The following is a 45,063-nucleotide window of genomic DNA, read 5'->3' as shown; positions in this document are numbered from 1 at the left end:
TCGTCCTGGTGCACCAGGCACCCTCCGGCGCCAAACACCTCACCGGCTACGTCGTGCCCGAACCAGGCCGCGTCCCCGACACCGGCACACTCCGGACGGCCCTCGCCGAACGACTCCCGGAGTACATGGTCCCCTCCGACATCCTCCTGCTCGACGCGCTGCCGATCACCTCGAACGCCAAGCTCGACCGCGCGGCTCTGCCCGTGCCCGACTTCACCGGCACGGCGGGCGCGGGACGAGCACCCCGCACTCCCGCGGAACGGACCCTGTGCACGCTGTTCGCGGAGGTACTGGGCCTCGGCAGCGTGGGCGTGGACGACGGCTTCTTCGCCCTGGGCGGGGACAGCATCATGTCGATCCAGCTGGTCAGCCGGGCACGGCGGGCCGGTCTGGTGCTCACCTCGCGCGACGTCTTCGAGCACCGGACACCGGCCGCACTCGCGAAGGTCTGCCGCACCGCCGGCGAGGGACCGGCGGACGCCGCCGAGGACGACGGCACGGGTCCGGTGGAGCCGACTCCGGTGATGCGCTGGCTGCGGGACTGGCGGGGCACGGCGGCCGGCTTCCAGCAGTCGGTGCTGCTCCGGGTCCCGCCGGGGCTGGGCGAGGAGCGGCTGACGGCGGCCGTGCAGGCACTGCTCGACCACCACGACGCGCTGCGGCTGCGGGTGTCCGTCGACTGGGCGTCCGAGGTGGGTGAGCGGGGTTCGGTCGATGCGGCCCGGTGCGTGCGCCGTGTTCCCGCGGCCGACGCCGATATCGCCGGGGAGGCGCGGGCGGCGGTGGCGCGGCTGGCGCCGGAGTCGGGCGTGATGGTGCAGGCGGTGTGGTTCGACGCGGGGCCCGAGGACTCCGGCCGGCTGCTGTTGGCCGTGCACCACTTCGCCGTGGACGGCGTGTCGTGGCGCATCCTGGTGCCGGACCTGCGGCAGGCGTGGGAAGCGGTGGCCGCCGGTGAGCCGGTGCGGCTCGACCCGGTGGGCACGTCGTTCCGGCGCTGGGCGGGACTGCTCCGCGAGCAAGCACATGACCCGCAGGTCAGCGCTGAACTCCCGTACTGGCAGGACGTATTGGCGAGCGGCGGGCCGACGCTCGGCAACCGCGGCCTGGACCCCGCGTGCGACACCGCCGGCACGGCACGGCGGCTGACGGTGACGCTGCCCGGTGCGCACACGGGCCCGCTGCTGTCGTCCGTCCCCGCCGCCTTCCACGGCGGCGTCGACGACGTCCTGCTCGGCGCCCTGGCTCTCGCCGTGCGGCAGTGGTGTGCGGCTCGCAGGGCCGACGTCGACGGCGGTGTGCTGATCGACCTGGAGGGCCACGGCCGTGACACCGGCCGGGCGGACGTCGATCTGTCGCGCACGGTGGGCTGGTTCACCCGCGTCCACCCCGTACGGCTCGACGTCACCGGCTCCGGGGACGACCCGGCGGACGCGGTGAAGCGGGTCAAGGAGCAGCTGCGGGCGGTGCCCGGCGACGGCACGGGGTACGGCCTCCTCCGCCACCTCAACGCCGGCACCGCGCCCGCGTTCGCCGGTCTCCCCCGGCCCCAGATCGGCTTCAACTACCTCGGGCGCACCCCGACGACGTCCGCCTCCCCGTCCGCCGCGTCCGACTGGTCGCCGGTCGCACAGCCGGGGGGACCCGACACCGGTCCGGCCACGCCGCTCGCGCACGCCCTGGACGTCAACGCCGTCACGGTCGACGGTCCGGACGGCCCGGTGCTGTCGGCGACGTTCACGTGGGCGGGGAAGCTGCTCGACGAGGCGGAGGTGCGGGACCTGGCCGAGCGGTGGCTGCGGGCCCTCAGGACCCTCGCGGACACGGGCGCGGGGAACGGCGGCCACACGCCGTCCGACTTCCCCCTCGTGCCCCTGACCCAGCACCAGGTGGAGAACCTGGAGGCCGCCCACCCCGGCCTGGAGGACGTCCTCCCGCTCTCCCCGCTCCAGGACGGGTTCCTGTTCCACGCGCTGTACGACGCCCAGGGCACCGACGTCTACACCGCCCAGCTCGTACTGGACCTGGAAGGCCCCCTGGACGCGCCGGTCCTGCGCGAGGCGTGGACGGCGCTGCTGCGCCGGCACGCCAACCTGCGCGCCGGGTTCGTGCACGACGACGCCACCGGCGCCCCCGTCCAGGTCGTCGTGCGCGACCCCGAACTGCCGTGGCGCACCGTGGACCTGACCGGTACACCCGCAGCGGAGCAGGCCGTCCGGCGCGACCGCGTCGCCGAGGAGGAGCGGTCGGCACGGTTCGACCTGTCGCGGCCTCCGCTGCTGCGCGTGGCGCTGGTCGAGCTGGGCGAGGAGCGCCACAGCCTCGTCCTGACGCCGCACCACATCCTGCTCGACGGCTGGTCCATGCCCGTGCTGCTGCGCGAGATGTTCGCGCTGTACGCGTCGCGGGGCTCGGCGGCCGGACTGCCCGCGGTCACCCCGTACGGCGACTACCTCGCCTGGCTCGCCGTCCAGGACCGGGACGGGGCGCGTGCCGTCTGGACCGCCGAGCTGGCCGGACTGGACGAGCCGACGCTGCTCGCCCCCGGGGCGTCGGGCGCGCCCGCGGCCGAACCCGGCCACGTGGCGCTGGACCTGCCCTCCGGCACGGTCGCGGCCCTGCACCGGCTGGCGCGGGAGGCGGGCCTGACGGTCAACACCCTGGTGCAGGGGGCCTGGGCGGTGCTGCTGTCCCGGATGACGGGCCGTGACGACGTCGTCTTCGGCGCCACGGTCGCGGGCCGCCCGCCGGAGGTCGCCGGGGTCGAGTCCATGGTCGGCCTCTTCATCAACACCCTGCCGGTCCGGGTCGCCCTGGACCCGCGGGCGACCGTCCTGGAGACGCTCACCGGACTCCAGAGCAGGCAGTCGTCCCTGACGGCCCACCAGCACCTCGGTCTGAGCGAGGTCACGCGCCTGTCCGGCCACCCCGTCCTCTTCGACACCCTCGTGGTCTTCGAGAACTACCCCGTCGACCGGGAGTCGTTCGCCCCGCGCGCAGGCGCTTCCGGGCCGCGGCTCACCGGGGTGAAGGGCCGGGACGCCACCCACTACCCGCTGAGCCTCATCGTCGCCCAGGGAGCTCACGACGGTGCCCTCACCCTCCGCCTCGGCTACCAGCGGGCCCACTTCGACCACGCGGCCGTGACCGCGTTGGCGGACCGGCTGGGCCTGCTGCTGCGGGAGTTCTCCGCCGGTCCCGGCCGGAGACTGGCGGCCCTCGACGTCCTCCGCGACGAGGAACGCGAACGGGTTCTCACCCGGTGGAACGACACGGCGGTGCCCGTCGCGCCGGCCACCCTCCCCGGGCTGTTCGCCGCCCAGGCCGCCCGCACACCGGACGCGCCGGCCGTCGTCCACGGCACGCGGCGGCTGACCTACGCCGAGCTGGCCGCCCGCGCCTCCGCGCTGGCCGGCCGTCTGCGCCGGGCCGGAGCCGGACCGGAGACCCGTGTCGCGGTCGCCGTGCCCCGCTCCGCCGACCTGGTCGTCGCCCTCCTGGCGGTCCTGGAAACGGGCGCCGCGTACGTGCCCGTCGACCCGGGTCTCCCGGCGGAACGCGTCGCCCTGCTGCTGGAGGACACCGAGCCGGCCGGAATCCTGGTCACCGAGGCGGTGGCGGCACGGTCCGCGCTGCCCGCGGGCGACGCGCCCGTCCTCGTCGTGGACGCCGCCGACGACGAGGCGTGTGCACCCGCCCCCGCATCCGCTCCCGACCCGCGCAACCCCGCCTACGTCATCCACACCTCCGGTTCCACCGGCCGGCCCAAGGGCGTCACCGTCTCGCACGAGGCCGTCGTCAACCGGCTGCTGTGGATGCAGGACGCGTACCGGCTCACCGCCGAGGACCGGGTGCTGCACAAGACGCCGGCCGGCTTCGACGTGTCGGTGTGGGAGCTGTTCTGGCCGCTGATCACCGGCGCGGCCCTGGTCGTCGCCCGGCCCGACGGGCACCGGGACCCGGCCCACCTCGCGGAGCTGATACGCGCGGAAGGGGTGACGACGGCGCACTTCGTGCCGTCGATGCTCGGCGCGTTCCTCGACGAGCCCGCCGCAGCCGGGTGCACCGGACTGCGCCGGGTGGTGTGCAGCGGCGAGGAACTCCCCGCCGACCTCGCGGCCCGCTTCCACACCGTGCTGCCCGAGGTGCGGCTGCACAACCTGTACGGCCCCACGGAGGCGGCCGTGGACGTCACCCACTGGGACTGCGAGCCGGACGCCCCGGGCCCCGTGCCGATCGGCCGGCCGGTCTGGAACACCCGGGTGTACGTCCTGGACGCCGCGCTGCGTCCGGTGCCGCCCGGGGCCACCGGCGAGCTGTACCTCGCCGGGGTGCAGCTGGCGCGCGGCTACCACGGCAGGCCCGCGCTGACCGCCGAACGCTTCGTCGCCGACCCGTTCGACCCGGACGGCGCCGGTGGTGGACGCATGTACCGCACCGGTGACCTGGTCCGCTGGCGCGCCCGGGGGTACCCCGGGCCGGAGGCCGGAGGAGGTGTCCTGGAGTACCTGGGCCGCGCCGACCAGCAGGTCAAGGTGCGCGGGGTGCGGATCGAGCCGGGCGAGGTCGAGGCGGTCCTGCGCGCCCACCCCGGCGTCGCCCGCGCCGCCGTCGTCGTACGGTCCGACGGGCGGGGCGGGGCACGGCTGATCGCCTACGCCGTGCCCGCCGCCGGTCCGGCTCCCGCCTCCGCCTCCGTCGAGCCGGCCCTGCTGCGGGCTCACATCGCGGACCGCCTCCCGGAGTACATGGTGCCCGCGGCCGTCGTCACCCTGCCGGACCTGCCCCTCACCGTGAACGGCAAGCTGGACCGCAAGGCGCTGCCCGAGCCCTCGTTCACCGCGTCCGGCGGCGGGCGCCTGCCGCGCGACGCCGAGGAACGGCTGCTGTGCGAGCTGTTCGCCGAGGTGCTCGGCGTGGAGCGGGTCGGCCCCGGGGACAGCTTCTTCGAGCTGGGCGGGCATTCGCTGCTCGCGGTCCGGCTGCTGGGCCGTATCCGCTCGGCCACCACCGCCGGTGCCTCACCCGCCCTGGGCATCCGCTCGTTGTTCGACGCACCCACCCCCGAGGCGCTGGCCCGTCTGCTGCGTACCGGCGACGGGCGGGGTACCGGGAACGGGGCCGAGGAGTCCGCGCGCGCCCTGGAGGTGCTGCTGCCCCTGCGCACCACGGGCACCCGGCCGCCGCTGTTCTGCGTCCACCCGTGGGCCGGACTGAGCTGGCCGTACGCCGGTCTGCTCCGCACCCTCGGCGACGACCGGCCCCTGTACGGGCTCCAGGCCAGGGGACTGGCCCGCGCGGAGGAACCGCCCGCGTCCATGGGCGAGACGGCCGAGGACTACCTGGCGCGGATCCGCGCGGTCCAGCCCGAAGGCCCGTACCACCTGCTGGGCTGGTCCTTCGGCGGCCTGGTGGCCCACGAGATGGCGGTGCGGCTGCGCGAGGCGGGTGAGGAGGTCGCGCTGCTCGCCCTGCTGGACTCCTACCCGCCGGAGGCGACCCTCGCCGCAGGGTCCGCCGAAGCCGACGGGCCCTCCTCACAGGAGTGGACGGACGGCGACGTCCTCGCCGGGCTGCTGCGCTTCCTCGGCCACGAGGCGCCCGGCCTCGCGGACGGCGGCCCGGTGGACGCGGAGACGGCCCGCGAGGTGCTGCGGCGCGAGGGCGCGCCCCTCAGCGGCATCCCGCCGCACACGCTGCGGGCGTGGCCCGGCATCGCCGCCCGTCACGCCCGTCTGCAGAGGGAGTTCGTTCCCCGGCATTTCGACGGTGATGTCCTGCTGTTCACCGCCGAACCGGATCCTGGGGCGGACGCGCCGGACCCGGCTTCGTGGACGCCGTACGTCGGCGGTCACCTGGACGTACGTCCCGTCGCCTGCGGCCACCACGACATGACGCTCCCCGGCCCCCTCACCGAGATCGGCCGAGCCGTCGCCGGGCGCCTGGAACGCACCGGCCGCCCCCGCACCCCCTGACCCGGACACACCCCGGCCCGACCCGGGTCGAATCGATCCGCCCCGCCACCGATCCCCTGATCCCGAGCACGGAGCACGGAGCACGACCATGACGACCAACCCCTTCGAGAACGACGACGCCCAGTACCTGGTCCTCGTCAACGACGAACTCCAGCACTCCCTGTGGCCGGTCTTCGCCGACGTCCCCGCCGGCTGGACCGTGGCCCTCCCGGCCGCGAGCCGTCAGGAGTGCCTGGACCACGTCGAGAAGAACTGGACGGACATGCGGCCGAAGAGCCTGGCCGACGCCATGGCCGGGCAGTGACCGCCCCTCACCCCGCCCGCCGCCCTTTCCCACTCCGTGAGGAGAACGACATGACGGACCACACCCCCGCCACCGCCCTGCGCGTCAGCCACGTCGAGCTGTACGTCACCGACGCCGAGGCCGCCGCGTCGGCGTTCGTCGACGGCTACGGCTTCCGGGTCTGCGCCACCGCCGAACGCGGTGGCGGCCCCGAGGGCGCCTCCCGCTCCCTCGCGCTCCGCCAGGCCGGCATCGTCCTGGTCGTCACCCAGGCGCTCGACGACACCCACCCGGCCGCCGCCTTCGTGGCGCGGCACGGTGACGGCATAGCCGACATCGCGCTGAGCGCCGCTGACGCCCGCGAGGCCTTCGCCGACGCCGTCTCCCGCTCCGCCGTGCCCCTCGCCGAGCCCGCGGAGCGGGACGGCTGGGTCACCGCCGCCGTCGCCGCCGGCTTCGACGACGTACGCCACACCCTGGTCCAGCGGCCCGCCGGCCACACGGACACGGCCGTCCCGCTGCCCGGCTTCGAGCCGGTGGCCGAGCCCGCCGAGGTGTCCGGGGAGCCGGTGGGGCTCACCGTCCTCGACCACGTCGCCGTCAGCGTCCCCATGGGGCAGCTCGCCGAGAGCACCGGCTACTACGAGCGGGTCTTCGGCTACGCGTCCGTCTACGAGGAACTGATGGTGCAGGGCACCGAGGCCATGGACTCCAAGGCCGTCCGCAGCCCCGCCGGCGACCTCACCTTCACCATCCTCGCGCCGAGCCCGGAGCACGACGCGGGTCACCTCGGCGACTTCCTGGAGCGGCACGGCAGCGGCGGCGTGCACCACCTGGCCTTCGCCACCACCGACATCGTCACCGCCGTCGACCGCATGCTCGAACGCGGCATCGTCTTCCTCGGCACCCCCGACACGTACTACGACCGGCTGGAGCAGCGCCTGAAGCTGAACCGCCACTCGATGGCCGAGCTGCGCAAAGCCCGCATCCTCGCCGACGAGGACCACGGCGGTCAGCTCTTCCAGATCTTCACGCGCACCGTCCACCCCAGGCGCACGGTCTTCTACGAGATCATCGAGCGGGCCGGCGCGGACAGCTTCGGCGGCGGCAACGTCCGCGCGCTGTACGACGCCGTCCAGGCGGAGAAGGCCGAGCACGAGGCCGCCGCGAACGCCGACGGGGAGGCCGCGTGACCGACCCGGCGGTCGCCGGCCTGCTCACCCCCGCCGACGCGGAGGCGCTCGCGGCGGCGGTCCTGCCCGCCGGCGTGGAGCGCTTCGTCGGCGGGGCGGCGGGCGCGGAGCTCACCCTCCGCGCCAACCGCGCCGCGTTCGACCGGCTCCATCTGGTCCCCCGGGTGCTCTCGGACGTCTCGTCCGTGAGCACCGCCCGCGCCCTGCTCGGCACGGACTGCGCCCTCCCGGTGGCCGTGGCCCCGATGGCGTACCAGCGGGCCGTGCACCCGGACGGCGAACTGGCCGCCGCCCGCGCCGCCCACGACGCCGGCGTCCCCTTCACCGCCTGCACGTTCAGCAGCACCAGCGTGGAGGACATCGCCGCCACCGGCGCCGCCACCTGGTTCCAGCTGTACTGGCTGCGCGACCGCGGCCACACCGAGGAGCTGCTGAAGCGCGCCGAGGCGGCCGGCTGCCGTGCGGTGATGCTGACCGTCGACACGCCCCGGATGGGACGCCGCACAGCCGACATGCGCGGCGCCTTCACCCTGCCCGACGGGGTGTCACCCGTGCACTTCGGCCCCCGTCCCGACGGCGTGCCGCGCACCGCGAGCAGCGGCGTCAGCGCGGTCGCCGCACAGACCGCCGACGTCGTCGACCCGTCCCTCACCTGGACCGACCTCGACTGGCTGCGCGCGCACACGCACCTGCCCCTGGTCCTCAAGGGCGTGCTGGACCCGGCCGACGCCGAACGCGCCGCCGCCTGCGGCGTGGACGCGCTGGTGGTGTCCAACCACGGCGGCCGCCAGCTCGACGGCGCGCTTCCCGCCCTGGACGCCCTGCCCGCCGTGGCCCGGGCCGTCGCGGGACGGTGCGAGGTGCTCCTCGACAGCGGCATCCGCAGCGGCACGGACGTCCTGAAGGCTCTCGCTCTCGGCGCGGACGGCGTACTGCTGGGCCGCCCCGTGCTGTGGGGCCTCGCGGCCGGAGGACGACAGGGCGTACACAGGGTGCTCCAACTCGTCCGCGAGGAGCTGGAACTGGCCCTCGCGCTGGCCGGCTGCCCGGACCTCGCCGCCGCGGCCCGGCTGCGCACCGTCGTGGGTCCGGCAGGTGGGGCGGGATGACCACCACCACGGAAAGCCTCGACCCGGCCGCCCTCCACCCCTCGGTGGGCGACCCGCTGCTGTCCTCGATGAACTTCCTCAACGAGGTCGCGGGCCGCTACCCGGACGCGCTCTCCCTCGCCGCGGGCACCCCGTACGAGGGCTTCTACGACGTCGAGGACATCCACCGCGCGCTGCGGGTCTTCACCGACCACCTGCGCACGGAACGGGGCTTCGGCGAGCAGCGGGTCCGGCGCACCCTGCTTCAGTACGGACGCACCAAGGGCATCATCCACGAGCTGATCGCCCGCCAGCTGGCCGAGGACGAGGGCATCCACGTCGATCCGGAGGCCGTCGTCGTCACCACGGGCTGCCAGGAGGCGCTCTTCCTCACCCTTCGGCTGCTGCGCCGCGACGACCGCGACGTGCTGCTGGCCGTCACCCCCGCCTACGTCGGCGTCACCGGGGCGGCACGGCTCCTGGACCTGCCGGTGCGCCCGGTCGCCGAGGGCCCGGACGGCGTCGACCTGGACGACCTGCGACGGCGGCTCCACGGGGCCCGCGCCGCCGGGCTGCGCCCGCGCGCCCTGTACGTCGTCCCCGACCACGCGAACCCCTCCGGCATCCGGATGCCGGAACCGGTCCGCCGTGACCTCCTCGACCTCGCGGAGCGGGAGGACATCCTCCTCCTGGAGGACAACCCGTACGGCCTCTTCCCGCGCCGGGGGGTGCGACTGCCGACCCTCAAGGCCCTGGACACCGGGCGCCGGGTCGTCCATCTCGGTTCGCTGGCGAAGACGGTGTTCCCGGGCGTGCGGATCGGTTACGCGGTGGCCGACCAGCCCGTCGGGGACGGGCCCTACCTGGCCGACCTGCTCGCCAGGGCCAAGAGCATGGTCACCGTCAACACCTCACCCCTCGCCCAGGCCGTGGCCGGGGGCAGGCTGCTGGAGCACGGGTGCAGCCTGGTCCGCGCCAACGAGCGGGAGAGCGAGGTGTACCGGGAGGGCCTCGACCGGATCGTCGACGGACTCGCCCGCCGTTTCCCCGACCCGTCGGTGTCCGGGGTGAGCTGGAACAGTCCCGAGGGCGGCTTCTTCGTCGTCGTCCAGGTGCCGTTCGACGTCACCGACGCGGTACTGGAGCGCTCGGCGCGCGACCACCGGGTGCTGTGGACGCCACTGCACCACTTCTACGACGCCGCGGCAGCGGACACCGGAACCGGTGTCGGACCGCTGCGCTGTCTGCGCCTGTCGTGCAGCGCGCTCGGTCCCGAGGACATCGAGGAGGCGCTCGACCGCTTCGCCGCCTTCGTACGTTCCCGCTGACGCGCCCGCGCCGCCAGGGGCGGCACCACTGACGCCTGCCGCTCCTGGCGCGCTGTGCACGGGTGACGCGACGACGGGCCGCCGACGGCTCCGCACGCGGGTCGTCAGCACCCGGTTCGACCGCCTGCGGGCCGTCGGTGCGGTCGGGCTGAGGGACGGCCGTCGCCGGAGGTGCGGCGGCAGGGAAAGGGTCTGTCGGACGAGCGGCGCAACTGGGACAGCCGGGGTTACCGACGGGCCGCCGGCGGGCGGCCGCCGAAGGTGATGTCGAAGGCGTTCAGGGCGGTCTTCCAGCGCATGGTCCAGCGGGCCCGGCCCTTGCCCGCGGGGGCGGACCGGTACCTCACGAAGGTGTGAACGCGGCACCCGATGGCGCAAGCCAGGCTGCTTCCGCCAGGCCCTGCCCGCGCTGGTGCGCCTGCGCAAGAACGAGACGCTGCCCGAGCCCGCGGCGGGATGCGGGACCTCCATCGCAATCGCCTGGCGGTACGTGGACGAGGTCCTTGAGGTCCTGGCCTCTTGGGCGCCCTGCCTGACGGACACCCGTGTGGCTGGAACCTCAGAGGTCGAACGGTTCCAGGTGGCGGGGATCCACGACGCGACCGCCGGCCCCGACCACCTGCTGCAGCTGGTCGACCACGCCGCGGTTCACCGTGTCGTGCAAGGCGGGGTCGTCGAGCGGCGTGACCAGGTCGTCGTGGTGGCTCGGTACGACGACGCGGGGGCGGCCCAGGGTGCTGACCGCGCGCTCGAAGTAGTCGTGCACGGCGGCGTGTCCACTGGCACCCAGCACCAAGACGTCCGGCGTGGCGCCGGAGACTTCACGGGCAGCGAAGTTAGCAGTACCGCTCAGGAACATCACACTCAGCCGGTCGCCCACCGTCACCTGGTAGCCCAGCGTGCCGCCCTCCACCAGATCGCTCAGCGTCCGGGGCCGGGAAGGGGGCGCGGTCAGGGTGCCGTACGGGTCGAAGCCATAGCCTCCGAGCTGGCTGTGCAGACTGCGCACCACCTCGATGGTGTAGTCCGGGCGGGACCGCTTGCCGGACGGCTGGAGGGGGTGGCGCAACACCTCGCCCCCTGAGACGACCACCGGACGGTGCTTGCGTCCCTTGCCAGGAACGCCCATCGCGGTGAGCAGGTGCAGATGCGTCTCGGTGCCCAGGACGTTGATCTCCTTGTCCCGCCAGGCCGGATGGTCCAGGAGGTACGGCACGTCGGCCAGGTGGTCCCAGTGACCGTGGGTCAGCAGGATGAACTCGGGTGTCCCGATGAGGTGGTCGCCCAGCACCCAGTCGATGATCCGGTGGTTCACCTCGAGCTCCCGCGTCATGTCCCCTTTGCCGTCCGCGCCCGTGTAAGGCTGCCGGGTGAGATACGGGTCGATCAGCAACCGGTGCCCGTCGAAGCTCAGCTCCCAGCCCGCGACACCGAGCCAGCGCAGCCGGACACCGCTGCGCCCCCGGTCGGCATCGTCTCGCGCGGAACGGCCGCGGGGCGCTGCGGCTGCGGTGGTCGTGAACCCTCCAGTGGCGCCTACGGCTCCGGCGGCCACGCTCGTCCGCAGCACACTGCGACGGCTCGGACGGCGTGGGGCGGCTGCGGGCTGCGGAGAGGACATGGCGGTACTCCTTCGCTCGTGGGACTTCAACTGCTGCTCGTGACCCGGGCCCGGGGAAGTGGAGTCAAACCTCGGCAACCACCCTGTGTCGAATACACTCTCGGCCGCGTGCCGATTCGTTCGGCGTATCGCCGCAGACCACGGGGGGCGCATGCTGACGGAGCGGCACCTGGAAATCTTCGTCGCCATCGCGGAGGAGGGGCATTTCGGCGACGCCGCACAGCGCGTGGGCATCACCCAGCCGCCCCTCTCGCAGGGGCTGCGACGGCTGGAGGCGCTGCTCGGGGTGCGGTTGTTCGACCGGGAGCGCGGGGTCTCCCTCACCGAGGAGGGCGCACTGCTGCTCCCCCACGCTCGCCGGGCCCTCATCGCAATGGCCGAACTGCGGGAGACAGGTGCACGGGAGGAGGCGGACGGTCAGCGTCTCCGGCTCGGCCTGCCGCCCGAACTGCCGCCCCGGCTCGGCGCGTCCGTCGCCGCCGCACCCGTGCGCGCCGGGGTCCGGGGCCGGGTCTCGGTGGTGACGGCACCGACGGCCACGCTACTGACGGACGTCTCCGCTGGACGACTCGACCTGGCCGTCATCCGCCACCCCGCTGTACTCCATGGTCTGGCCGCGGGCCCGGTGGCGCTGCTGCCGACGTGGCTGCTGACGCCGGACGACACGGGTGACGCCCCGACCGGGCGGTCCTCACGGGGCGGAGCCGCTGCCGGCGGGGCCTCACCGCCTGATCCGCACGATGCCACGAGCGAGCCGGACCGGCGTGCGGGTGGCGCGCGGGCGGGGCGGCTCTTGCCGCACGCAGTCCGGCCGCGCGCGGAAGCGCCCGCGGCGCACGACCTGTTCCTGGACACGCTCGCGGGTCGGGGGCGGCGGGTGGAGACGGTGGTGGTCTCGGATGAACGCGCCGGGCTGGCTCTCGTTGCCGCTGGCCAGGCCGTGCTCGTCACGGCCGACGAGACGCTCACAGCCGACGGCGTCGCCCGGCGGCCGACCACCGACCCGGCGCTTCCGCTGCGCCTGCGGGTGGTGTGGGACGCCCGGCGGCTCGCCGCCGCGCACGCGGACGAAGCGGCCGAAGCATTGGTCGGCGTGCTGGCATCGGCGCACCAGCCGGGCAGGGAGAAGGCCCGGTGAGCGCGGCGGTTCCCGACAGGGGCATCGAGCGGACCCTGCGTGAGATGTTCGACGACGCAGGGGTGCGCGGCTGGCTCCATGTGGCCGAACTGCACCGGCCCACGGCCGCGGTGACGATCGACGCGGACGAGGCCGTGCTGATGGGCTCGGTCTACAAGATGCCGCTCGCAGTGGCCTACTGCCGCCAGGTGGACGCCGGCGTGCTCGACCCCCGGCAACGGGTCGTCCTGTCGCCCCAGGACCGGCTGCCTGGACCCACCGGCATCTCACAACTCAGCGACGAGGTCTCGATGTCCCTGCGCGACCTGGTCGTCATGATGATGAGCATCTCCGACAACGCGGCAGCCGACGCGGTGCTCCACCACGTGGGCGCGGCGGCATTCGACGATGCCTGCCAGGCCCTCGGTCTCTTCCGCACCCAGCTCAGCGACGGTGCCGCGGGCACCCTGGCCCGGCTACTGGCGGCGACAGGCGCTGAATCCTTGGACACGGCGATGGCGCGGATCGCCGACAACGACCGGGCGGTGCCGCCCAGCGTTTACGACCCCGCATGGGCGACCTCCACCACCCCCACGGAGATAGCTCGCCTGCTGCACGCCATCTGGACGAACGAGGCCGCCTCCCCCGCCAACTGTGCCTTCATCCGCCGGACGATGGGACTCCAGCCCTGGCAGCACAGGCTTTCGGCGGGCTTCCCCTACGACGATGTGTCGGTATCCGGGAAGACCGGGACGTTCGGCGTCATGCGGCACGAGGCCGGGGTCGTCGAACTGGCCGACGGCCGCACGTATACGGCCGTCGTCTTCACCCAGGCCGCCCGGGCCGACCGCCGGCTGCCCCGCGCTGATGCGGTCATCGGCGCCACGGCACGCGCGGCCGTCGAACATCTGAGAGGCAGGGAGTGACAAAGCCAGGGCGTTGTCGTACGAGTCGCCGACCGAGCCCGTGGACGCCTGGATCCCGGCTCCGACCAGGCGTGTCGTGAACTTCACTGACGTGTGTCGACAACGGAGGCGCTATGAGGTCACGGACGCCCGTCCGGTTGTGTGCGGTGAACCTCCCCGGACGGGCCGACGAATCCCCTTGAGGACAGCCAGTCGGCGTCGGTCGGTCCATGAGCCGGACCCACCCGGAGAAGCCACCACACATCCTCACTGTCAGTCCACGGTCACCACATTGCGCGGAACCTCCGCCAGGCCGGCGGACAGGGTGCCGAACTTGCTCTCGACCGCTGCCTTCTCGGCCGCATTCGGGTACGGGTTCTTGCACGAAACGCCGGCGCTGCTTCCCGACATCAGGCTCGTGCAGGGACCGGGTTTACGGTCCGGCAGGCCCAGGATGTGGCCGAGTTCGTGCGACGAGATGCGGACCGTGTCGTACCCCTGGTCGACCGCCTGCCGTCCGATGTACACGGTTCCGTTGCCGAGCGAGGTGGTCAGGGCCCGGGGCCAGCCGTTGTCGGCCAGGATCCGGATGTTGGCGCGTTGCCCGGCGGCGGCCGGACGCAGTTCGACTCCCTCCACGCTGGCGTTCCAGATCGCCGCGCCCTGGTCGACGGCGGCCCTGAACTCCGCCGAGGCACTGGCGTCGTAGGTCAGGACGCGAGCCGCCTGGGCCTGGTCGGCGGGGCCTGTCGATGCCGCGTAGGCCTGACCGCCGGCCAGGGTGCAGGCCACCGTGAGGGCGGCGCTGAGGACATGGGCGAGCGGGCGTGAGTGCATGGTCGACCTCCTGCGAGACGAGTGGCGTGCTCATGTCACATACTCCGCTGGGCTGTCTGCCCGTGTCCGGCAGGCCTCAATCCGTCAATCGGCGCCGTCCGGTCGGCCGCTCCTCGGCACCGTGAACGCTCCGCAGGGGACCGCGGGGCATTCATGGTGCGGGGGGTGCGGGCCGGTGCCCCGGCTGTCAGGATCCGCCGAGGCCGGGCTTCAGAGCCGGCAAGGCGGTGAGGAGCGCCGGACGGCTCAGTCCCCGCGGCCCGCGTCCGGTTCCTCACGCAGGGCGTCGATCGCGGCGGACGCCCGCGGGCCCGGTCGAAGCCGGAGCCGGCGGCCAGGCCCGTTCCGCCGGGTGTGCGGACCTGCCACGTCGTGCACCTCGTCGGCACCCCCGACGACCCGTGGCTGCCCGCGGTGGCCTCGGTGCTGCCGTGGTGCCTCCGGACCTCGTACCGGAGCCGGTGCCCCTCGGCCCTTGGAGAGTCACCTTGCCCGTCCGGCCCGCAGCGGCGACCGGTACGGCCGGCTTGTCCGGCGCTACGACCGCACGGCCCTCGCGCGTGCTGCTTCGGTGCGGCTCCGGGCCGCCCCGGACCGGTAGGGGTCACACCCGGGGGCGGTCGGCCGCGGGGGCGGCGTCCGCCTGAGCGGGAAGCCGCACCTCGGCGTCCCGGACGGGCAGCAGGCGTCCGAGCCGGCCCGGCAGCCACCAGTTGGCGCGCCCCATGAGCCGCATCAGGGCGGGCGCCAGCACCATGCGGACGACGGTGGCGTCGAGCACGACGGCGACCATCACCACGAAGCCGATCTGACGCAGATCCTGGCGGTGGGTGCCGAGGAGACCGGTGAGGCTCACCACGAGCACGCCCGCGGCCAGGCTGATGGGCAACGCGGTGCGGCGCAGGCCGTGCAGGACGGCCGCGGCGTTGTCACCGTGGGCCCGGTAGTGCTCGGCGATGCGGTGGACGAGGAAGACCTCGTAGTCCATGGACAGGCCGAACACCAGGGTGAGCGCGATCAGCGGGAGCAGCGGGTTGACCGCGGGGTGGCCGAGTACGGGAGCGGCCAGGGCGAGCATCCCGAAGGCGGCGGCGACGCAGAGCAGGTTCATGGCGATCGCCTTGAGCGGCACGACGATCGACCGGAAGACCAGGAAGGTCAGCACGAAGGTGCCGCAGCAGATCACCGTCAGCACCAGCCCCACCTGGTCGTTGACCTCGGCCGTCAGGTCGTGGACGGTCGCGGCCGGGCCGGCGATCCGCACGGGCTGCCCGGCGGGCAGCAGGCGTGGCACCAGGTCCTCGCGCAAGTGCTGTTGGAGGTCCGCCGCCGCGGCGGTGTCCGGGGCCTGGCTCTCGCCGATCAGCAGCAGGGTCAGGTCGCGTCCGTTGTCGAGCGCGGTGGTGATGAACACCCGCGGGTCCTCGCGGAGTTCGGTGGTCAGGGGCTGGGTGTCGACCGGGCCGGCGCCCGGCGGGTGGGGCAGGGCGACCAGCGTGAGGCTCGCGATCCGGTCGTCCTCCATCCGGGCCAGTCCGTCGCCGAGCGTGGTGCCGGACAGGACCGCCCGGTCGAAGTGCAGCGCCGTGCGCAGCCCGAGCACCGGGGCCGTGGCCAGCAGCAGGAGCAGCACCGCGGCCGTGGCGTAGCGTCCCGGGTACCGCAGCAGGTGACCGGTCCAGCGCTCCCAAGCGGTGGGACCGGACTTCGGGCGGCGCCGTCCCGGCCGTGTCCAGGGCATCGGGCACCAGTTCAGGAGCCGGTCGCAGGAGGCGAGCAGCGCCGGCATCAGGGTGAGCGCGGCGAGGGTCGCGGTCGACGCGGCCAGCACCGCGGCCAGCGCCAGGGCGCGCATGTAGGCGATGTCCGTCAGCAGCAGGCCGAGGGCGGTCGCGACGACGGCCGTGCCCGCCAGGGCGACCGTGGCACCGGCGGTGACGGTGGCCTGCTCGGCGGCCCGGTCCGGGAGCATGCCTGCGGCCCGACGCCGACGGTGACGCAGCGTCAGCAGCAGCGCGTAGTCCAGGCCGACCCCGAGCCCGACGGTGGCGACCACGGCCACCGCGGTCGCGTCCACGCCGTGGGACAGCCCGGTCAGCGTCAGGACGCCGAGACTGAGCACGATCGCGGTGCCGGCGAGCAGCAGGACCAGCGCGGCGGCCCCCAGGGAGCCGAGCCCCAGGGTCAGCAGCAGGGCCGCCGCGGGCACGGCGTACAGCTCGGCGGACCGCAGGTCCTCGGTGGTGGCGCGGGCCAGCTCGGACAGGACCGGGTCCAGGCCGACCAGGGCGACGGACACCGCGCCGTCCGAGCGGTCCCGGGCGGTCTCCTCGGCCCGTGCGTCCAGCTCCGGCAGCGCCCGGCGGGCGGTGTCCGTCGCACCGGTCACGCCGAGCATCACGTACGCGTGGCGGGCGTGCTGGTCCTCGGTGCGGGGGACCGGCAGGGCGGCCCCCACCCGCGGGTGCTCCGACATCGCGGAGGTGACGGCCCGAATGGTGCGGCGGTACGCCGGGTCGTCGGCCGGCAGGGTGCGGGAGGTGAACGCCAGTATCACCTGCCGTGTGCCGATGTCCGGGAACCGCTCGGCGATCAGCCTGGACGCGGCGGCCGAGGCGGACCGGTCGACCGTGATGTCCGGTGGCTGCAGCATCCGGGGCAGGGAGGGGAGTACGGCCAGACTGGCGACGACCAGCATCAGCCATACGGTCATCACGGCGTATCGGTACCGCACCACCAGGGGTCCGATTCGGCGCACCCGCGCCTCCCTTCCGCGTAGTTGTCGGGGGCCTTTGACTACCACAGGCGAACGGGGACGTTCCGGGCGCTCGGACCGTCCCGCCCGCGGCGGGAGCCGCGATCGGCCGGGCGGCACAGGCCCTTCGGTCCGCCGGGGCGCTCCACGGGGGCGACTCGAAAGGGTGACGCGGAGAGCGGGTGCGTTGACGGTTGGCCCGGGGCGGGCGCGGGAGCCTGCGGGCTCCTGTTCCGCGTCCGGGAGCACCAGTGGCCCCTGGGAACGCGCCGGCGGCGTCTGCCGGGGGTCGGTGGCGAGGGGTCGCCCCGGAGGGTGAACACCTCCGGCAGGAGTCACGGTGCGCCGCGGCTCGGCTCCTGTCCGATGCGTGATTCGTGCGATGTCCTCCGCGGACCCCGTCCGCGTCCGGCCCGGACGCCGGCGGCCGGGACCGACCACCCGGCCGTCCGCAAGGTCCGGGGCGACGGCGGCTGCCGCAAGCACTTCGTCGAGCACGCCGCCACCCTGGGCATCGACCTGGAAATCACCGCCCGCATCCCCGGGACCAAAGGCTTCACCCCGATTCCGAAACGCTGGACGGTCGAGCGGACCTACGGCTGGCTGATGCTCCACCGCCGCCTGGCCCGCGACTACGAAACCCTCCCCGCCCGCTCCGAAGCCATGCTCCACCTCGCCATGACCGACCTGATGGCCCGCCGCCCCACCGGCGAGAACACCATCTCCCGGCGTGCCCCCGCAGAGGCACACCAACCGCAGATACCGGAATGGAACAGCGGGAGAAAACGACCTCTTGCAGCACGTGTTCACAGCCATCGCTGCGAACATCGAGCGCCTCGGCCGACGGCCGCCGACCGGAGGAGCACCTCCGTCCCGGCCGCCGACCGCCTTCCAGAGCCACCTGGACCATCACGGAATCACCCGGCCGAAATCTTGGCGGTCCGCCGGAGACTGAGCAGACCGCCGGGATCCCCGACGGAGTCGGGCTCAGGGTTCCCGGGCGACCGGACAGCCGGGTTCGTGACCTACGAGGTGGATCCGATGTCCAGGACGGAGACGTGAGGCCGGGAGACGTCACCCCTCTCGCCTGCCCTGGATCTCCAGGAGCCGCGCGTCCAGGTGCGAGTGCATCTCTCCTGTCGACAGCAGGAGGTCGGTCCCCTCCGTGAGCACGTGGGACGACCCCCCGGATCCCCGCACGCACAGGGCCGCGCCCTTCTCCGTGCGGGACACGATGTCCTGCCACAGTGACTGGGCGCGCTCGTCCGGAATCGGGATGAACCGCTTGGCCGTCCGCGCCTGCCGCTCCAGTGCCGAGCAGTTCCTCTTCACTGTGGGCACCTCTTCCGGGTAAGCGTTGATGATGTCGCCCAGGCCGGCGTCCTCCGGGGCCCCGTTCGCCATCGCCTGTCCGACCAGCGGCGTAAGATGCTTGGCGTATGCCTGGGCCCTCTCCTCGAATCCCAGCAGCAGCTCGTTCCCGCCCGCTTCCAGCCATGCCTGGGTGCGCAGTTCTGTGCCGTTGGAGGAGTCGATCGAGCTGATCTGCTCGCTGTCGTCGACGGCGTCCGCCAGGACGTACCCGCTCAGGACGCACGCCGTGAGTGCCATCGCGGCGAGGACGATCGGGGGGGCCTTACCGGGAGGAATGCCTGCCGCACGGGGCGCAGGGACGATACGGCCGCGCACCCGGCGCCGAGGCGCGATGAGTACGCTCAGCAGCTCCCGCCCACACGCCGCCCAGGCGGCGACCGCCGCCACGACGAACACGCCGAAGGAGAGGACGGGCCGGCTCGCCGAACCCAGCACGAGCCACGAGCCGCCCCAAATCGGTGTGCAGGTGTCGCCCCAGACAGCCAAGGGGGTCACGCATCCGTCGAGTGCCGCCAGCGCCCACACTCCCGCGAGGCCCCCGAGGAGCGCCCCGCCGCCGGCGACGAGGCCGTCGATCAGACCGGGGAAGGGCCGGACGGCGGCCGCTGCCGCCGCCACGAGGGCCGCAGGCACGACGAGGGCGGCGGTCAGCCAGCCGTAGAAGGTGGCCAGTCCGAGCTCGTCCCAGGAGGCCGGCGGCGGCTGCGCTCTGTGCACCACGATGTGGACCCACGCCGCCCAGAGGGTGCCGGCCGCGCCGCCCACAGCCGCGAGCAGGAGCGGCCGCCGGGGGACGGAACCGCGCGGCCGGCCGCGGACGGACCGCCACAGCATCGCCGCCGCCGGCACGAGCCACAGCAGCGTGGCGCCCACGACGGCGACCGGGTCGTCCCGGACCCGGTCGGCCAGCGGCAGCCAGAAGACCAGTTCCGGAGGCAGCCGCACCCAACTGCCGTCCGCAGCGGGGACTTCCCACAGGAGCGGGATCACGGCCATCCGGCTGGACGCCAGGACCATGTGGCCCCATGTCCCCCAGTGGACGAGCCACGTCCCGAACGCCGTCACCACGGTGACCAGTGCGAGCACGAAGGCGGCCCGGCGCCGCGGCAGGACCAACGCGGTCTGCGCGGTCCACACGCACAGCGGAAGAGCGCCGGCCAGGAGCAACAGCAGCAGCCACGGCCGCTGCGGCAGCACCGAGTTCCCGATGTCGCGGCCGATGACCAACTCCCCCGCGATGAGCCCGGAGCCGAGCCACAGCCCTTCCTTGAAGCCCTTCGGCGGCGGCTGACCGTGACCCACGGCGTGCCTTACGGACCGCCAGATCATGATGACGACAAGGCCGACGGCGAGCGTGGTGACCGTCCATGCCACAACGGTCTGCCGGGGACCGGTGTAGAAGAACATCGGCATGCGGCTGGGAGCCGCCACGGCCAGGACACCGGTGGTGAAGAAGGGAACGGCGTTGGTGCGGAACAGGAGGGACGGCTCCGCCAGCGCCCGCAGCCGGTCATCGTCACTGGGATGGCTCCGCCAGATCCAGCCACGCCGGTGCTCGGGTGTGAGGGACGGTGCGACGTTCGCTCCCCAGCGCTCCGGAAGGGCGTCCGCGTGGAACTCGCGGGTGCGCAGGATGTCGGCACGTACGAGGTACACGATCGCCGCGATCACCCCGCTCAGGGCCACCGAGGGAATCGTGTAGGACAGGTTGGCACGCCAGTGGGCCAGGCTGTCGGAGAACGACCCGATGCCCAGATACGGATGGAAGCCGACGACGGTCACGGGGAGCAGGATGGCGGCGAGAAAGGCGCGCCACAGCGCGATCGTGGCGTACGTCAGGCCCACGTCCCGGTTGACCACGTGGTTCAGCTCGTGCAGCACCACTCCCCGGAACACCTCCGGCTGCGCCTGCCTGCGGCTCACCAGACCGGAGTTGAGGCTGACGGTGCAACGTCCGAACCGTCCGAAGACGACGGCACTGCTGCGCACGTTGTAGGGGTCGAGCACGAACCGCACCCGGTGCGCGGCCAGACCCGCCGTCCGGCGCAGTTCGCCCAGTTCCTCCTCCAGCGTCGCCGTCCCGGGGGAACGGAGGGGAGGGTCGTCGGGGACGTCGAGAGTGACGAGGCGGCGGCGGATCCGCTTCCAGGTCGGCAGAAAGGCGTAGATGGCCAGTGCCAGGGCGAGGACTGCGAGCACTCCGAGAAGCGTCCACGTCCGGTTCGGCGGCTCGACCGGCCCCATGCAGCGCCGGTAGGCCGCCGTCGCCGAGCCGTCGTCCGCGTCCGGCAGCAGCAGGCCGGAGGCGACCTTGCAGTAGGCGTCCTTCTTGACGGCGGCCTGTGACCAGTGGGTGGCGAGGTTGTCGAGCCAGAAGAGGCCGGTGATGACGATCAGCGTGACCAGCAGCGCGAAGCGGAGCGTGGTGCTGACCGGCAGACGGCCCCGGGCCGCCTCGGCCGTCGGCTCACGACTGACCGTCACCGACGAGGTCATCCGGGTCCCCGTTCTCCTCTCGAGTACCGGACTCCACCTCGGCCGGCGTCCCGAGCGCGAGCCGTCCCGCGACCCGCTCGGCCAGCCGCCGAGCCTGCTCGGGGGAGAGACCGGCCTCGGTGACCTGCTCGCTCACCACCTGTGCCACGGCGTTGAGCTGCTCCTGGGTCAGCGCGGGAAGCTCTGGCTGCGGATCAGGACGCCGGAACAACCGGCGCAGCCGGCCCCGGAGCCGGTCGGACAGCGTCTGGACCGCCTGGCCTGTCACGCTGCGCACTCCTTCGTCGACCGCCAGCCACAGCACGGCCGTCAGGACGCCGACGATCTCTCCGGTGCCGAAGCCGAGCGGTTCGCCGCGGGTACGACGGCGTCTGAGTCCGCGCAGGACCCGGCGGTCGTCGGGTTCCTCGGCCAGGGCCTTGAGAATGAGCAGCTCGTCCGCGGTGACGTACTCCTCGCCCACCGCGAACTCCACGCCGTCTCGGACAACTTCACGGATCCTCACAGCGAGCCGCCTCCATAGCTGCCCTTGTACAGGAGATCCACTTGTCCCCCGGTCCACTTGATCACGAGCAGTTCCTTGCCGTATTTCTTGGGGGAACCGTAGTTCTCGAGAGACTTGGGGATTTCGCCCACCACATCTACGAGCCCTTTGTACTCGGGCATTTTCAGGTCTCCGGCTCCGGGCGGGGCGGTCTCCGTCAGCTCTCCGGTGTCGAGGCAGCTGAGCTTCACCGTGGTCGGCAAGGACATGGAGGCGAGCTCCCCGCTGCAGAGCACCATGCTGTCCCGCGTCACACCTCTCGCCACAGGTTCACCGAACGTGCTGACGCTGCCGTCCTTCTTTACGTCGAAGATGAACACATCGGTGTCGGAGAGGAAGAACGGGGTCCAGGAACCGACTGCCGAGTATTTCCTGGTGGGCGTCGGGGACGGCGACACGGACGCGGTCCTGGTCCTGTCCGACTCCTTCGGGGCCGGGTCCGGCGTGCCATGGTCCGCCGAACATCCCGCCCACAGGGCCGTCCCGACGGCGACGGCGAGAACTCGTCCCAAACGGCTGACCATGCCGTCCCCTAGATGTTCCCGGGGAAGAGGTAGTCCGTCTTCCCGTTGACCCAGTCGATGATCAGCACCTCGTCCCCGTAATCCTCAGTGATCGACGGCGGCCGTCCCAGGTGGAGCATGCCGGCGTGCCGCCTCATGTGGACGTACCGACCGTCCTCGTCCGTCTCTGCGTTCGCGCAGGTCAGGGTCATCTTCACTGGTGTGGACTTGAGATGGGCCGTCCCGCCGCAGATGCGGAACGCTTCCATCGAGTCCCTGACGGCAAGCGGTTCACCGACTGTGCTGGCCGCCCCGTCCTTCTCGATCTCCAGCGAGTAGTAGTTCTCGCTGGCGGATCCCGGCGAGATTTCCCAGGTCCCCACCAACTTGGCGGTGTTCAGCGGTCGCTGACTCCGGGAGGGTGATGAGGGAACCGGCTTTTCGGGTGACTCGGTGGTCGGCGCTGTGGATTCACCGGCCGACGAGGCCCGAGCGGTGGCGGCGCCTGTCGGTTCGTCGGTCTTGAACGAATGGCTCGGGCTGCACGCCACGAGAGCAAGGCAGCAACTCACGGCAATGACCGCGCTTTCGAAAACATGTCCCCTATGCCGATCCGTGATCCGGCGCCTTTCGATACGCATGGCTTCGTCGGACACCTCCCCCGTTGCACAAAGCCTGCCGCCCCGTGGACGGCACGACTTCCGAAAGTGTTCCACGCTCGCCTTCACCGCCACAACACGAATGGGCCGATCTCCGGGCCGAACGTGCATGCCGACGCTGGCCATGGACCAGGCTCGTACTTCGCTCACGCCATGGAGAAGGACGACGGGCAACTGGCGCTTCGCGTCCTCACCGAGGACCGCGTGGCCGCCGAAGTCGAACAGCGGGCGTGGAAGGAGCAGGAAGAGGACCGCAATCACGAGGTCTTTCCCTGTTCCTGGACGTCCGAGAAGTACCGAGGGTTTTCAACGTTGACGCCCCAGGGTGAGGACGGCAGCGGCGATGACGGTCGTGCGGTCGGGGCCGCAGCGAGGAGCTCCGCGGAAGACGCGCCGAGTTCCGGCGTCGCGACGTCTCTTTCGACCGGTGCTCACGCCGCCGACAGGGCCCGGTCGATCGTCGGTCACGGTCCGCCCCGGGCAGCCGGCCGTCCCCTCGCACACAGGGCCACTGCCTCGGTTCCGTCGGCCGCAAGACTCCACCGGAACTCGGTGGCCACCCACTCCGCAACGTACCGGCAGCGCACCTCACCAGCCGGGGCCGGTGGGACGGTTGCGCGGCTCCTGCGGCGATATCGCGGCGTCCGGCACCACGACGCCGGGCGTCACGGCATGCGGGCGACGGTGCCGTCGCCCTTCAGGCCGCCGCCCCGGCCACCCGTACCGATCACCCGCTGACGCGAACGTCCCGTACAGCCGCCGGCTCAGCCCCGCTGTGCGGGAGCCCCTGCGGACGCGTCCTCCCGGGACTGCCCGGTGCCGTCGGTCCGGGCTCGTGTCGCAGTGTCCTCGAAGCGGAACGTGGTCCTGGTGTCGTCCGGTACCCGGTGCATGGCCGGACAGACCGTGAACCGGGTGACGGCCGAGGCGGACGAGCGCGGGTGGACGACGGCCGGCCCGTCGTCCTCGCCTGCCTTCCGGGGGACCGCGCCGGCCGGAGGTACTCCGGCGGCGGACGACGCCGGCGCGGTGCCGGGGCCCGGCCGCTCACGGGGAGCGGCGGCGGGGGCCGGTCAGGGACGCAGTTCCAGGGTGATGTGCGGGGACAGGGCTCGGAGGAAGTCGGGCGCGTCGAAGACCTCCCCCGCGGAGACGACGCCGAACGCCTCGGTCCGTCCGGTGAGGACGCGGTCGACCGCTTCCGCCACGAGGGGTGCGGTGACGGCGTAGATGTCCCGGCCGCGGGCCACGGCGCGCCGTTCGGCGCCGCCCGAGCGCACGACGACGTCGACGAGGAAGGTCTGGTCGGAGCGGCCGCGTTCGTCGACCGCGGCCGGCATGGGGGTGTCCGGGTCCGCGATGTCCCGGGCCGCCTCGACCGTCATGTAGGTGCGCACCTCGGGGACCGGAAGGTGGCTGGGGACGGTCACGACGTCGGCCATCGTGAATTCCCCGATGACGGACCGGGGGCCCATCGGGTCGGGGAAGGACCACTCCAGGGTCGGCGGGGCGTCGTGACGGTACTCCAGCCGTCCGCCGGTGTAGCGGACGCGCCGGCCGTCCCGCCGCTGCCGGGAGACCGCGCCCGCGGCACGCGTCCCGGCGGTGGGGTGCCAGCTGTTCAGCCCGTACGCGACGTGCGCCTCGTCGGCCGCCGTCCAGTCGCCCATCGCCGCGGTGACCAGCAGGTCGCCGAAGCCGCCGAAGAAGGCCATCGCCGGGACGATCACCGCTCCCGCCTCCCGCGCCCGGTCGGCGAAGTGCGCGAAGGTGTCGACGTTGGCCTCGATCTCGGCCGCCACGTCCAGGTACGGGATTCCGGCGCGCAGGGCGGCCTCGATCACGGGGGCGGCCGTCACGGCGAAGGGCCCGGCACAGTTGATCACAGCCGCCGCGCCGGCCAGCGCGTGGTCGAGCGAGACCGGGTCGTCGACCGACGCCGGGCGGGCGTCCAGCCCGGTCTCGTACGCGAGCGCCTTCAGCTTGTCGGCGTCGCGGCCGGAGAGCACCGGGAGGAGCCCGCGCTCCCTCAGCTCGGCCACCACGAACCGCCCGGTGTGCCCGTACGCGCCGAACACCGCCACCGTCCGGTCTGATCCCATGGGTCCTCCCCCGCACTCGAATGATCCTCTGCGATCTGTCACGTACATCCTGACGAGGGTCGTCACCCGAGTACGACTGTCCGGAACGACATGCCTCATACAATTCCGGACATGGCTACTGTCGCGCTGGCCGTCACCGACGGCATGCTGCACTTCGAACTGGCTCTGGCGTGCGAGGTCTTCGGAGCGGAACCGGCCGGCGTGCCGAATCCCTGGTACCGCCTCTCGGTCTGCGGCCCGGGCGCCGTGCGGGCCGGCCGCTTCCGGCTGGACCCCGACCACGGACTCGACCGCCTCCCGGGCGCCGGCACCGTGATCGTCCCGGGCTGGGCCGACATCGACCAGGACCCGCCGGACGAGCTGATCGACGCGGTGCGCGCGGCCCACGAGGCGGGCGCACGCGTGGCCTCCCTCTGCACGGGCGCCTTCGTGCTGGCCGCCGCCGGTCTGCTGGACGGCAGGCGTGCGACCACGCACTGGGCGCACACCCGTGAGCTGGCCGAGCGCCACCCCCGGGTGACGGTGGACCCGGACGTGCTCTACGTGGACGACGGCAGCGTGCTCACCTCCGCCGGCAAGGCCGCCGCCATGGACCTGTGCCTGCACCTGGTCCGTCTCGACCACGGCTCGTCGGTCGCCAACACGCTCGCCCGCCGTCTGGTCGTGCCGCCGCACCGGGACGGCGGCCAGGCCCAGTTCGTCACCACCCCGGTCCCCGCCCCGGGCAACCACCCGCTCGCCGAGCTCCTCCCCTGGGCGGTCCAGCGGCTGGACCGCCCGCTCACCGTGGAGAACCTGGCCCGCCAGGCGCGGATGAGCTCGCGCAACCTGGGCCGCCACTTCAGAGCGGTGACCGGCACCACTCCGCTGCAGTGGCTGCTCACCCAACGGATCCGTCGCGCCCAGGAGTTGCTGGAGACCACCGACGACACCGTCGACACCATCGCGGCGGCCACCGGCATGGGCACCGCCACGACGCTGCGTCGGCACTTCAACCGGACGGTCGGGGTGCCGCCGGACGCCTACCGCCGCACCTTCCGCTCGCGGACCCGCACCGGCTCCGACGGCGGTGCGGTGCCCGGCGGCGCGGCCGGGCACACAGGTCTTCGGCGGTCCCGTTGAGCAGGCCGCCCTGGGCAGGAGGCGGGCTCGGGTGGCCGTGCGCCAGCTGTGCGTGGTGTGGAGTGGAGTGGGGGCAGCCTCTCGGGGATGGCGCGGTCGCGGACGAGGGCCCGACGCGCCGGCCTGCCGCGGCATCGCCAACTCCTCAGCCGCTGTCACGGACCACCTCGTGAGGAGCCCGCCTTCCGCCGTCGTCGCGCTTCGTCACAGGTTCGTCGAGGCGGTTCAGCCGGAGACCTCGCGCGTGGCCCGACAAAGCGCGGGCAGCACCCGCGAAGGTGCTCGGACGCCCGACAGCGTCCGTTCACCGAAGCCGTCCGTCAGTCCCTGCCGATGACGACCACTTCGTCCTCGACCGTCCAGCGGCGCCGCTCGTGTTTGGGGGGATTGATGCGCACGCCGTAACCGGGACCCGTCGACGATTCGTCGTGGCTCCGGTAGCCGATGGCGCAGTCGCCGCGATGACGCGCCGCGGCCACCACCGTGGCGAACGACATCTCACGCCCGGGCAGTACGTAGTCGGTGGCCGGCCGCAGGCGGACCCCGGTGCCGTCCGCGGAGAACAGTTCCTCGAACACCGCTGCCAGATGCCGGTTCTGGGAGATCTGGGCCATGAGCAGACCGATGAGCTTGCCACTGATGATCACGTCGGCTCCGGGACCGACGGGGGCCAGCGTCCGGTTCCGGTCGTCGATCAGTTCGGTGACGACCGGCAGTTCGCGCCCAGTGGCTTCCTCCAGTTGACGCAGCAGCAGGAGGGTGACGAGCGTGCGGTTGTCGGGGTCGTCCGGCGACTGTCCGGGGACGGGGTCCCGGCCGAGCACGATCACGCTGTCGTAGGAGTGGACGTCCAGGCGTCGCAGGGTCTCAGGACGGGTGACGTCCCCGTGGTGCAGTGTCAGGCTCAGACCGGTACCGCTGTTCACGTCGGCCTCGTTCACCTGCCGGGCTGTCGCTTCACCCTGGTCCGCCACCACGTCGACGACCGATCCGGACCGCGCGCGGCGTCGCAGCTGGTCGATTATGAGCGGTGCTCGGCGATTCCATCCCAGCAGAAGCACCCGCTCCGCTCGCGTGGGCGCCGGAGGACCGGAAGCCATCACCGTCTCCTCGACCAGTTCCGCACAGTCATCCAGCCAGGCCGTGTCGTCGTCACGGGAGATGACGACGAGCAGGTCGTCCGGAGCGATGGGCGTCTTCGGCGGCGGATTGAGCAGGGGGACGCCTCCTCGTACCATCCCGACGACGCTCGACGTCGGGTAGGACAGCAGGGCGTCGCCGAACGGGCGGCCGGCCAGGGCCGGCTCGGTGATCAGGTAGAACTCGTCGCCGGCGAAGTCGAGGAGTTCCTGGTGCACCAGGGAGAGTCCGGGGCGGCGGGCGGCCTGGACGATCAGCCGGGCGGTGACGGTGTCACTCTCCAGGACGACGCCGTCCGGTCCTGCGGCGAGACAGGCGGCCAGGCGGTACCGGTCGTCCCGGACGGCGGCGACGACGGGCGGGCGGTTCCTCTGCCCGGCCAGGGCCGCCCTGAGCGCCAGCAGTGTCTTGACCACCTCGGCATCGGCGTCGGGCTCGTCGTGCGGCAGGATCAGCACGACACCGGCCGTGGCCGGGCTCACCAGGGGGAGCACGGCCGGATCGGTGGTGGGACCGCTGCGGCAGATCAGCCGCGTGCGTCCGGCAGAGCCCACCTTCGTGCTCAGAGCCTCCTCCATGAGGGTCTTGTCCCGGTCGGCCAGCACCGCCACCGCGGCACGCCGCTGGTTGGCGTTGGCGGCCACCAGCTCGCTCACCACCGTGAAGACCTGCTCCGACCACCCCAGGACCACGGCGTGCCCCTGTTCGAGCACGGTGGAGCGGCCCCGCCGCAACGCGGTGAGCCGCTCCGTGAGCGCCGTCGTGATCAGACCGACGAGCGTCGAGACGTACAGCAGAGTGACCAGGGCGAGCAGCACCGACATCACCACCCGCAGCGGCGTGCCCGTCGCGCCGCCCAGCCGTAGCGCCTCTCCGGTGAGGCGCCATACCTCCGCCAGCCGGTCCGTCAGGGACGCCGGCGCGTCAGGGTCGGTCCACACCAGCACCGCACTGGCCGGAATGACGACGGCCAGGCACAGCAGGGCCATCCAGCCGACGAGAGCGGCGGCGCCGCGGGTCAGCGTGCTGTCGAACCAGTAACGGGCCCTGCCACCGAACGGAGTGCGCCGCTGCCCCACCCTTCCCCCTCCCCCTCCTCACACTCTCGCAAGGCCACGTCGGTGCCGCGTACGCGATGCGCCGCGCGGGCCCGCCGGAGAGCACGGATGTGGATCCGCACGTCGCAGTGTGGGGGACCGATCACCGCGGCGAACGGGCTTCGCGCAGCGTTCATCCCATCGGGTTTGCCGGGCCGTCCCCGGCGGCAGACCCGTGGTGACGTCAAGGTTCGCCACCATTTAGCTCCTTCGGGTCACCACCGGAGCGAAGAACGGGCGCCCGGTCGCGGCCACCGGTACAAAAACCGCCATGACTGAAGATCACGCGGTGGTGCGCCCGAACGGCGGTTTCTCCCGGAGAAGCTTCGCGGCGGCGGCCGGTACTGCCACGGTGGCCACAGCCCTGACCGGCGGTGTCGCCGCGGCTCTGCCCGCCCCGGCCGCCCCGGCCGCCCCGGCCGCCCCGGGCGACAACCGCGACACCGACTTCGACCGGTGTCTGGCCGTCGCTCGCGCACTGCTCGTCCTGGACTCCGACGACCGCCCCCTCGTCCCGCGTTACCAGAGCGTCCTCCGGAAGGGGCTACCGGTTCAGCGACGAGCACGGCCCAAGAACGTCCTGGTCATCGGTGCCGGCCCGGCCGGGCTGGTGGCCGCCTGGCTGTTGAAGAGGGCAGGCCACCGGGTGACGGTGCTGGAGGCCAACGGCAACCGGGCGGGCGGACGCATCAAGACCTTCCGGAGCGGTGGCCACGAACGCGCCGAGCAGCCCTTCGCCGATCCCCGCCAGTACGCCGAAGCGGGCGCGATGCGCCTCCCGGGCAGCCATCCCCTGGTGATGGAGCTGATCGACCAGTTCGACCTGAAGAAGCGGCGTTTCCACTACGTCGACGTCGACGGCGAGGGGCGTCCTGCCAACCGTACCTGGATCCATGTCAACGGTATCCGCGTGCGGCGCGCCGACTACGCCCGCGCACCCCGGCGCGTGAACCGGTCGTTCGGCGTCCCCCGGGCCCACTGGGACACCCCCGCCGCCGTCATCCTGCGCTCCGCACTGGACCCGGTGCGCGACGAGTTCAGTCGCGTCGGCAGCGACGGCAAGCGGGTCGACAAGCCGCTCCCGGAGCGGCTGCGGGGCTGGGCCCGGGTGGTGCAGCGTTTCGGTGACTGGTCGGTGTTCCGCTTTCTCACCGAGCACGCCGGACTCGACGAACGGACCATCGACCTGATCGGCACGCTGGAGAACCTCACCTCCCGCCTCCCGCTGTCCTTCATCCACAGCTTCATCGGCTCCTCCCTCATCAGTCCCGACACACCCTTCTACGAGCTGGAGGGCGGCACGGCCGTACTGCCGGACGCCCTGCTGGAACGCGTGCGCGAGGACGTGCGGTTCGACCGCCGGGCCACGCGCATCCAGTACCACCACCCCGACCGCCCCTCGCCGGACGTCGAGCACGTCCGGAGCGAGGGTCCGCACGTGTGGGTCGACACCGTGTCGGAGGGCCGCGGCGGTCCCGTCGTACGCGAGCAGTTCACCGCGGACGTCGCCGTGGTCACGGTGCCGTTCTCCGGACTGCGCCACGTACAGATCGCCCCGCCCCTGTCGTACGGCAAGCGCCGGGCGGTCTGCGAACTGCACTACGACAGCGCGACCAAGGTGCTGCTCGAGTTCAGCCGCCGCTGGTGGGAGTTCGACGAGGCGGATTGGAAACGGGAGCTTCGCACCGTCGACCCGGGTCTGTACGACGCCTACCGCACCGGTCGCGCCGCCACGGACGGCAGCCTGCTCGGCGCCCACCCCTCCGTGCCCGCCGGGCACATCACGGCGGGTCAGCGCACTCACTACGCCGCCAACCGCTCGATCGCGCGCGACCAGCCGGAGGCGGTCGACGTCGTAGGCGGCGGCTCGGTGTCGGACAACGCCAACCGCTTCATGTTCCACCCGTCCCATCCGGTTCCGGACAGCGCGGGGGGTGTGGTCCTGGCGTCCTACAGCTGGGCGGACGACGCTCTGCGCTGGGACTCCCTGGACGACGACGCACGGTACCCGCACGCTCTGTGCGGTCTCCAGCAGGTCTACGGCCAGCGCATCGAGGTCTTCTACACCGGTGCGGGCCGCACACAGAGCTGGCTGCGCGATCCCTACGCCTACGGGGAGGCGTCCGTGCTCCTGCCCGGGCAGCACACGGAGCTGCTGCCCGCCATCCCCGTGCGTGAAGGGCCGTTGCACTTCGCCGGGGACCACACGTCCGTCAAACCGGCGTGGATCGAGGGGGCCGTGGAGTCCGCCGTGCGTACCGCCTTGGAGATCCACACCGCATGAACCGCGCGGTCCGCCCGGCCGGGATCCCTCTCGTCAGGACACCGGCTGCGCGGACGCCTTCCCGGCTGCCGTGACCAGGCCTCTCACGGTCTGCGCGGGCTCGGTGCACCGCACTTCCGGCGGTCGGCCGGTGCCCGCGCAGGGCGGGCTGAACGGGCCGGGCTTCGGCCGGATGGGCGGTGTGGCGGGAGGAAGTGCCCGCCGTGCAAGGCGGGCCACGTTCCTCCAGCCCGTGGCGGAAGGCGGCGGCATCACCGTAGCCGGCGTCCGCGACCACCAGCGGCACGTCGACGTCCCGGCTGACGGGTCCCGTCCGACGGCGGGCGGTTCGGGCGTGGCGGCATCACCTGCGGCTCAGCACCGGTGACATGGGTTGCCGTCACACACGATGTTCGCGCACTGTTTTGGTCTAGACCAAGTGGGGTACGCTTCCGTCGCCACCCATGGCCGCCCTCGTGGCCATGGAGCCGCTACTTGTCATGATCATGCCCATCCTGCCTTCGGGTGAGCGGGCACGCCCCCCACAGGAGTTGTCATGAAGAGCAAGAAGATGCTGGCTGCCGCCATCGGCGCGGGGATCGCCCCGCTCCTGGTGGTCAGCCTGCCGGCCGGCAGCGCGAGCGCGCACGGCTACATTTCCTCGCCCCCCAGCCGACAGGCCCAGTGCGCCGCCGGTCTGGTCCCCTGCGGCCCCGTCAAGTACGAGCCGCAGAGCGTCGAGGGCCCCAAGGGCCTGATGAGCTGCAGCGGAGGGAACGCCGCCTTCGCCGAGCTCGACAACGACAGCAAGGGCTGGAAGGCCACCCCGGTCAGCCGGACGACCAGCTTCAACTGGCGGCTGACGGCCCGGCACGCCACCAGCACCTGGCAGTACTACGCGGGCGGCCGGAAGATCGCGGAATTCAACGACGGTGGCGCCCGGCCGGGCGAGACCGTCACCCACCAGGTGAACTTCGGCAGCCTGACCGGCAAGCAGAAGGTGCTGGCCGTGTGGAACATCGCCGACACCCCCAACGCCTTCTACGCCTGCGTGGACGTGAACGTGAGCTGACGCGGTGCCGCGCCACCCGGCCCTGCCGGGGCCGGGCGGCGCTCCGGGCGCCGGCGTCTCCTCCTCCCCCGGCCGCCCGGCGGCCGGAAGCCTTCAGGTGACCGCGTGCGAGCAGGTACGGAAGGGTGGCTACGGCGGTGGACAGAGGTGGCGAGCGAAGCCCGAGCCCCCCTCGGGGACTCCTCCCGGAGGGAACCGGGGACGGCGGACGCGCCACCCGGGCAGCCCGGTCCCTGGCCGGGCGGGTCCAGCGGAGCGGCCCGGGACTCCTCAGGATCTGTGTGGGCGCGGTGTTTCTCTGGTTCGGCGTCCTCAAGTTCTTCCCTGCGGCGAGCCCCGCCGAGGGGGTCGCCGTCCGGGCCGCGACGAAGCTCACCCTCGGCCTGATGCCGCCGGACGCGGTGCTGTGGGTGCTGGCGGTGGCCGAGACGGCCATCGGCCTCGGTCTTGTCACGGGAGTGCTGCTCCGCGTGGCCCTGGTGGGGTTCTTCGCCCACATGGCCGGCGTCTTCTCCGCGCTCCTGCTGCTTTCCGGGGAGATGTGGCAGGGGGACGCGCCGGTTCCCACCCTGGAAGGCCAGTACATCATCAAGAACGTCGTCCTGGTCGCGGCCTGTCTCGTGGTGGCGGCCGACGAATGGGGCGGGGCGACGCCGCCATGAGGACGCCCGGGACACCGGAGCGCGCCGGACGCGGCGTGCCGGCTCGTCCCGACCACCCCGCGAGCCGGCTCCCGTTCGGGGACACGGCCCCGAGGACGCTGCCGTCACGACCACCCGCCAGGCCCCCGGAAACCACCCCCGCCATCAGGCCGACCCCCCGGTCGCCCCGTCGAGACGAGGTCCCATGAACCGACACGGAACCACCGCCCGCGCGCTCGCCGTGACCCTGCTCGCCCTCGGCCTCGCCGCCGTCCCGGCAGCCGCCGCCCCCGCCGCCACCGGGGCGAAGGCCCGCGTCGGCGCCGACTGGGCGACCCAGTCGATCGTCTTCACCGCCGCCGCGGGACAGGCCAACGACCTCCACGTGATCCCCATGGATCTCGGTGCCGGGGTCCGCCGGATCGGCTTCCGCGACGCGGTCCCGCTCGAACCCGGCGACCACTGCGCACACCTCGGACCCGGCTACGCGACCTTCGTCGTCTGCGAACTCCCCACCGGCAGGTCCCGGCCGGACAGGATCGACGTCTTCCTCGGCGACCGCGACGACACGATCGTCACCAGTGACCCCGGGGTCGCCACCGTCCGCGGCGGCCCCGGCGACGACACATTGCACGCCCACACCGCGCACACGGTGCGGGGAGACGCGGGGGACGACATGGTCATGGGGCGCGCGGTCCTGGACGGCGGCGACGGCATGGACCACCTGATGGGCGACGACAGCGGCCAGCGGCTGTGGGGCGGCGGGGGCGACGACATGATCGAGGCGTACGGCGGTGCGGACATCCTGTATGCCGGCCCGGGCGACGACCGCGCCATGGGCGGAGACGGCCGCGACGTCGTCCTCGGCGGCCCCGGCGACGACACACTGTACGGGGAGGGCGGCGACGACCTGGTCAGCGGCGGCCCCGGGAGGGACACCGTCGAAGGCGGCCCGGGCCGCGACGTCGTCCTCCGGTAGGTGCCCACCCGAAGCCGGAGGTCCCGCGACAAGCCGTACAACAGGCACGAAGAACACGGTCCGCGGCCGTGGAGTGATGAACCAGCCATTTTCGGCCCTCTCCCGGGGAGGCAGGCGGCGAGGGGCGGAGAGGGGGCAGACGGGTAGACATGGATGGCACACGATTCCGGCAGGACGAGCAGAACTCACAGGAAACCCGCGCCCGGGGGACCATGCGGATCTGGCAGTGGGCCAGATGGGCGGCACTCCTCCTCGCGATCGGCTGGGCGGCCAGCTGGGTCGGCAGCCTCGTCCGAGGTGAACAGGGATGGGATCTGTGGTGGCCCCTGGTGAGTACCGTCATCTGGACAGGGGTGACCGTGAACGGCTTTGTGACCTATCGCCGCACGAGGTCGACGACGCTGCCTGCCATCACGGGCCGGCCGTCCGCCTGACCGCCCCGGCACCGTCCCCGGCCGGTCCTGCTCCTTCGTCACGGCCGTGGAGTCCGGCCGCATCTGTCCAGGGCGCTCCCCCGGACGCGGTTCGCCTGGGCCCGGTGACCGGTCGCGTGCACCGGGTACCGCAACCAGGTGCTCCCCCTCATCGTCTCCTGGGAATCGGGCGGCCCGGAGGGCTACCGGGGGACGTCGGGTCGCCGCCCTCGGCCGAAGCCGTGCCGACGGCCACCGATTCTGGTCTGTACCAACCTCTTGCCCTCGCCCTCGTCACGCCGCAAGCTCCCCTCATGGAGCTGGAGTTGCGGCATCTGAAGACGATCAGGGCGATCGCGGACGCGGGCAGTCTCACCAGGGCCGCGACCGATCTGGGCGTGGCACAGCCCGCATTGAGCGCACAGCTCAAGCGGATCGAACGGGCCCTGGGCGGAACGCTGTTCGAGCGCGGGCGGCATGGGGTACGGGCCACGGCGCTCGGTGAACTCGTCCTGGAACGCGCCCGTGTCGTGCTGCCCGCGGTGACCGAACTGCAGCAGGAGGCGGCACGGTTCGCCCGCACCCCGCGTGCGACCGCCTGCTTCCGGCTGGGCGGTACCCACGGTCCGCTGCTGGGCGCGTTGGTGGACCGGCTGGCCGATGCGGTACCCGATGCCCGGGTCACCACCTGCACCTCCTGGTCCGAGCGCGAACTGGCCGGGTGGCTGGCCGAGGGGCGGCTGGATTTCGCGCTCGCCGGGACCTGTGGTTCCGCTTCTCCGCCCGGCGCCGAGGACCTGGTGTGGCGGGAGGTCGCGGTCGACCCGGTGTTCGTAATGCTCGCGGCCGGTCACCCGCTCGCCCGCCGCGCGGAGCTGGACCTGGCGGAGCTGGCCGGTGAGGAGTGGGCCTGCGTACCCGGAGACGGCTGCTTCGGCGACTGCTTCACCGCTGCCTGCGCCCGCTCCGGGTTCACGCCCCGGCGGATGTACGAGACGGACACCGCAGCCCTGGTGCACCTCGTCCGGGTGGGCCGGGCGGTCGGGATGTGCCGGGCCACCTTCCCCGACACACCGGGAGTGGTCACCCGGCCGCTCGTGGGGACTCCCCTGACCTGGCGACACCTGCTGGGCTGGCACGCGGTGGCTCAGCGGGACAGTACCGTCGCGACCGTGCTGGCCCGAGCCCGGATGGCGCACGCCGGGGTGGCGGTGGGCAACGACAGCTACACCACCTGGTTGTCGGCCCACCGCGCCCCGGCGCCCCCGGCCCTTCCATAACACCGGGCAGAGGGTCGACCGACGTCTTACGGGGACCTGCCGGCCCTTCCTACGGTTTCGGCACCTTCCCATCCGGACCGAGGAGACGCCCCATGTCCTCCATGCTCCAACGACACATCCGGGCCCGGGCCAGAACCCGAGCCGGTGCCGTGGGCGCCGCGCTGGCGGCGACGGCCGCGCTGCTCGTGGCCGGGCTCAGCGGCTCCGCGAGCGCGGGCACGACCCCCGGCGACGCATCCGGCGGCGCCCCGCCGGCCGCCGACGCCCTCCGCACCGACGCCGCCCCGCCCGCCCTGCTGAAGTCCATGGAACGCGACCTCGGCCTCGGCCGGAAGCAGGCGGAGCGTCGGCTGGCGAACGAGGCCGAGGCCGGAGCCACCGCGGGCCGTCTGCGCGCCGCGCTCGGCTCCGACTTCGCGGGCGCCTGGGTGGCCGGCGCCGAGTCCGGCACCCTGAGGGTGGCGACGACGGACGCACGAGACGTACCGGTCATCGAGGCGCAGGGTGCCGAGGCCACCGTCGTACGCCACTCCCTCACCGAGCTGGACGCCGCCAAGGCCCGTCTGGACCGGGCGGCTGCCGGCCGCGACACCACCGACGCGCCCGTCTGGTACGTCGACATCCGCACCAACCAGGTCGTCGTGCAGGCCGTACGTCCGTCCGCGGCCCGCGCCCTGCTGTCGGCGGCCGGGATCGGCACGTCCCTCGCCCGCGTCGAGAAGTCGGCCGAGCAGCCCCGCCCGTTCCACGACCTGCGCGGCGGCGAGGCGTACTACATCAACAACAGCGGCCGCTGCTCGATCGGCTTCCCCGTCACCAAGGGCGCCCAGACCGGCTACGCCACCGCCGGACACTGCGGCCGGGCCGGAAACAGCACCAGCGGCCACAACCGGGTCGCCCAGGGCACCTTCCAGGGCTCGATCTTCCCGGGCCGCGACATGGCCTGGGTCGCCACCAACTCCAACTGGACGGCCACACCGTACGTGAAGGGCGCGGGCGGCCAGAACGTCCAGGTCACCGGCTCCACCCAGGCCCCGGTCGGCTCCTCCGTCTGCCGCTCCGGCTCCACCACGGGCTGGCACTGCGGAGTCATCCAGCAGCTGAACACCAGCGTGACCTATCCCGAGGGCACCATCAGCGGCGTCACCCGCACCTCGGTCTGTGCCGAGCCCGGCGACTCCGGCGGCTCGTACATCTCCGGCAGCCAGGCGCAGGGCGTCACCTCGGGCGGCTCGGGCAACTGCAGCAGTGGTGGCACGACGTACTTCCAGCCGATCAACCCGCTCCTCCAGAACTACGGCCTCACCTTGAAGACGGCCGGCGGCAACGAGGAACCGCCCGGGGAGGAACCGGGCGGCACCTGGACGATCGGCAGCGTCTACCAGGCGGGCGACACGGTCACCTACGGCGGCGCCACCTACCGCTGCCTCCAGGGCCACCAGGCCCAGACGGGCTGGGAGCCCCCGAACGTCCCGGCGCTGTGGCAGCGCGTGTGATCCACGACTGACCTGCCCGACGGGGGGGGAGGGGGGCGAACCGGCCCCGGGCGCGTCCTGACGGCGGCCCGGGGCCGGGCGGCCGTTCATCCCGTGACCGTGAACCGGCGCAGTGGGTCTCTGCGTGGCGTCGTGGCTCACCGGGGACGGCGTCCCCTCGTGCGTGGGTTTCCTTTCCTCCGGTCCTCAGCCGTGCTCGTTGTGGCTGGAAGAGGTGTCCTCAGGGGGTGCGGAGCGGCCGCCGCCGTCTCCGCCGATGACCACGCCGATCAGTGCGGCGATCACGCCGACGAGGGCGAGACGGCTGCTCGGGCGCAGCAGGAGGGGTGCGGCGGCGGGAAGCCGGATCACGTCTCAGGGCCGGCCCAGGATCCCCCGAGCGAGCTACCTGTTCCGTCCTCCCTGGGGTGACGCACGCCACCGGTGGCCTCTTGTTGACTCGGATCGTCAGCACGGCGGCCGGACAAGGCCGCCCAGCCCGGTAGCCAAGGACAACACCATGACCACGACACGCAGTTCCGCGCAGCACGGTTTCCCCGGAAGCCGCCGCATCGCCGCAGCTCTGCTGGTTTCCACGCTGGCAGGAACCGCACTGACCGCGTGTGATGCCGACGCCAAGGGCTCGCAACCGGCCAAGGCCTCGGGCAAGAGCGTCGGCGAGACCACGGGCGACGCCAAGATCACCTGGAGCGGGTGCCCGGCCCCGGCCGAGGGACGAACCCGTGACCCCCGCCTGGCCTGTGGAACGTTGGAGGTGCCACTCGACTACCGGAACCCGAGCGGCATGAAGATCGACGTGGCGGTTTCCCGGCTGTCCACCGCACAGCCCGGGAAGCGACACGGCGTTCTGCTGCTGAACCCCGGCGGACCGGCCCTGGGCGGTCTCGACATGCCCGAAACCATGGCGTCCACACTGCCGAAGTCCGTGCTGGACCGCTACGACCTGATCGGTTTCGACCCGCGCGGCGTCGCCCACAGCACCCCACAGAGTTGCGGTCTGCAGGACCCCAGCGTGTCCGGGCTCTTCCCCTATCCTGCCGCGGACGGCTCGATCACCGAGAACGTGGCCCTCGCCGAAGCCGACGCCAAGCAGTGCGCCGACACGGTGGGCAAGAACCTGCGGCACTACAACACCGCCAACACCGCCCGCGACATGGACCGCATCCGTCAGGCGCTCGGTGAGAAGAAGATCTCCTACTGGGGCCAGTCCTACGGCACCTACCTCGGCACCGTCCACCGCTCCCTCTTCCAGGACCGCACCGACCGGATGATCCTGGAAGGCAACGTCGACCCCACCAAGGTATGGGCCGACCAGGTGGCGGGCACCTGGGGCAAGGGCATGGCCGACCGGTTCCCCGATGCCGCCCGCGTCGCCGCTGCGCAGGCCGGCACCCTCGAACTGGGCACGAACGTCGCGCAGGTGACCCGCACCTACCTCACTCTCGCCGACCGGCTCGACCGCACGCCCGCAGCGATTCCCGGCGCATCGGTGTCACTGGACGGGGCGCTGCTGCGGAACACGACCTACGCCCTGCTTCTGCAGAACAACACCCTTCCCCTGCTCGCCAAGTTCTGGAAGGCCGCCGACAACCTGGCCCACGGCAACACCAAGGCCGCCGACACCGCGGTTCTCAAGGAGGTGTTCGCCGGCACGCCGACGTCCCCGGGCATCCCCGCGGACAACCAGGCCACCATGTTCATGGCTCTCACCTGCGGTGACGCCGAATGGCCGCACGACGTCGACGGCTATGCCGCCCGCACCGCCGCCGACCGCGAGAAGTGGCCGCTCACCGCGGGCATGCCCGCCAACATCTGGGCATGCGCCTACTGGGACAAGCCGGCTGAGGCGACTGCCGAGGTCGTGAAGGGCGGCCCGCGCAACACCCTGATCCTGCAGAACCGCCGGGACAATGCCACCCCGTGGGAGAGCGGCGTCGGGCTGCACACGTCCCTCGGCGACGGCTCCGCCTTCGTCGGCGTCGACAACGGCGGGCACCACGTCTACGGCGAAGGCTCCGCCTGCGCCGACGAGGCCACCGTCCGCTTCCTGACCACCGGCCGCCTGCCGGACAAGGACGTCTACTGCACCGACGTCACCCAGAAGTGACCCGCCGGAACGCGGTGCTTCCCTGTCCGGCCGGGACGGTGAGACCTCCGGTACAACTCCCGGTCATGGAAGGCGCATCGGTGACCGGCACCCACATGGCCGAGGCCGGGTCCGCCGAGTCGTCTGGAGCGGCGCCGGCAAAGTCTGTGGACGACCAGCTGATCCAGGAGCTGGTGGGCCGGTCCAGCGCCCGCAGCGCCCTCGACAGCGCGGGCTGCGTGATCATGAGTCGCTCGGCCGCGCGCGTGGTGCTTCCGGCCTCTCCCACGGCGACGAGGTACCGGAGGTGGCGGAGTTCCAGATCGGGCATGCCCCGACGGTACGACAGTGCGCGGCCGGCCGGCCCGGTCCAGGGGGACAAGTACGCAGGGCGGCGACACGGGCAGGCCGGACTGCCGCGTGCGGTCCGGCTCGCCCCGGTCCGTGCCGTTCGTTCACGGTCCGGTGTGGACGGCGGACGGCGAGATCCGCGCCGGCACCTGGGGCGCTGAACTCACCGGCGGCGTCCGGGACGGTGGGCCCCGGGGCATGCGGCTGGTGGGCCGCCGGGCACATCGTCCGGCCGGCGGCGAGGGCGGTGTGGAAGAAGGAAAGTGCTCGACTGCGATGAGCAGGCCGTGCCAGACGCAGTGGGAGACCGGCCGGCGGGGATGATGCGGTCGTCGGCGTCCGGGCTGCTGCCTGGAAGGCCCGTGGGCCGCCGGTCAGGGTGAGCGCGGCGGCGGAGCCGGTGGCCGAAGCCGTCACCGGGCGACCGTGCCGGTGACGGGTTCGCCGAGGGCGTCCTCAAGCCGGGCGCGCAGGGGCGTGGGGACGTCGGTCCGTCGCAGGCGGCCGCTGGTGGGCGGTACAGACATCGGGGTGGCTCTCAGAGGTTCGGGAAACGGGTGGCGGGCGGGGTGACGGGGCGCACGCCGAGCCGGACCGCGAGTCGGGCTGAGGAACGCTGCCGCCGGCAGTGGAACGGCTGGTTCACCTTCTCGCGATCCACGGACTGCTGATCGCGGACAGCGCCCTTCGGGCCGGACACCCCCGGCATCTCCGTCAGGGACCGGTGTCGAGTCGGACGTGCTCGATGTCCTCGTCCAGGAAGGCGGCCAGGTCCCGCGCCTCCGCGAGGACGGCTTCCTGCTCCGGGGCGGTCAGGGACCGGAGGGGACTGACGCGGAGGCGGTGGTCGCGCACCGTCCAGGTGGCGGTGACGCGTCCGTCGACGAGGACGGTGCGGTGGCCTGCCACGGACAGGCCGAGGTGGGGAGCGTCGATGATGCGGCTGCGGTCGTGGTAGCCGAGGATGGCGTTGTCGAAGGCCGGGAGGAACCGGACGGGGGCCGGGGTGTCGGGGTGGGGGCGGGGTGCGTCGGGCAGATCGAGCAGTTCGCGGCCGCGTTCGTCGCGGAAGACGACGAGTTCCTCCTGGCATGCCTTGACAGCGGCGGGGAGGCCGGCGAGGCCGCACCAGGCGCGCAGGTCCGCACCGGCGGCGGGCCCGTAGGCGGCGAGGTAGCGGCGCAGCAGTTGCTGCCCGGTGGGATCGCCGTCCCCGGTGGGCAGGGGGTCGATGTCCCGTCCCAGCCAGGTGGCCAGCGGCAGGTTGCGCACGCCTGCCTTCCGCTGCCACAGGCCGCGGGGCGGGAGTTGGACCATGGGGATGAGGGCTGCGACGAGCAGCTCGCCCAGGGCGCGGCGTGACGGGCCGGGCCAGCGGTCTTCGACGGCTTGTACGAGTTCGCGCATGGTGCGGGGCTGCTGGTCGGCCATCACCGCGCGGCCGGCGGTGGCGACCTCGTCCATGTCGACGCCGGCCAGTTCGTCCCGGTAGGTGCCCAGTACGCGTTGCCGGAGCATGGTGTCGTGGCGGGCCCGCCAGGCGAGCGCGTCGCCCGCGGTGACGAGGTGGACGGTGCGGCGCATCAGGTGGGTGCGCACCACCGTGCGGCCGGTCAGTGCGTCGTCCAGTCGTCCGGGCTCGAAGCCGGCCAGGCGGGACCACAGGCCGATGAAGGGTTCCTGGGGCTCTTGCGCCTGCAGGCCGCACAGGTGGGCCACCGCCTCGGGCACGGAGGCGTGGGTGCGCGTGAGCAGGTGCTGGCGGGCGAGGGTGGCGCGGTTGAGGGCGCGGTTGTCGAGGAGGGTCATGGTGTGCTCAGACTGTGGCTCGGTCGTGGGGCGGGCGTCGCCGGTCGGTCCCGGTTTCCGCATCCGCACGGTGGCACGTTTCCTTTTCGTCGCTGCACGTGTCCGGGGTCCGCGCCGTCCGGGCCGCCGCGCGTGTTGCCGAGGCGGCCCGGACGGCGCGGATCGTGTCCGGCCGGTTCAGCCGTTGTACGGAGCGGCGACGTCCAGGACCCAGGTGACGCCGAAGCGGTCGGTGAGCATGCCGTACAGCGGCGCCCACTGCGCGGGCTCCAGCGGACGCACGACGGTCGAGCCCTCGGCGAGCTTGCCCCACAGGGCGCTGATCTCCTCGGGGTCGTCACCGCGTACGGAGACGAAGAACGGGTTCTCGCCCTGGTCCCAGGGCAGTTGCGAGGGCACGTCGTAGGCCATGACGTGGAAGCCGTTGTCGCCGGACACCTCGCCCCACATCACCCAGTCCGCCTCGCTGTCGTCCCGCACGGCGCCCGCGTCCTTGTAGGTGACCGCGACGGTGCGTCCGCCGAAGACGGACCGGTAGAAGTCCAGCGCCTCGCGTGCGGCGCCCCGGAAGTTCAGGTGAGTGGTGGTCGTGACGGACATGGCCTGCTCCTTGCCTCGAGGTGAGAAACACGTCGCCGCCCCGTCCAGTCCGGGTGGCGACTGCCGCGACCAGGGGCGATGCCTCCTGAACGGCTTGTACGCCACCTTGGCAGGAGTACCGGACAGGGTGTGTCCTCTACTGCGGGGATCATGGATCTCATGCAGAAGACGTCATCCCGGTTGCTCGCGCTGCTCTCGCTGCTCCAGACCCACCGTGACTGGTCCGGCGAGGATCTCGCCGGGCGTCTGGAGGTCACCTCGCGCACCGTGCGCCGCGACATCGACCGGCTGCGCGGCCTCGGCTACCCGATCACCACCGTCAAGGGACCGGACGGCGGCTACCGGCTGGAGGCCGGCGCCCGCATGCCGCCCCTGCTGTTCGACGACGACCAGGCCGTCGCCCTGGCCGTCGCGCTGCAGACCGCGGCCACCGGCACCGCCGTCGCCGAAGACGCCGCCCGGGCCCTGGCCACCCTTCGCCAGGTCATGCCACCCCGTCTGCGCCACCGCATCGACCTGCTGCGCGTCACCGCCGTCCGACCGCCCGCGGCCGGCGACGGCCCCGAGGTGGACCCTCAGGTCCTGATGGAGCTCAGCCGCGTCATCCACGCCCGCCAGGAACTGCGCCTCGACTACACCCCGGACCCGAGCACCTCAGCCGGCGTCCCCCGCCGTGTACAGCCCCACCACCTGGTCACCTGGCGTCATCGCTGGTACCTCGTGGCCTTCGACCTCGGCCGTGAGGACTGGCGCACCTTCCGCGTCGACCGCATCCGGCCCCGCACACCCGCCGGTCCCCGCTTCACCCCACGCGAACTTCCCGGCGGCGACGTCTCCACGTTCATCACCAGCCGCTTCCGCGGCAACGACGGCACCACCACCGACTGGCCCTGCCGAGGCGAAGCCGTCCTCCATCTCCCGGCCGCCGACGTCGCCCCCTTCGCCCAGGACGCAGTCGTCGAGGAACTCGGTCCTCAGCGCTGCCGGCTCACCCTCGGTTCCTGGTCCTGGACCGCGCTCGCCACCACCCTCGGCCACTTCGACACCGACATCGACGTCATCGGCCCGCCGCAACTCACCGCGGCATTCGCAGACCTCGCCGCCCGCTACGCCCGCGCCGCGGAACCGCGGACCGGCCCACCGCGGTGAGAACACCCTCCGCAATCGCCGCCCACGCCCTGTACGGGTGACGCGTGACCGTCGTGCGGGAGGCACGGGCCTCCGGAGCGCACCGCATCGGCGCCCGCCCCTGCCCCGAAGCCGCGGGGGGAGATCAGCCCGCGCCCCGAAGCCCGGCTGCCCCCGGCTGCCCCGGCTGCCTGAAGGTCGTCCTGCGACGTACACCCATATGGCCTGCCGTGATGGCGAAGCACACCGAGTCCGGTGAGGGTAGGGGCGGGATCGTCGCCCACCCCCACCAGATCCACCAACCTCCCGCGAAGGAGCTCACCATGTCCGAACGCAATACCGTCATCCGCAGTCTGCACGATCTCGGTCTGGCCGCCTGGTTCGGTGGCTCACTGATGGGGGCGGTCGGCCTCAACGGTGCGGCCGAGAGCGAGGGCAGCACGGAAACGGCCCGGGACCGGATCTCTTCAGCGGGCTGGGCGAAGTGGACGCCGGTCAACGCCGCCGCGATCGGCGCGCACCTGTTCGGCGGCGGCGGGCTGCTCGCCGTGAACGCGCACCGGGTCGCCACCCAGCAGGGTGTGGCCGCCTCCACCACGGCCAAGACCGTCGTCACCGCCGCGGCGCTGGCCGCCACCGCCTACGCCCGCGTCCTGGGCAAGAAGGTCGAGCTGGCCTCCTCCACCGACCCCGATGACGCCGAGAAGGCGGCCAAGCACCCGATCGACCTGGAAAAGGCGCGGCGGCAGCTGCACATGGCGCAGTGGGCGGTGCCGGCCCTGACCGGATGCCTGGTGGTGCTCAACGCCCTGCACGGTGAACAGCAGCGCCCGACCGAGCAGATCCCCGGCATGTGGGAGCGGGCCCGCTCCGCGACCCACCTGATGGCGTGACGCCTCGCGAGGCGGATGGGAAGTGATCAGCAGCTACGGCGCCTGCACCTGATGGACGCCTGGCGGCTGTCGTGACATGTCTGCCACGGCCGAGGGCACTCGAGGTGAGCCATGGCGGACCGGGCGACCGGGGCCTGCCTTCGAGCCTGAACAGGGAGTTGCCATGTCCACACATGCACGTGCCACCCGTACTGCCCGAACCCCGGTACAGCAGGCCGCCCTGGCCGTGGGCGCGGTCTTCCTCCTGGTCGGAGTCCTCGGCTTCATCCCGGGCATCACCACGAACTACGACACCATGAAGTTCGCCGCGCACCACTCCGAGGCCAAGCTGCTGGGCATCTTCCAGGTGTCCATCCTGCACAACCTGGTGCACCTGGCCTTCGGCGTCGCCGGACTGGCGCTGGCACGCACCGCTGCCAAAGCGCGGCTGTACCTCCTGGCCGGCGGCGCCGTCTACCTGGTCCTGTGGCTGTACGGGCTGATCATCGACCACGACAGCGCCGCGAACTTCGTCCCGCTCAACACCGCCGACAACTGGCTCCACCTCGTGCTCGGCCTGGGAATGATCGCGCTGGGCACCCTGCTCACCCGCAGGTCCGACCCGACACGGACCGCCGGCTGACCGGTGCAGGCACTTGATCACGCCCGTGCGAGCCAGTTCGGTCACCGGTACCGGCCGCCGGCATGGGCGCGGCGGCGGCAGTGGCCGCTCGGCGTCCCGCGTATGCGCCGGGTGAGCGGGCCAGGGTGTCCGATCACTTCAGGCTTCGTTGTCCCTGCCGGGTGCGGCACGTGATGTCGCTCCACGAAGCACGTGTCCCCGGAGGGCCTGGACGCCGTCACGGTCCTCCAGACCCTCCTTGAGATCCGCCGCACGGGTGAGCGGCTGCCCAGGGCCGGGCAGCCGCTCACCCGTTCTCGTCGGCCGGCCTGCCTCCGCACCGACCCCGGTCGCCCGGCCGACGACACGGTTCCGGGGCCCGCCCGGGCCGGGCGGACGCCTCCTCCATGAAGTACACGGGGTAGAGGGTGTCGGCGGCGACCATGCGGGCCGTCAGCGATTCCGCCGACAGGTCGCCCCGCTTCCCGTCGTGCCGCCGCCGGGCACGGATCGACACGATCACGCAATCGCGGGTCCGGCGCCACGCTGGAACAGATCGCCGCCGGCTTCGGCATCCACCCGGTCACGCTGTCGAAGTGGCTGCGCCGTGCCGACGAGGGCGCCGGGCCCGCGACAGCGCCGGGTGAGTCGGCCGGGCTGCGCGAGGCCCGCGAGCGCGTCCGGCTGCTGGAGCAGGAGAACGAGGTGGTGCGGAGGACTGCGGCGTATCTGTCGCAGGCGGACCTGCCGTCAGGATGACGTACCCGCTCGTCCGCGAGCCGGCCGCCGCCGCTGCCCCTCGCCGGGTGCCGGTGGCTGGCCTCGCCGGTCGCCCGGAAGACGCCCGACGAAGACACCCGGTGAAGGCTCAGTAGTAGACCGCGATCCTGCCCCGGGGGCCTTCGGTGACCTCGACGGGGGTGTCGAAGACGTCCGTGAGGATGTCGTCGCGCATGATCTCCTCCGGGCTGCCGACGTGGCGCACCGTTCCGTTCTTGACCGCGCAGATGCGGTCGGCGTAGTGGCCGGCGAAGTTGATGTCGTGCAGCACGATCACGATCGTGCGCCCGAGCTCGGTGGCCGCGCGGCGCAGGTGCCGCATCATCTGCACGGAGTGCCGCATGTCGAGGTTGTTGAGGGGCTCGTCCAGCAGCAGGTAGTCGGTGTCCTGCGCGAGCACCATCGCGACGTAGGCGCGCTGCCGCTGGCCGCCGGACAGTTCGTCGAGGTAACGGCCCTCGAGCTCCCGCAGTCCCAGGAAGTCGATGGAACGGCTGACGACTTCCTCGTCCTGGAGGGTGAGCCGCCCCCG

General features: G+C 72.7%; 33 protein-coding genes and 1 pseudogene (1 of these 34 running past the window's edge). 19 read left to right on the top strand and 15 right to left on the bottom strand.

Annotation, left to right across the window (positions count from 1 at the left end):
- Positions 1 to 53: 53 nt before the first annotated feature.
- The 5 genes from ACIQ8B_RS29880 (at position 54) to ACIQ8B_RS29860 (ending at position 9,867) form a co-directional block, all read left to right on the top strand.
- Entirely contained in the window at positions 54 to 5,975 is a 5,922-nt protein-coding gene (locus ACIQ8B_RS29880) for an amino acid adenylation domain-containing protein (protein WP_403551092.1), read from the top strand.
- An 88-nt stretch (positions 5,976 to 6,063) separates the two neighbouring features.
- Positions 6,064 to 6,279 carry an MbtH family protein gene (locus tag ACIQ8B_RS29875; protein WP_403551090.1) on the top strand — a complete coding sequence of 72 codons (216 nt, stop codon included), beginning with the start codon at positions 6,064 to 6,066 and terminating at the stop codon, positions 6,277 to 6,279.
- Between the two features lie 50 nt (positions 6,280 to 6,329).
- Positions 6,330 to 7,451: a 4-hydroxyphenylpyruvate dioxygenase gene (gene hppD / locus ACIQ8B_RS29870; protein WP_290003679.1), complete on the top strand. Its 1,122-nt coding sequence runs from the start codon at positions 6,330 to 6,332 to the stop codon at positions 7,449 to 7,451.
- Positions 7,448 to 8,560: an alpha-hydroxy acid oxidase gene (locus ACIQ8B_RS29865; protein WP_403551087.1), complete on the top strand. Its 1,113-nt coding sequence runs from the start codon at positions 7,448 to 7,450 to the stop codon at positions 8,558 to 8,560. The genes hppD and ACIQ8B_RS29865 overlap by 4 nt, the downstream gene beginning before the upstream one ends.
- Complete coding sequence (locus tag ACIQ8B_RS29860) at positions 8,557 to 9,867, top strand: PLP-dependent aminotransferase family protein (protein ID WP_403551086.1); 1,311 nt, start codon at positions 8,557 to 8,559, stop codon at positions 9,865 to 9,867. Before ACIQ8B_RS29865 ends, ACIQ8B_RS29860 begins: the two co-directional genes overlap by 4 nt.
- Positions 9,868 to 10,426: 559 nt before the next feature.
- On the opposite strand, the gene ACIQ8B_RS29855 is transcribed toward ACIQ8B_RS29860, so the two are convergent.
- Complete coding sequence (locus ACIQ8B_RS29855) at positions 10,427 to 11,488, bottom strand: MBL fold metallo-hydrolase (RefSeq protein ID WP_403551084.1); 1,062 nt, start codon at positions 11,486 to 11,488, stop codon at positions 10,427 to 10,429.
- A 151-nt stretch (positions 11,489 to 11,639) separates the two neighbouring features.
- On the opposite strand from ACIQ8B_RS29855, the gene ACIQ8B_RS29850 reads away from it, so the two are divergent.
- Both ACIQ8B_RS29850 and ACIQ8B_RS29845 read left to right on the top strand, forming a co-directional pair.
- Positions 11,640 to 12,626 carry a LysR family transcriptional regulator gene (locus ACIQ8B_RS29850; RefSeq protein WP_403551097.1) on the top strand — a complete coding sequence of 329 codons (987 nt, stop codon included), beginning with the start codon at positions 11,640 to 11,642 and terminating at the stop codon, positions 12,624 to 12,626.
- The gene (locus ACIQ8B_RS29845) at positions 12,623 to 13,531 is read left to right on the top strand and encodes a serine hydrolase (RefSeq protein ID WP_403551082.1); all 909 of its coding nucleotides are present in this window, start codon (positions 12,623 to 12,625) and stop codon (positions 13,529 to 13,531) included. The genes ACIQ8B_RS29850 and ACIQ8B_RS29845 overlap by 4 nt, the downstream gene beginning before the upstream one ends.
- 252 nt (positions 13,532 to 13,783) lie before the next feature.
- Here ACIQ8B_RS29845 and ACIQ8B_RS29840 read toward each other — a convergent pair whose 3' ends face one another.
- Entirely contained in the window at positions 13,784 to 14,347 is a 564-nt protein-coding gene (locus tag ACIQ8B_RS29840; RefSeq protein WP_403551080.1) for a snapalysin family zinc-dependent metalloprotease, read from the bottom strand.
- Between the two features lie 604 nt (positions 14,348 to 14,951).
- Positions 14,952 to 17,105 (bottom strand): MMPL family transporter, encoded by a 2,154-nt coding sequence (locus ACIQ8B_RS29835; protein WP_403551078.1) that lies wholly within the window; start codon positions 17,103 to 17,105, stop codon positions 14,952 to 14,954.
- A gap of 432 nt (positions 17,106 to 17,537) precedes the next feature.
- On the opposite strand from ACIQ8B_RS29835, the pseudogene ACIQ8B_RS29830 reads away from it, so the two are divergent.
- Positions 17,538 to 17,840 (top strand): annotated as a pseudogene (locus ACIQ8B_RS29830) (transposase); the annotation flags it as partial.
- Positions 17,841 to 18,176: 336 nt separating this feature from the next.
- Here ACIQ8B_RS29830 and ACIQ8B_RS29825 read toward each other — a convergent pair.
- The 5 genes from ACIQ8B_RS29825 to ACIQ8B_RS29805 all read right to left on the bottom strand — a co-directional run bounded on the left by ACIQ8B_RS29825 (position 18,177) and on the right by ACIQ8B_RS29805 (position 24,780).
- Entirely contained in the window at positions 18,177 to 20,972 is a 2,796-nt protein-coding gene (locus tag ACIQ8B_RS29825; protein WP_403551076.1) for a M48 family metalloprotease, read from the bottom strand.
- Positions 20,944 to 21,477 (bottom strand): hypothetical protein, encoded by a 534-nt coding sequence (locus ACIQ8B_RS29820; protein ID WP_290003694.1) that lies wholly within the window; start codon positions 21,475 to 21,477, stop codon positions 20,944 to 20,946. The genes ACIQ8B_RS29825 and ACIQ8B_RS29820 overlap by 29 nt, the downstream gene beginning before the upstream one ends.
- Positions 21,474 to 21,914 (bottom strand): hypothetical protein, encoded by a 441-nt coding sequence (locus ACIQ8B_RS29815; protein ID WP_403551074.1) that lies wholly within the window; start codon positions 21,912 to 21,914, stop codon positions 21,474 to 21,476. The genes ACIQ8B_RS29820 and ACIQ8B_RS29815 overlap by 4 nt, the downstream gene beginning before the upstream one ends.
- Before the next feature lie 134 nt (positions 21,915 to 22,048).
- Complete coding sequence (locus ACIQ8B_RS29810) at positions 22,049 to 22,939, bottom strand: hypothetical protein (protein WP_403551072.1); 891 nt, start codon at positions 22,937 to 22,939, stop codon at positions 22,049 to 22,051.
- Between the two features lie 812 nt (positions 22,940 to 23,751).
- Positions 23,752 to 24,780, bottom strand: a complete 1,029-nt coding sequence (locus ACIQ8B_RS29805) for a saccharopine dehydrogenase family protein (protein WP_403551070.1) — start codon at positions 24,778 to 24,780, stop codon at positions 23,752 to 23,754.
- A gap of 111 nt (positions 24,781 to 24,891) precedes the next feature.
- On the opposite strand from ACIQ8B_RS29805, the gene ACIQ8B_RS29800 reads away from it, so the two are divergent.
- Positions 24,892 to 25,902 (top strand): helix-turn-helix domain-containing protein, encoded by a 1,011-nt coding sequence (locus ACIQ8B_RS29800; protein WP_403551068.1) that lies wholly within the window; start codon positions 24,892 to 24,894, stop codon positions 25,900 to 25,902.
- Positions 25,903 to 26,222: 320 nt separating this feature from the next.
- Here the strand turns inward: ACIQ8B_RS29800 and ACIQ8B_RS29795 are convergent, their stop codons facing one another.
- Entirely contained in the window at positions 26,223 to 28,121 is a 1,899-nt protein-coding gene (locus ACIQ8B_RS29795) for an NAD-binding lipoprotein (RefSeq protein WP_403551066.1), read from the bottom strand.
- Positions 28,122 to 28,410: 289 nt separating this feature from the next.
- Here ACIQ8B_RS29795 and ACIQ8B_RS29790 point away from each other — a divergent pair, with 289 nt between their 5' ends.
- Positions 28,411 to 30,423 carry a flavin monoamine oxidase family protein gene (locus ACIQ8B_RS29790; RefSeq protein ID WP_403551064.1) on the top strand — a complete coding sequence of 671 codons (2,013 nt, stop codon included), beginning with the start codon at positions 28,411 to 28,413 and terminating at the stop codon, positions 30,421 to 30,423.
- Here ACIQ8B_RS29790 and ACIQ8B_RS29785 read toward each other — a convergent pair.
- Complete coding sequence (locus ACIQ8B_RS29785; protein WP_403551095.1) at positions 30,353 to 30,700, bottom strand: transposase; 348 nt, start codon at positions 30,698 to 30,700, stop codon at positions 30,353 to 30,355. The two genes, ACIQ8B_RS29790 and ACIQ8B_RS29785, sit on opposite strands and share 71 nt — an antisense overlap.
- Before the next feature lie 258 nt (positions 30,701 to 30,958).
- Between ACIQ8B_RS29785 and ACIQ8B_RS29780 the strand changes: the two genes are divergently transcribed.
- The 5 genes from ACIQ8B_RS29780 (at position 30,959) to ACIQ8B_RS29760 (ending at position 36,283) form a co-directional block, all read left to right on the top strand.
- Positions 30,959 to 31,474, top strand: coding sequence for a lytic polysaccharide monooxygenase auxiliary activity family 9 protein (locus tag ACIQ8B_RS29780; protein ID WP_365415325.1), 516 nt, complete (start codon positions 30,959 to 30,961; stop codon positions 31,472 to 31,474).
- Between the two features lie 125 nt (positions 31,475 to 31,599).
- Positions 31,600 to 32,136, top strand: a complete 537-nt coding sequence (locus ACIQ8B_RS29775; RefSeq protein WP_403551062.1) for a DoxX family protein — start codon at positions 31,600 to 31,602, stop codon at positions 32,134 to 32,136.
- 184 nt (positions 32,137 to 32,320) lie between these two features.
- Positions 32,321 to 33,094 (top strand): calcium-binding protein, encoded by a 774-nt coding sequence (locus ACIQ8B_RS29770; protein ID WP_403551060.1) that lies wholly within the window; start codon positions 32,321 to 32,323, stop codon positions 33,092 to 33,094.
- A 727-nt stretch (positions 33,095 to 33,821) separates the two neighbouring features.
- Positions 33,822 to 34,787, top strand: coding sequence for a LysR family transcriptional regulator (locus ACIQ8B_RS29765; protein WP_403551058.1), 966 nt, complete (start codon positions 33,822 to 33,824; stop codon positions 34,785 to 34,787).
- 101 nt (positions 34,788 to 34,888) lie between these two features.
- Positions 34,889 to 36,283 carry an alpha-lytic protease prodomain-containing protein gene (locus ACIQ8B_RS29760; RefSeq protein WP_403551094.1) on the top strand — a complete coding sequence of 465 codons (1,395 nt, stop codon included), beginning with the start codon at positions 34,889 to 34,891 and terminating at the stop codon, positions 36,281 to 36,283.
- A 186-nt stretch (positions 36,284 to 36,469) separates the two neighbouring features.
- Here the strand turns inward: ACIQ8B_RS29760 and ACIQ8B_RS29755 are convergent, their stop codons facing one another.
- Positions 36,470 to 36,634, bottom strand: coding sequence for a hypothetical protein (locus tag ACIQ8B_RS29755; RefSeq protein ID WP_403551056.1), 165 nt, complete (start codon positions 36,632 to 36,634; stop codon positions 36,470 to 36,472).
- Positions 36,635 to 36,782: 148 nt separating this feature from the next.
- On the opposite strand from ACIQ8B_RS29755, the gene ACIQ8B_RS29750 reads away from it, so the two are divergent.
- Positions 36,783 to 38,390, top strand: coding sequence for an alpha/beta hydrolase (locus ACIQ8B_RS29750; RefSeq protein WP_403551054.1), 1,608 nt, complete (start codon positions 36,783 to 36,785; stop codon positions 38,388 to 38,390).
- On the opposite strand, the gene ACIQ8B_RS29745 is transcribed toward ACIQ8B_RS29750, so the two are convergent.
- From ACIQ8B_RS29745 to ACIQ8B_RS29735, 3 genes are all read right to left on the bottom strand, one after another.
- Positions 38,377 to 38,700 (bottom strand): LysR family transcriptional regulator, encoded by a 324-nt coding sequence (locus ACIQ8B_RS29745; protein ID WP_403551052.1) that lies wholly within the window; start codon positions 38,698 to 38,700, stop codon positions 38,377 to 38,379. The genes ACIQ8B_RS29750 and ACIQ8B_RS29745 overlap by 14 nt on opposite strands.
- 734 nt (positions 38,701 to 39,434) lie before the next feature.
- Entirely contained in the window at positions 39,435 to 40,529 is a 1,095-nt protein-coding gene (locus ACIQ8B_RS29740; RefSeq protein WP_403551050.1) for a winged helix DNA-binding domain-containing protein, read from the bottom strand.
- Positions 40,530 to 40,706: 177 nt separating this feature from the next.
- Positions 40,707 to 41,129, bottom strand: a complete 423-nt coding sequence (locus ACIQ8B_RS29735; RefSeq protein ID WP_403551048.1) for a VOC family protein — start codon at positions 41,127 to 41,129, stop codon at positions 40,707 to 40,709.
- 159 nt (positions 41,130 to 41,288) lie between these two features.
- Here ACIQ8B_RS29735 and ACIQ8B_RS29730 point away from each other — a divergent pair, with 159 nt between their 5' ends.
- The 3 genes from ACIQ8B_RS29730 to ACIQ8B_RS29720 all read left to right on the top strand — a co-directional run bounded on the left by ACIQ8B_RS29730 (position 41,289) and on the right by ACIQ8B_RS29720 (position 43,772).
- A complete protein-coding gene (locus tag ACIQ8B_RS29730) occupies positions 41,289 to 42,278 on the top strand; it encodes a helix-turn-helix transcriptional regulator (protein WP_403551046.1) in 990 nt (329 codons plus the stop codon).
- 302 nt (positions 42,279 to 42,580) lie between these two features.
- Positions 42,581 to 43,150, top strand: coding sequence for a hypothetical protein (locus tag ACIQ8B_RS29725; RefSeq protein ID WP_106416094.1), 570 nt, complete (start codon positions 42,581 to 42,583; stop codon positions 43,148 to 43,150).
- A 163-nt stretch (positions 43,151 to 43,313) separates the two neighbouring features.
- A complete protein-coding gene (locus ACIQ8B_RS29720) occupies positions 43,314 to 43,772 on the top strand; it encodes a DUF4383 domain-containing protein (RefSeq protein WP_403551044.1) in 459 nt (152 codons plus the stop codon).
- A gap of 847 nt (positions 43,773 to 44,619) precedes the next feature.
- Here the strand turns inward: ACIQ8B_RS29720 and ACIQ8B_RS29715 are convergent.
- Positions 44,620 to 45,063: the 3' portion of an ABC transporter ATP-binding protein gene (locus ACIQ8B_RS29715; RefSeq protein ID WP_403551042.1), read on the bottom strand. The gene runs 312 nt beyond the window's last position; the window shows 444 of its 756 coding nt (coding positions 313–756); its start codon lies beyond the right edge, outside the window; it ends in the stop codon at positions 44,620 to 44,622.

The sequence above is a fragment of the Streptomyces sp. NPDC096105 genome, from assembly GCF_044763335.1.
Lineage (GTDB): Bacteria > Actinomycetota > Actinomycetes > Streptomycetales > Streptomycetaceae > Streptomyces.
Note: the sequence above shows the minus strand (reverse complement) of the source record. Positions and strands in the feature narration are given on the sequence as shown.

Coding starts and splice junctions, on each gene's coding strand:
- ACIQ8B_RS29875 (WP_403551090.1), top strand. CDS start 6,064: ATGACGACCAACCCCTTCGAGAACGACGACGCCCAGTACCTGGTCCTC.
- hppD (WP_290003679.1), top strand. CDS start 6,330: ATGACGGACCACACCCCCGCCACCGCCCTGCGCGTCAGCCACGTCGAG.
- ACIQ8B_RS29860 (WP_403551086.1), top strand. CDS start 8,557: ATGACCACCACCACGGAAAGCCTCGACCCGGCCGCCCTCCACCCCTCG.
- ACIQ8B_RS29855 (WP_403551084.1), bottom strand. CDS start 11,488: ATGTCCTCTCCGCAGCCCGCAGCCGCCCCACGCCGTCCGAGCCGTCGC.
- ACIQ8B_RS29850 (WP_403551097.1), top strand. CDS start 11,640: ATGCTGACGGAGCGGCACCTGGAAATCTTCGTCGCCATCGCGGAGGAG.
- ACIQ8B_RS29840 (WP_403551080.1), bottom strand. CDS start 14,347: ATGCACTCACGCCCGCTCGCCCATGTCCTCAGCGCCGCCCTCACGGTG.
- ACIQ8B_RS29825 (WP_403551076.1), bottom strand. CDS start 20,972: ATGACCTCGTCGGTGACGGTCAGTCGTGAGCCGACGGCCGAGGCGGCC.
- ACIQ8B_RS29805 (WP_403551070.1), bottom strand. CDS start 24,780: ATGGGATCAGACCGGACGGTGGCGGTGTTCGGCGCGTACGGGCACACC.
- ACIQ8B_RS29800 (WP_403551068.1), top strand. CDS start 24,892: ATGGCTACTGTCGCGCTGGCCGTCACCGACGGCATGCTGCACTTCGAA.
- ACIQ8B_RS29790 (WP_403551064.1), top strand. CDS start 28,411: ATGACTGAAGATCACGCGGTGGTGCGCCCGAACGGCGGTTTCTCCCGG.
- ACIQ8B_RS29780 (WP_365415325.1), top strand. CDS start 30,959: ATGAAGAGCAAGAAGATGCTGGCTGCCGCCATCGGCGCGGGGATCGCC.
- ACIQ8B_RS29770 (WP_403551060.1), top strand. CDS start 32,321: ATGAACCGACACGGAACCACCGCCCGCGCGCTCGCCGTGACCCTGCTC.
- ACIQ8B_RS29765 (WP_403551058.1), top strand. CDS start 33,822: ATGGAGCTGGAGTTGCGGCATCTGAAGACGATCAGGGCGATCGCGGAC.
- ACIQ8B_RS29760 (WP_403551094.1), top strand. CDS start 34,889: ATGCTCCAACGACACATCCGGGCCCGGGCCAGAACCCGAGCCGGTGCC.
- ACIQ8B_RS29750 (WP_403551054.1), top strand. CDS start 36,783: ATGACCACGACACGCAGTTCCGCGCAGCACGGTTTCCCCGGAAGCCGC.
- ACIQ8B_RS29745 (WP_403551052.1), bottom strand. CDS start 38,700: ATGCCCGATCTGGAACTCCGCCACCTCCGGTACCTCGTCGCCGTGGGA.
- ACIQ8B_RS29740 (WP_403551050.1), bottom strand. CDS start 40,529: ATGACCCTCCTCGACAACCGCGCCCTCAACCGCGCCACCCTCGCCCGC.
- ACIQ8B_RS29735 (WP_403551048.1), bottom strand. CDS start 41,129: ATGTCCGTCACGACCACCACTCACCTGAACTTCCGGGGCGCCGCACGC.
- ACIQ8B_RS29730 (WP_403551046.1), top strand. CDS start 41,289: ATGCAGAAGACGTCATCCCGGTTGCTCGCGCTGCTCTCGCTGCTCCAG.
- ACIQ8B_RS29725 (WP_106416094.1), top strand. CDS start 42,581: ATGTCCGAACGCAATACCGTCATCCGCAGTCTGCACGATCTCGGTCTG.
- ACIQ8B_RS29720 (WP_403551044.1), top strand. CDS start 43,314: ATGTCCACACATGCACGTGCCACCCGTACTGCCCGAACCCCGGTACAG.